Source organism: Actinomadura terrae, assembly GCF_022751215.1.
Taxonomy (GTDB): domain Bacteria; phylum Actinomycetota; class Actinomycetes; order Streptosporangiales; family Streptosporangiaceae; genus Spirillospora; species Spirillospora terrae.
This window is the reverse complement of sequence record NZ_JAICDG010000009.1, coordinates 1-56944: the sequence shown is the minus strand read 5'-3', so window position 1 is coordinate 56944 and position 56944 is coordinate 1. Positions and strand designations below refer to the sequence as shown.

51 protein-coding genes (1 of these 51 cut by a window edge) are annotated in these 56944 nt (G+C 73.1%); 31 read left to right on the top strand and 20 right to left on the bottom strand.

The window, feature by feature from the left end; all coding sequences use genetic code 11:
- The 4 genes from K2F47_RS38190 to tkt form a co-directional block, all read right to left on the bottom strand.
- Positions 1 to 1258, bottom strand: the 5' portion of a protein-coding gene (locus tag K2F47_RS38190) for a phosphoheptose isomerase (protein ID WP_242911135.1). Its footprint begins 410 nt before the window's first position; 1258 of the gene's 1668 nt are visible here — the first part of the coding sequence; the start codon lies at positions 1256 to 1258; its stop codon lies beyond the left edge, outside the window.
- Between the two features lie 86 nt (positions 1259 to 1344).
- Positions 1345 to 2997 (bottom strand): glucose-6-phosphate isomerase, encoded by a 1653-nt coding sequence (locus tag K2F47_RS38185; protein WP_242911134.1) that lies wholly within the window; start codon positions 2995 to 2997, stop codon positions 1345 to 1347.
- Positions 2994 to 4109: a transaldolase gene (tal, locus tag K2F47_RS38180; protein WP_242911133.1), complete on the bottom strand. Its 1116-nt coding sequence runs from the start codon at positions 4107 to 4109 to the stop codon at positions 2994 to 2996. Before tal ends, K2F47_RS38185 begins: the two co-directional genes overlap by 4 nt.
- An 89-nt stretch (positions 4110 to 4198) precedes the next feature.
- Positions 4199 to 6373, bottom strand: coding sequence for a transketolase (gene tkt, locus K2F47_RS38175; protein ID WP_242911132.1), 2175 nt, complete (start codon positions 6371 to 6373; stop codon positions 4199 to 4201).
- Positions 6374 to 7244: 871 nt separating this feature from the next.
- On the opposite strand from tkt, the gene K2F47_RS38170 reads away from it, so the two are divergent.
- The 4 genes from K2F47_RS38170 to K2F47_RS38155 all read left to right on the top strand — a co-directional run bounded on the left by K2F47_RS38170 (position 7245) and on the right by K2F47_RS38155 (position 11383).
- Positions 7245 to 8183: a heme o synthase gene (locus K2F47_RS38170; protein WP_242911210.1), complete on the top strand. Its 939-nt coding sequence runs from the start codon at positions 7245 to 7247 to the stop codon at positions 8181 to 8183.
- Between the two features lie 84 nt (positions 8184 to 8267).
- Positions 8268 to 9479, top strand: a complete 1212-nt coding sequence (locus K2F47_RS38165; protein WP_242911131.1) for a PrsW family intramembrane metalloprotease — start codon at positions 8268 to 8270, stop codon at positions 9477 to 9479.
- 372 nt (positions 9480 to 9851) lie between these two features.
- Positions 9852 to 10853, top strand: a complete 1002-nt coding sequence (locus K2F47_RS38160) for a COX15/CtaA family protein (protein WP_372490999.1) — start codon at positions 9852 to 9854, stop codon at positions 10851 to 10853.
- Positions 10854 to 11083: 230 nt separating this feature from the next.
- Positions 11084 to 11383: a hypothetical protein gene (locus K2F47_RS38155; RefSeq protein ID WP_242911129.1), complete on the top strand. Its 300-nt coding sequence runs from the start codon at positions 11084 to 11086 to the stop codon at positions 11381 to 11383.
- 465 nt (positions 11384 to 11848) lie between these two features.
- Here the strand turns inward: K2F47_RS38155 and polX are convergent, their stop codons facing one another.
- From polX to K2F47_RS38130, 5 genes are all read right to left on the bottom strand, one after another.
- The gene (gene polX, locus K2F47_RS38150; RefSeq protein ID WP_242911128.1) at positions 11849 to 13567 is read right to left on the bottom strand and encodes a DNA polymerase/3'-5' exonuclease PolX; all 1719 of its coding nucleotides are present in this window, start codon (positions 13565 to 13567) and stop codon (positions 11849 to 11851) included.
- A gap of 74 nt (positions 13568 to 13641) precedes the next feature.
- Positions 13642 to 14496, bottom strand: coding sequence for a proteasome subunit beta (gene prcB / locus K2F47_RS38145; RefSeq protein ID WP_372490997.1), 855 nt, complete (start codon positions 14494 to 14496; stop codon positions 13642 to 13644).
- 118 nt (positions 14497 to 14614) lie between these two features.
- Positions 14615 to 15568, bottom strand: coding sequence for an EamA family transporter (locus tag K2F47_RS38140; RefSeq protein WP_242911127.1), 954 nt, complete (start codon positions 15566 to 15568; stop codon positions 14615 to 14617).
- 4 nt (positions 15569 to 15572) lie between these two features.
- Positions 15573 to 16394, bottom strand: coding sequence for an ABC transporter permease (locus tag K2F47_RS38135; RefSeq protein WP_372490996.1), 822 nt, complete (start codon positions 16392 to 16394; stop codon positions 15573 to 15575).
- Positions 16391 to 17317, bottom strand: a complete 927-nt coding sequence (locus K2F47_RS38130; RefSeq protein ID WP_242911126.1) for an ABC transporter ATP-binding protein — start codon at positions 17315 to 17317, stop codon at positions 16391 to 16393. Before K2F47_RS38130 ends, K2F47_RS38135 begins: the two co-directional genes overlap by 4 nt.
- Before the next feature lie 221 nt (positions 17318 to 17538).
- On the opposite strand from K2F47_RS38130, the gene argF reads away from it, so the two are divergent.
- From argF to K2F47_RS38070, 12 genes are all read left to right on the top strand, one after another.
- Positions 17539 to 18540, top strand: a complete 1002-nt coding sequence (gene argF / locus K2F47_RS38125; protein ID WP_242911125.1) for an ornithine carbamoyltransferase — start codon at positions 17539 to 17541, stop codon at positions 18538 to 18540.
- A 138-nt stretch (positions 18541 to 18678) separates the two neighbouring features.
- A complete protein-coding gene (locus K2F47_RS38120; protein WP_242911124.1) occupies positions 18679 to 19617 on the top strand; it encodes a carbamate kinase in 939 nt (312 codons plus the stop codon).
- The gene (locus K2F47_RS38115) at positions 19614 to 21146 is read left to right on the top strand and encodes an amino acid permease (protein WP_372490995.1); all 1533 of its coding nucleotides are present in this window, start codon (positions 19614 to 19616) and stop codon (positions 21144 to 21146) included. Before K2F47_RS38120 ends, K2F47_RS38115 begins: the two co-directional genes overlap by 4 nt.
- Positions 21143 to 22114, top strand: a complete 972-nt coding sequence (locus K2F47_RS38110; RefSeq protein ID WP_242911123.1) for a universal stress protein — start codon at positions 21143 to 21145, stop codon at positions 22112 to 22114. Before K2F47_RS38115 ends, K2F47_RS38110 begins: the two co-directional genes overlap by 4 nt.
- A 225-nt stretch (positions 22115 to 22339) precedes the next feature.
- The gene (locus K2F47_RS38105; protein WP_372491001.1) at positions 22340 to 23170 is read left to right on the top strand and encodes a helix-turn-helix transcriptional regulator; all 831 of its coding nucleotides are present in this window, start codon (positions 22340 to 22342) and stop codon (positions 23168 to 23170) included.
- Positions 23167 to 24576 (top strand): Fe-S cluster assembly protein SufB, encoded by a 1410-nt coding sequence (gene sufB, locus K2F47_RS38100; RefSeq protein WP_242911121.1) that lies wholly within the window; start codon positions 23167 to 23169, stop codon positions 24574 to 24576. Before K2F47_RS38105 ends, sufB begins: the two co-directional genes overlap by 4 nt.
- Positions 24576 to 25712, top strand: a complete 1137-nt coding sequence (gene sufD, locus K2F47_RS38095; protein WP_242911120.1) for a Fe-S cluster assembly protein SufD — start codon at positions 24576 to 24578, stop codon at positions 25710 to 25712. Before sufB ends, sufD begins: the two co-directional genes overlap by 1 nt.
- Positions 25709 to 26026, top strand: a complete 318-nt coding sequence (locus K2F47_RS38090; protein WP_242911119.1) for a bifunctional 3-phenylpropionate/cinnamic acid dioxygenase ferredoxin subunit — start codon at positions 25709 to 25711, stop codon at positions 26024 to 26026. Before sufD ends, K2F47_RS38090 begins: the two co-directional genes overlap by 4 nt.
- Positions 26027 to 26041: 15 nt before the next feature.
- Positions 26042 to 26809 carry a Fe-S cluster assembly ATPase SufC gene (sufC, locus tag K2F47_RS38085; RefSeq protein ID WP_242911118.1) on the top strand — a complete coding sequence of 256 codons (768 nt, stop codon included), beginning with the start codon at positions 26042 to 26044 and terminating at the stop codon, positions 26807 to 26809.
- Complete coding sequence (locus tag K2F47_RS38080) at positions 26806 to 28068, top strand: cysteine desulfurase (protein ID WP_242911117.1); 1263 nt, start codon at positions 26806 to 26808, stop codon at positions 28066 to 28068. The genes sufC and K2F47_RS38080 overlap by 4 nt, the downstream gene beginning before the upstream one ends.
- A gap of 59 nt (positions 28069 to 28127) precedes the next feature.
- On the top strand, positions 28128 to 28586 hold the full coding sequence (gene sufU, locus K2F47_RS38075; protein WP_242911116.1) for a Fe-S cluster assembly sulfur transfer protein SufU: 459 nt from the start codon (positions 28128 to 28130) through the stop codon (positions 28584 to 28586).
- The gene (locus K2F47_RS38070; protein WP_156216841.1) at positions 28583 to 28912 is read left to right on the top strand and encodes a metal-sulfur cluster assembly factor; all 330 of its coding nucleotides are present in this window, start codon (positions 28583 to 28585) and stop codon (positions 28910 to 28912) included. Before sufU ends, K2F47_RS38070 begins: the two co-directional genes overlap by 4 nt.
- A gap of 42 nt (positions 28913 to 28954) precedes the next feature.
- On the opposite strand, the gene K2F47_RS38065 is transcribed toward K2F47_RS38070, so the two are convergent.
- On the bottom strand, positions 28955 to 29530 hold the full coding sequence (locus tag K2F47_RS38065) for a Uma2 family endonuclease (protein ID WP_242911115.1): 576 nt from the start codon (positions 29528 to 29530) through the stop codon (positions 28955 to 28957).
- Positions 29531 to 29562: 32 nt separating this feature from the next.
- Here K2F47_RS38065 and K2F47_RS38060 point away from each other — a divergent pair, with 32 nt between their 5' ends.
- Positions 29563 to 30345, top strand: a complete 783-nt coding sequence (locus K2F47_RS38060) for a class I SAM-dependent methyltransferase (RefSeq protein ID WP_242911114.1) — start codon at positions 29563 to 29565, stop codon at positions 30343 to 30345.
- Here K2F47_RS38060 and K2F47_RS38055 read toward each other — a convergent pair.
- Positions 30308 to 30886 (bottom strand): hypothetical protein, encoded by a 579-nt coding sequence (locus K2F47_RS38055; RefSeq protein ID WP_242911113.1) that lies wholly within the window; start codon positions 30884 to 30886, stop codon positions 30308 to 30310. The two genes, K2F47_RS38060 and K2F47_RS38055, sit on opposite strands and share 38 nt — an antisense overlap.
- A gap of 132 nt (positions 30887 to 31018) precedes the next feature.
- Here K2F47_RS38055 and K2F47_RS38050 point away from each other — a divergent pair, with 132 nt between their 5' ends.
- Positions 31019 to 32197, top strand: a complete 1179-nt coding sequence (locus K2F47_RS38050) for a sensor histidine kinase (RefSeq protein ID WP_242911112.1) — start codon at positions 31019 to 31021, stop codon at positions 32195 to 32197.
- Positions 32194 to 32871 (top strand): response regulator, encoded by a 678-nt coding sequence (locus tag K2F47_RS38045; protein WP_242911111.1) that lies wholly within the window; start codon positions 32194 to 32196, stop codon positions 32869 to 32871. The genes K2F47_RS38050 and K2F47_RS38045 overlap by 4 nt, the downstream gene beginning before the upstream one ends.
- A 60-nt stretch (positions 32872 to 32931) precedes the next feature.
- On the opposite strand, the gene K2F47_RS38040 is transcribed toward K2F47_RS38045, so the two are convergent.
- Complete coding sequence (locus K2F47_RS38040; protein WP_242911110.1) at positions 32932 to 34065, bottom strand: EAL domain-containing protein; 1134 nt, start codon at positions 34063 to 34065, stop codon at positions 32932 to 32934.
- A gap of 255 nt (positions 34066 to 34320) precedes the next feature.
- Positions 34321 to 34716 (bottom strand): ABC transporter permease, encoded by a 396-nt coding sequence (locus tag K2F47_RS38035; RefSeq protein WP_156216837.1) that lies wholly within the window; start codon positions 34714 to 34716, stop codon positions 34321 to 34323.
- 85 nt (positions 34717 to 34801) lie between these two features.
- Here K2F47_RS38035 and K2F47_RS38030 point away from each other — a divergent pair, with 85 nt between their 5' ends.
- From K2F47_RS38030 to K2F47_RS38005, 6 genes are all read left to right on the top strand, one after another.
- Complete coding sequence (locus K2F47_RS38030; protein ID WP_242911109.1) at positions 34802 to 35440, top strand: AIM24 family protein; 639 nt, start codon at positions 34802 to 34804, stop codon at positions 35438 to 35440.
- A complete protein-coding gene (locus tag K2F47_RS38025; RefSeq protein ID WP_242911108.1) occupies positions 35440 to 36093 on the top strand; it encodes an AIM24 family protein in 654 nt (217 codons plus the stop codon). Before K2F47_RS38030 ends, K2F47_RS38025 begins: the two co-directional genes overlap by 1 nt.
- Before the next feature lie 2 nt (positions 36094 to 36095).
- Entirely contained in the window at positions 36096 to 36857 is a 762-nt protein-coding gene (locus K2F47_RS38020) for an AIM24 family protein (RefSeq protein ID WP_242911107.1), read from the top strand.
- Between the two features lie 163 nt (positions 36858 to 37020).
- Positions 37021 to 38619: an ABC-F family ATP-binding cassette domain-containing protein gene (locus K2F47_RS38015; RefSeq protein ID WP_242911106.1), complete on the top strand. Its 1599-nt coding sequence runs from the start codon at positions 37021 to 37023 to the stop codon at positions 38617 to 38619.
- Between the two features lie 116 nt (positions 38620 to 38735).
- Positions 38736 to 38948: a helix-turn-helix domain-containing protein gene (locus K2F47_RS38010; protein ID WP_021596738.1), complete on the top strand. Its 213-nt coding sequence runs from the start codon at positions 38736 to 38738 to the stop codon at positions 38946 to 38948.
- A gap of 280 nt (positions 38949 to 39228) precedes the next feature.
- Entirely contained in the window at positions 39229 to 40122 is an 894-nt protein-coding gene (locus K2F47_RS38005) for an enoyl-CoA hydratase/isomerase family protein (protein WP_242911105.1), read from the top strand.
- Positions 40123 to 40393: 271 nt separating this feature from the next.
- Here K2F47_RS38005 and K2F47_RS38000 read toward each other — a convergent pair whose 3' ends face one another.
- The gene (locus K2F47_RS38000; protein WP_242911104.1) at positions 40394 to 42334 is read right to left on the bottom strand and encodes a Xaa-Pro dipeptidyl-peptidase; all 1941 of its coding nucleotides are present in this window, start codon (positions 42332 to 42334) and stop codon (positions 40394 to 40396) included.
- A gap of 284 nt (positions 42335 to 42618) precedes the next feature.
- Here K2F47_RS38000 and K2F47_RS37995 point away from each other — a divergent pair, with 284 nt between their 5' ends.
- Positions 42619 to 44634, top strand: coding sequence for an ABC transporter ATP-binding protein (locus tag K2F47_RS37995; RefSeq protein ID WP_242911103.1), 2016 nt, complete (start codon positions 42619 to 42621; stop codon positions 44632 to 44634).
- On the opposite strand, the gene K2F47_RS37990 is transcribed toward K2F47_RS37995, so the two are convergent.
- Positions 44610 to 45569, bottom strand: coding sequence for a sulfotransferase family protein (locus tag K2F47_RS37990; RefSeq protein ID WP_242911102.1), 960 nt, complete (start codon positions 45567 to 45569; stop codon positions 44610 to 44612). The genes K2F47_RS37995 and K2F47_RS37990 overlap by 25 nt on opposite strands.
- A gap of 191 nt (positions 45570 to 45760) precedes the next feature.
- Between K2F47_RS37990 and K2F47_RS37985 the strand changes: the two genes are divergently transcribed.
- From K2F47_RS37985 to K2F47_RS37975, 3 genes are read left to right on the top strand one after another with little or no spacing between them, the layout of a single operon-like run.
- Positions 45761 to 46936 (top strand): S66 peptidase family protein, encoded by a 1176-nt coding sequence (locus tag K2F47_RS37985; protein WP_242911206.1) that lies wholly within the window; start codon positions 45761 to 45763, stop codon positions 46934 to 46936.
- Positions 46933 to 47823 (top strand): hypothetical protein, encoded by an 891-nt coding sequence (locus K2F47_RS37980; protein WP_242911101.1) that lies wholly within the window; start codon positions 46933 to 46935, stop codon positions 47821 to 47823. Before K2F47_RS37985 ends, K2F47_RS37980 begins: the two co-directional genes overlap by 4 nt.
- Before the next feature lie 5 nt (positions 47824 to 47828).
- Positions 47829 to 48965, top strand: coding sequence for a glycerate kinase (locus K2F47_RS37975; protein ID WP_242911100.1), 1137 nt, complete (start codon positions 47829 to 47831; stop codon positions 48963 to 48965).
- Here K2F47_RS37975 and yczE read toward each other — a convergent pair.
- The gene (gene yczE / locus K2F47_RS37970; RefSeq protein ID WP_242911099.1) at positions 48924 to 49565 is read right to left on the bottom strand and encodes a membrane protein YczE; all 642 of its coding nucleotides are present in this window, start codon (positions 49563 to 49565) and stop codon (positions 48924 to 48926) included. The two genes, K2F47_RS37975 and yczE, sit on opposite strands and share 42 nt — an antisense overlap.
- 76 nt (positions 49566 to 49641) lie before the next feature.
- On the opposite strand from yczE, the gene yczR reads away from it, so the two are divergent.
- The gene (gene yczR / locus K2F47_RS37965) at positions 49642 to 51144 is read left to right on the top strand and encodes a MocR-like transcription factor YczR (protein WP_372490992.1); all 1503 of its coding nucleotides are present in this window, start codon (positions 49642 to 49644) and stop codon (positions 51142 to 51144) included.
- Between the two features lie 190 nt (positions 51145 to 51334).
- Here yczR and K2F47_RS37960 read toward each other — a convergent pair whose 3' ends face one another.
- From K2F47_RS37960 to K2F47_RS37945, 4 genes are all read right to left on the bottom strand, one after another.
- A complete protein-coding gene (locus tag K2F47_RS37960) occupies positions 51335 to 51769 on the bottom strand; it encodes a CBS domain-containing protein (protein ID WP_242911097.1) in 435 nt (144 codons plus the stop codon).
- Between the two features lie 191 nt (positions 51770 to 51960).
- Positions 51961 to 53574 carry a phytoene desaturase family protein gene (locus K2F47_RS37955; RefSeq protein ID WP_242911096.1) on the bottom strand — a complete coding sequence of 538 codons (1614 nt, stop codon included), beginning with the start codon at positions 53572 to 53574 and terminating at the stop codon, positions 51961 to 51963.
- 64 nt (positions 53575 to 53638) lie between these two features.
- Complete coding sequence (gene fdhD / locus K2F47_RS37950; protein WP_242911095.1) at positions 53639 to 54451, bottom strand: formate dehydrogenase accessory sulfurtransferase FdhD; 813 nt, start codon at positions 54449 to 54451, stop codon at positions 53639 to 53641.
- Positions 54452 to 54530: 79 nt separating this feature from the next.
- Complete coding sequence (locus K2F47_RS37945; RefSeq protein WP_242911094.1) at positions 54531 to 55025, bottom strand: trimeric intracellular cation channel family protein; 495 nt, start codon at positions 55023 to 55025, stop codon at positions 54531 to 54533.
- On the opposite strand from K2F47_RS37945, the gene K2F47_RS37940 reads away from it, so the two are divergent.
- Entirely contained in the window at positions 54978 to 56465 is a 1488-nt protein-coding gene (locus K2F47_RS37940; protein WP_242911093.1) for a recombinase family protein, read from the top strand. The genes K2F47_RS37945 and K2F47_RS37940 overlap by 48 nt on opposite strands.
- The last annotated feature ends 479 nt before the right edge of the window (positions 56466 to 56944 follow it).

Here is a 56944-nt window from a genome sequence, read left to right as displayed (position 1 = left end):
CGGCCGTGAGCCCGCCGAGGACCGTCCGCAGGTCCGCGCCGGGCGGCCACGGGAAGTCGGCGTGCACTTCGATGCCGTCCTCGACGTACACCGGCGGCTCGTCGGGCAGCGGCCCCCGGCCCGCCGCGCGCAGCAGCGTCGCCGCGTCGTCCTCCGCCTCCTGGACGGAGGTGCCGCCCTGCTCGAACGGGTTGACGCCGAGCAGCCAGCCCGCCACCGCCGTCGCGTACTCCCACAGCAGGAACTGCGCGCCGAGCGGCGCCAGCACGGAGGTGTCGGCCTCCTCCTGCCCCGGGGACCGCGGGTTCAGCGCCACGCCGTGCACGTCGGGGAACGCGCCCCTGGCCCCCGGCGGCTCCACCGCCAGCAGCCCGAGCCCCTGCTTGCCGGTGCCGACTGCGAGGAGCTGGGAGATCCACGCGCTGAGCGCGCCCTGCCCGGCGGGCTCGCGCAGCATCACCTTGTCGCGCGCGACGCCGCCGGTGCCCTGCTGCGCGCAGCCGCCGAGGATCGCGCCGAGCAGCAGGCCGGGGTTGTCGTCGTCCTTGGACAGCGAGGGCGCCAGCGCCGCCGCGTCCTCCAGCAGCCGCCCGGCGTCGGCGCCCGCGAGCACCGCCGGGACGAGCCCGTAGGCCGACAGCGCGCCGAAGTGGCCCGGCAGGTACGGGTCGGTCAGCCCGAGCCGGTACCCGCACTGGCGGGCGAAGTCGTGCAACGGGCTGCCGTGGTCGGTGACGACCAGGAAGCGGCCCGCGATCTCGCGCTCGGACAGGCCCCGCTCCCGGAACGCCCCCGCGAAGATCCGCCGGTAGGCGTCGCCCTCCAGCGACACCCCGACCTTGCTGGCCAGCACGACGAGGGTCCGGTCGAGCCGCTCCAGCGCGAACGCGAGCGCGGCGGTGTCGCTGCCGTCCAGGACGGTCAGCGTCCCGGTGGGCCGGTCGGCGCCGCCCCGCGCGTGCGCCTCCATGACCGCCTGGGCGGCGAGGCTCTCCGCGCCGACACCGATCAGGACGATGTGGTCCAGGCCCGAGTACCGCGCCTCGGCGACCAGGGCGTCCACCTGGTTCAGCAGGCCGCGCGAGGCGAACGGCAGGTCGAGCCAGCCGAGCCTGCCGTGGTCGGCGGCGCTCCGCCCCCACAGCCGCGGGTCCTTGGCGGCCAGCGCGCCGGGGACGCCGCCGCTCACGAGGTGCTCCCTCGCGCGCAGCGCCGTGTCCAGCACGTCGCCGCGCGTCAGTACGTCGAATCCGGCCACCGATCCCTCCCGCCCCCATCGTTTCAGGAGCGAAAGGGCATTCGCGACCATCTCCGGCGATCACTTTCGTTCGGTCAGGCGTTCGATCAGGTGAGGGCGCCGGCGAGCTGGGCGAGTCCCTCCGCGCGGTCGCGCAGATGGACCCGGACGGCGGGCCGCGGCAGCGACCGCAGCACGCGCAAATCCCCGAACGCCTGCGCCAGTTGCAGCTCGCCCAGCGTGTACGGGCGGCCGGGCACCGGCACGTCGCCGGTCACCGCCCCCGTGATCTGCAAGAACACGCCGTTGGGCGGGCCGCCCTTGTGGTACTGGCCGGTCGCGTGCAGGTGCCGCGGGCCCCAGCCGAACGTCACCGGCGCCGCCCGCTTGCGCAGCTTGCCGCCGCGCTCGGCGAGCAGCGGGCGCAGGTCCGCCGCGCGCGCGTCGCCGGAACGGTCCAGATACGCGAGGACGGCGAGGTAGCCGTGCTCCGGAACGGCCTCCAGCAGCGCCTCCAGGACGCCCGTGAGCGTCCGGGCGCCCCTCAGCAGCTCCTCCGGCGCGTGCACCTCCACCGCGTCCGAGACGAGCGCGGGCGGCCGGTGCACGACGGTCGGCGCCGCGCCCTCCTCCGAGCGCAGCAGCGCGGCGGTGCTGTCGAGCGACTCGCCGACGTCCGGCTCGGCGAACGGATCGACGCCGATCACGCGGGACGCGACCGCCGTCGCGTACTCCCACAGCAGGAACTGGGCACCGAGCGGACCCGCGACGCTGACCCCCGCCTCGCGGCCGGGACCCGGCTCGTCCGGGCGGCGCCCGAGGATGACCCGGCGCAGCTCGTCGGTCAGCTCGAAGCCGGGCGAGTCGACGCCCTCCACCACGATCGGCAGCAGCCCCTTGCCCCGCTTGCCCGTCGCGCCCGCCACGAGCTGCTCGGCCCACCCGGCGAAGCCCGCGAGCCCCGAGCCGTGGTCGGCGATGACCAGCTTGTCGCGGTGCCCGAGCGCCGAGGCGCCGAGCGCGGCGCCGAACGCCAGCGCCGGGTTGTCGTAGGGCTGGCGGAGAGCGCCCGCCAGCCGGGTCGCCTCGTCCAGCAGCGCGTCGACGTCCGCGCCCGCGAGCGCGGCGGGCACCAGCGCCGCCGCGCCGAGCGCGCCGAACCGGTCGCCCACGTCCGGCTCGGACGGCACGACCGGCCAGCCCGCCTCGCGGGCCGCGCCCTCCAGCGCCGACCCGGCGTCCGCGACGGCGACGAAACGGCGCGCCGGTCCGCCCTCCACGCCCGCCTCGGCGAACGCCTCGACGAGGACGCGCCGCAGGGCGTCCGCCTCCAGGCTCTCGCCCGCCGTGACGACGAGCGTCCGGTCCAGGTCCGCGGCGAGGACGCGGGCGACCTCGTGCGGATCGGCGGTGTCCAGGACGGTCAGCTCGACCCCCGCCGTGCGGCAGATCGCCTCGGCGGCCAGCGCGGGGCCACCCGCTCCGGCCAGCATGATCCGGTCGAGCCCGTCGTCGCGGGCCCGCTCCGCGAGCCCGGCCAGCCGGGGGGCCAGCGACCGCGAGGTCTCCGGCAGCCCCAGCCAGCCCAGCCTGCGGGCGGCGAGCGGGGCCGCGTCAGGCCCCCAGAGCTTCGCGTTACGCGAGGCCAGCGCCCCCGGAACCCCGTCGGAGACGAGCCGGTCCAGTACCGTCTCGCTCTCGTCGAGGACGGGCCCGCGGATGGTGACCGAGATCCCCCCGGCGGTCACCACCGAGGTCACGCGCCGGCCCTCTTGGACTTCAACTCGCCGGAGATGGAGCCGAGCAGCTCCGTCCAGGACGCCTCGAACTTCTCGACGCCCTCGTCCTCCAGGACCTGCACCACGTCGTCGTAGTCGACGCCGACGGCCTTCAGCGCCGCCATGTGCGCGCGGGCGTCGTCGTAGGCGCCCCGGACCGTGTCGCCGCGGACCTCGCCGTGGTCGGCCTCGGCCTCCAGCGTCGCCTCCGGCATCGTGTTCACGGTGCCGGGCGCGACCAGCTCGTCCACGTACAGGGTGTCCTTGAGGTTCGGGTCCTTCACGCCGGTGGACGCCCACAGCGGACGCTGCGGGCGGGCCCCCGCGTCCTTCAGCGCCTTCCAGCGGTCGGTGCCGAACTTCTCCTCGTACAGCGCGTACGCGAGCCGCGCGTTGGCGAGGCCCGCCTTGGAGCGCAGGCCCTTCGCCTCGTCCGAGCCGATCTTGTCGAGCCGCTTGTCGATCTCGGTGTCGACCCGGCTGACGAAGAACGAGGCGACCGAGGCGATCTGCGACAGGTCGTGGCCGTTCGCGCGCGCCTGCTCCAGGCCCGCGAAGAACGCCTCGATGACCTCGCCGTACCGCTCCAGCGAGAAGATCAGCGTCACGTTCACGCTGATGCCCTCGGCGAGCGTCGCGGTGATCGCCGGCAGCCCGGCGGGCGTCGCCGGGATCTTGATGAACAGGTTCGGCCGGTCCACCAGCCACCACAGCGCGCGCGCCTCGGCGACCGTCCGGTCGGTCTCGCGGGCCAGCCGCGGGTCGACCTCGATCGACACGCGGCCGTCCAGGCCCTCCGTCCGGTCGTAGACGGGGCGCAGCACGTCGCAGCCCCAGCGGATGTCGTAGGTGGTGATCGCGCGGGACGCCTCCTCGACGTCCACGCCGCGCAGCGCCAGGTCGCGGACCTGGTCGTCGTAGGCGGTGCCCTTGCTCAGCGCCTTGGCGAAGATCGTCGGGTTGGACGTGACGCCGACGACGTTGCTGTCCCTGACCAGGGCCGCGAGGCCGCCCGTCCGCAGCCGTTCCCGGCTGATGTCGTCGAGCCAGATCGACACGCCCTCGTCCGAGAGCCGCTTCAGGTTGTCGCTCATCGCTTTCTCCTCGTCATCGAGTTCGCGGGGGGCGGCCCCGGGGCCCGCCGAGACGGGCCCCGTGAGCCGGTGGTTCGGTTGTCGGGGGTTCAGTTGCCGGTGGTCTCGCCGCGGCCGGCGTCCTTGACACCGGCCTTGATCAGGCTGGCCTTCGCCGCCGCGACGACCCGCTCGGCGGTGATCCCGAACTGGAGGTACAGCGTCTTGTAGTCGGCGGACGCGCCGAAGTGCTCCAGGCTCACCGACTCGCCGGTGTCGCCGACGTAGCCGCGCCAGCCGAGCGCGATCCCGGCCTCCACCGACACGCGGGCGCGCACGCCGGGCGGCAGCACCTCCTGCCGGTAGGCGTCGGTCTGCTCCTCGAACCACTCCACGCACGGCATCGAGACGACCCGCGTCGGGGTGCCCTCCGCCTGGAGGGTCTCGCGCGCCTCCAATGCGAGTTGCACCTCACTGCCGGTCGCGATGAGGATCACCTCGGGCCGGCCGCCCTCGGCGTCCACCAGCACGTAGCCGCCCTTGGCCGCGCCGTCCGCGGACGCGATCCCGCCGCCGCGCTCCAGCGTCGGCAGCTTCTGCCGGGTCAGCGCGAGGCCCGCCGGGCGGTCGCCGTGCTCCAGGACGGTCCGCCACGCGACCGCGGTCTCGTTCGCGTCCGCCGGGCGCACCACGTCCAGGCCGGGGATCGCGCGCAGCGCCCACAGGTGCTCGACCGGCTGGTGGGTCGGGCCGTCCTCGCCGAGGCCGATCGAGTCGTGCGTCCACACGTAGGTGACCGGCAGCTTCATCAGCGCCGCGAGCCGCACCGCCGGGCGCATGTAGTCGCTGAAGATCAGGAACGTGCCGCCGTAGGGGCGGGTGCCGCCGTGCAGCGCGATCCCGTTGCAGATCGCGCCCATCGCATGCTCGCGGACGCCGAAGTGCAGCGTGCGGCCGTACCGGTCGCCCGGGAACTCCTTGGTCTGGAACTCCTCGGGGATGAAGGACGGCTCGCCCTTCATCGTCGTGTTGTTGCTCTCGGCCAGGTCCGCCGAGCCGCCCCACAGCTCCGGCAGCACCGGCGCCAGCGCGGTCAGCACCTCGCCGGACGCGGCGCGGGTCGCGAGCGCCTTGCCCGCCTCGAACTCCGGCAGGGCCGCTTCCCAGCCCGCCGGGAGCGTCCGCGTCGAGATCCGGTCGTACTCGGCGGCGCGCACCGCGTTCGCCTCGCGCCAGGCCGCGAACGCCTTGTTCCATTCGCCGTGCTCGGCGCGGCCCCGCGCGGACACCGCGCGGGCGTGGTCGAGGACCTCCTCGGGGACCTGGAAGGTCTTCGCCGGGTCCATGCCGAGGAGCCGCTTGGTCGCGGCGACCTCGTCGGCGCCCAGCGCGGACCCGTGGATCTTGCCGGTGTTCTTCTTGTTCGGCGCGGGCCAGCCGATGATCGTGCGCAGGGCGATGAACGACGGGCGGGACGTCTCGGCCTGCGCGGCGGCGAACGCCTCGGCGAGCCGGCCGACGTTCTCCTCGTAGTCGCCGTTCTCGGTCCAGTCGACGTTGTGCACGTCCCAGCCGTAGGCCGCGTACCGGGCGCGGACGTCCTCCGACAGCGCGATCGCCGTGTCGTCCTCGATCGAGATGTGGTTGTCGTCGTACAGCAGCACCAGGTTGCCGAGCCGCTGGTGGCCGGCGAGCGCGCTCGCCTCGTGGCTGATGCCCTCCTCGATGTCGCCGTCGGACGCGAACGCCCAGACGGTGTGGTCGAAGGGGGACTCGCCGAGCGGCGCGTCCGGGTCGAACAGGCCGCGCTCGCGGCGCGCCGCCATCGCCATGCCCACGGCGTTGGCGATGCCCTGGCCGAGCGGCCCCGTGGTCGTCTCCACGCCCGCGGTGTGCCCGAACTCGGGGTGGCCCGGGGTGAGGCTGCCCCACTTGCGCAGCGACTTCAGGTCGTCCAGCGTCAGCGGGTAGCCCGACAGGTAGAGCTGGATGTACAGGGTCAGGCTGGAATGCCCGCACGACAGCACGAACCGGTCCCGGCCCGGCCAATGCGGGTCCGTCGGGTCGTGCCGGAGGAACCGCTGGAAGAGAAGGTAGGCGGCCGGCGCGAGGCTCATCGCGGTCCCGGGGTGACCCGAGCCCGCCTCCTCGACCGCGTCCATGGCGAGGGCGCGGACCACGTCCACCGCCCGCCGGTCCAGGTCGGACCATTCAAACGTGCTGTTGTCCCCACTCACGGAACGCCAGGCTCCTCTCGCACTGCTGTTATGAACTGCCTGTGTCATGAACTGCGTGTGACCCTGCTCGCACGAACCCGTTGTATGCACTGCTGCCGTGTGTCCTGCTGTTATGCGTGCTGCTGTTTTATGCACTGCCTGCATTCGGCAGCCTTTGTCGCCCGGACACCGTGCACCAGAGACGTGCCCCCCAAGGGCGGGGGAGACGCCTCGCGGCGCGGCCCCACTGGCATAACGTCCGGCACCGCCGTGCGTCTTCCGGCCCTGCGTCCTCCGTACAGGTCCCCTCACGGCCGCCGTCCGCGTGGCCGGCGAAGAAGATCACTCCACGTCGCGAGCCTATCGCGCGGCCGGGCCGCCGCAGGCGGGAGCGGGGACGCGGCGCCCCGGGACTCCGTACTTTGTGAGCCCGTGCACCCCATGCGTCCGTTCCCCGCGTCCCATGCGTCCGTGCCATGCGACTGAGTCCGTTTCCATGCGATGCGGAGCCCGGACTGGCCTCCCCGGACCCGCGTTCGGGGGTCGGGTTCCCCAACCCCCTGCCCGATCGCGTTCGCGGCTAACCCCTCGCGGGGGTGAACTGGGGTCGACGCGGGCGAGCCCCCCGCGCGGCCTCCTGGTATGCGGCGGGAGCGGTTCGCCGGCCGCTCCGGCGGGCCCGGCGGGCGACCCGGTGAGCGACCCGCGGAGGGGGCGGACTACAGTGATTGCGCGGCTGACGGCAGCGGCCGCGGTATCTTCACCAAGCCGAAGTCGCAGCCAAGTCGAGGCCGGCCCGGATCGCGGGGGGCAGCGCGGACGGTACGCGATTTCCCATCCCTAGTTGGACGTGGACCCGATTGTGACGGTGCTCAGCAACAAGCGCGGGGTCGAGCTCGACGAGCAGGTGCCGGGGGCACCCGCGGACTCCCTCGAAGCGATGGCCGAGGCGACCGGCGGAGCGGCGGCCGGTGAGGCGGTGCCCGCCGCGCGGTCGCTCGGCGCGAGCGTGCGCGCCTACGTCGCGCTCACCAAGCCGCGCGTGATCGAGCTGCTCCTGATCACCACGATCCCGGTGATGTTCCTCGCCGAGGGCGGCGCCCCGCCGCTGCCGGTCGTCCTGCTGACACTGGCGTTCGGGACGATGTCGGCCGGCGCCGCCAACGCGATCAACTGCTACATCGACCGCGACATCGACGCCAAGATGCGCCGCACCCGGCGCCGCCCGCTGGCCCGCCACCAGGTCACCCCCGCCCGCGCGCTGATCTTCGGGATCACGCTCGCGGCGCTGTCCACCGCCGGGTTCCTGGTCGCGGTCAACCCGCTGGCCGCGGCGGGATCGCTGTTCGCGATCCTGTTCTACGTCTTCGTGTACTCGCTGCTTCTCAAGCGCCGCACCTCGCAGAACGTGGTGTGGGGCGGCATCGCGGGCTGCATGCCCGTCCTCATCGGCTGGGCCGCGATCACCGGCGAGCTCGCCTGGACCCCGCTCGTGCTGTTCGGCGTCGTGTTCCTGTGGACGCCGCCGCACACCTGGACGCTCGCCATGCGCTACCGCGAGGACTACGCGGTCGCCAAGGTCCCGATGCTGCCGGTCGTCGCCACCGAGCGCCGCGTCGTCACCGAGAGCCTCGTCTACACCTACGCCACCGTCGCGTGCTCGCTGCTGCTGTGGCCGGTCGCCGGGATGGGGCCGGTGTACGGGGCCGTCGCGGTCGTCCTCGGGCTGGTGTTCCTCGCCGAGGGGCACCGGCTGCTGCGGGCCGTCCGCGCCGGGGTGACCGGCGTCCACCTGCGTCCGATGCGCTTCTTCCACCTCTCCAACGTCTACCTGGCGCTGCTGTTCACAGCGGTCGCCGTCGACCCGCTGCTGCACTGACCCCGCTTTTGGGCGCTGCGTCCGATCACCGTGGGTGACGGGTCGGGCGTACCGCTCCACCCGCCCTCCCGTTACGCTCACGTCATGGCGCGAGTCGATCCCAAGGCGGTGCTCGAAGGGCGGATTCCGGGCAGGCCCCCGGTCGCACTGATCGCGGGGCTGACCACCTCGGGGCTGTGCGCCGTCGTCGCGCTCGCCGTCGACGCCCTCTACGGCGGCGCCGGGTTCTGGGTCGGGGTCCTCCTCGCGATCATCCCGATCCCGCTGCTGGTCGCGCTCGCGCTCATGCTGGACCGGCTGGAGCCCGAACCGCCGCGCGCGCTGGTCTTCTCGTTCATGTGGGGCGCGGGCGTCGCCGTCCTCGGCGCGCTGATCCTCAACACGCTCGGGCTGCTGTACGTCACCGTCCCGATCTTCGGTGAGCAGAAGGGGCACTTCGTCAGCGCCACGTTCGGCGCCCCGCTCATCGAGGAGTCGCTGAAGGGCGCCGCGCTGTTCGGCATGCTGTGGTTCCGCCGCAACGAGATCGACGGCTTCGCGGACGGGCTGATCTACGCCGCCATGGTCGGCCTCGGCTTCGCGATGATGGAGAACATCACCTACTACATGCGCGCCTACGACGACGGCGGCGCGCAGCAGCTCCAGGCGGTGTTCGTCCTGCGCGGCCTGGTCGCGCCCCTCAGCCACCCCCTGTTCACGGCGATGACCGGCCTCGGCGTCGCCTACGCCGCCACGCACCGCAGAGGGCAGATCCTCGCGCCGCTGGCGGGCCTGCTCGGCGCGATGCTGCTGCACGGGCTGTGGAACGGCGCCACCACTTTCGGGCTCGGCGGGCTCGGCATCGTCTACGTGCTGGACTTCTGCGTCCTGGTCGCGCTGATCGTCATCGTCGCCGTCGAGCGGCACAACACCGTCCGGCGCATCGAGGCCTACCTGCCCATGTACGCCGGGACGGGCCTGGTCACACCCCAGGACGTGCGGATGCTGCGCTCGATCCCGGCCCGCCGCGCCGCCCGGAGATGGGCGCGCGGCGTCGGCGGCGCACCCGCCGGACGCGCGATGACCGACTACCAGCTCGCCGCGACGGAGCTGGCGCTGCTCCACAAGCGCGCCGACCGGGGCGTGGCCGAACCGCGCTGGTTCGAGGCCCGCCGCGACGCGCTGCTCGGCCTGATGGCGCTGGCCAGGCAGGCATTCCTGCGCACCCCGCCCCGACACCGAGCGGGCCCGCCATGGGCGCCGCAGGGCCCATCCGGATTCGTCGCACCGGGAGGCCCCGGCACCTACGGCGGATGACGGCCAGGTAGACCGGCGGACGACCACAGCACAGACCAACGGGCGACCACGGGGTGGGCTGCCCGATAACGGCGGTGTGGGCCGGCGGGTGACCGCAATGCGGGCCAGCGGGTAACAACAGGATGGGTCGGCGTGCGGGCTGGCGGGTCACCACAGCGTGGGCGAGCGGAGTGCCACGGGGTGGTCCGGCGGGCGACGGCGATGTGGGGCGGCGGATCACCACGGGGTGGGCTGGCGGGTGACGGCCAGGTAGGTCGGCGGGTGACCAGAGAGCGGGCCGGCGGGTGACCGTGGGGTGGGTCGGCGGGTGACCGGAGACGGGCCAGTGGGTAACCGGGGGGCGGGTCAGGGCCCACGTGGCCCGCCCATACGATGGTTGCCGTGGCCGAACGATCCCCGAACCCGCTGACCCGCGTCCGTGATGCCGTCTGGCATCCCACCCCCGGGTCGCTGCGGTTCCTGGCGCTGCTCGGCGTGATCGGCAACGCGCTGATCGTCGCGACCGGCGGCGCCGTCCGGGTCACCAAGTCCGGGCTCGGCTGCCCTGAGTGGCCCCGCTGCACCGGCGACAGCCTCGTCCCGACCCGCAGCGCCGAGCACCCCGCGCTGAACATGTCGATCGAGTTCGGCAACCGGCTGCTCACGTTCGTGGTGCTGGGCGTCGGCGTGCTGGTCTTCGTCGCGGCGCTGCGGCTGCGGCCCCGCCGCAAGGACCTCGTCCGGTGGGCGCTGGCGCAGCCGATGAGCGTCGTGGCGCAGGCAGTGATCGGCGGCATCGTCGTCCTCACGGACCTGCACCCCGCCTCAGTCGCCCTGCACTTCATGGTGTCGCCCGCCCTGCTGATCTTCTGTGTGATCCTGTGGGTCCGCGCCGGCGAGGGCGACGAGCCGCCGCGCGCGCTGGCCGCCCCCGCAGTCCGCCGCCTCGCCGCCGCGCTCGTGGCCGCTTGCGGCGTGGTGCTCGTCGCGGGCACCATCGTGACCGGCACCGGCCCGCACGCGGGCGACGCCGACTCCCGCCGCTGGGGCTTCAACATCGAGGACGTCACGCGCGTGCACAGCGGCCTCGCCTGGATCACGGTCGGGCTGACGGCCCTCACCGCCGTCGTGCTGCACCGTACGGGCGCCCCGCGGGCCGCCCGGCGCCGCGTCCACGAGCTGATCGCCCTGGAGCTGGCGCAGGGCGCGCTCGGCTACATCCAGTACTTCATGGGCGTGCCGGGCCCACTGGTCGTCCTGCACATGCTCGGCGCCGTCCTGCTGTGGATCGCGGCCTGGCGCCTGGCCCTCTCGCTGCGCGACCGAGGCCCCGTCCCGCCCGCCGCCGCGCCCACCCCGCACCCCGCGACGGCAGAAGCCCCCCAACCCGCCTGACCCGTTGGCCCCGCCGGCGCCCGTGCCGGGACGCGGCCCATCGAGCCCCGCCATCCTGCTGTGGATCGCGGTATGGCGCTCGGCCATCACGCTGCGCGACTGGGGTCCTGTCCGGGCCGCCGCCCCCCTGCACCCGGTGACGGCCGAAGCCCCCAACCCGCCTGACCGCCTGACCGTCCGTCCGCGCCCGCGCTGCTGGTCGTCTTGCACATGCTCGGCCCTCTCCTGGTGTGGATCGCCGCTTGGCGCTCGGCCTCGGCCCTCCCGGCGCGACCGGGCCCGTCCCGGCCCCCGTGCTCACCCCGCACCCGGCGACGGCCGAAGCCTCCAACCCGCCTGACCCGCTGGCGCCGGGACGCGGCCCGTCGAACCTCGCCGTCCTGCTGAGGATCGCGGCCTGGCACTTGGCCCTCTCGCTGCGTGGCGGCCGGGGCCCTGTCCCGGCCGCCGTGCCCGCCCCGCACCCGGCGACGGCCGAAGCCCCCAACCCGCCTGACCGCCTGACCGCCCGTCCGCGCCCGCGCCGCTAGTCGTCTTGCACATGCTCGGCGCCGCTCTGCTTTGGATCGCCGCTTGGCGCATGCCCTCTCGCTGCGTGATCGGGGCCCGTCCCGTCGCCGTGCTCACTCCGCGCCCCGCGACGGCCGAAGCCCCCAACCCGCCTGATCCGCCCGCCCCCATCCGCGCCCCCGCCGGGACGCGGCCCGTCGACTCCGCCGTCTCCCGCCTTTCCGCCGTCTCCGTCGAGGACGACAGCGGGCGCGATCCTCGCAGGGAGGTTGGCGCCAGGAACCGCCGCCGTCCTCCCGTGTGCCAGAGCGCCAGCCCTAGGGCGCGCGTTGCGCGGTGGCCTCAGCCGTCACGCGGGCGCTTAGCTGAGCGGTGGGGGCGCCGCAGGCGAGGTCCCGCCGGGAAGATCGCGAAGGGAGTCCGCGGCCGCCAAGGCACGAGCTGCTAGGTGAGGGGCTTGGGGCGGGGCTTTGTGAACGCAGTTGTCAGGACTTCTTGAGGAAGGCGCGGAGGCGGGGGAGGGGCCAGGTGTTGATGACGTCGTCGGGGGTCAGCCAGCCTCGCTGGGCCGTGCCGACGCCGTAGCGGATGTTGCGGTGGTGGCCGAGGGAGTGGGCGTCGGTGTCGACGGAGAAGCGGCAGCCGAAGCGCTTGGCGCGGCGGATCAGGTCGGCGGGGAGGTCGAGGCGGTCGGGGAAGGAGTCGATCTCCAGGGCGGTGCCGGTGCGGGCGGCGGCGCGGAAGACCTCGTCCCAGTCGGCGTCGACCGGGGGGCGGCGGCCGATGCTGCGGGCCGTGGGGTGGCCGATGACGTGGACGTGCGGGTTCTCGCACGCGCGGACGAGGCGCCGCGTCATCGCGTCCTGGTCCTGGGTGAAGTGGGAGTGGACGGAGGCCACGCACACGTCGAAGCCGGACAGGAAGTCCGCGTCCCAGTCGACGCCGCCGTCGGGGTCGATGTTCAGTTCGGTGCCGTGCAGGAGGACGAGGTCCGGGTACTCCTTCTGGAGTTCGGCGATCCGGGCGCGCTGCGCGAGCATCTTCTCGTCGGTCATGCGCTGCATGACCAGGTCGGGCGCGTGGTCGGTGATCGCGTAGTACTCCAGGCCGCGGGCCGCGGCGGCGGCGGCCATGGCCTCCAGGGACGCGGTGCCGTCGGTCAGGTCGGTGTGGCTGTGCAGGTCGCCGCGCAGGTCGGCCTCGGTGAGCAGGGCGGGCAGCGTGCCGTCGAGGGCGGCCTCGATCTCGCCGGTGTCCTCGCGGAGGGTCGGGTGGATCCAGGGCAGGCCGAGGCGGTCGTAGACCTCCTCCTCGGTCGCGGAGACGATCAACTCGTCCGAGCCCGCGTGGAACAGGCCGTACTCCGACAGCTTGAGCCCGGCCCGCACCGCGATCTCGCGGGTGCGGATGTTGTGCGCCTGGGAACCGGTGAAGTACTGCATCGCGGCCCCCCACGACTCGGGCGGGACGACCCGCAGGTCGACCTGGAGGCCGGTGGCGGTGCGGATCGAGGTCTTCTTGTCGCCACCCGCGACGACCTCGGCGACGACGGGCAGGGCGGTGAACGCCTCCATGATCGGGTGCGGGTCACGGGACGCGGCGAGGACGTCGACGTCCCCGATCGTCTCGCGCATGCGGCGCAGGGACCCGGCGTGCGCGCAGCGCTCCACCTGGGGGAGTGCCGACAGCGCCGCGACGATCTCGTCGGCGACGCTCGCGGCCGCGTCGACCAGTACGCGACCGCCCGAGGCGCGCATCAACTCGATGCCGCGCAGGATGTTCTCCTCGGTCTTGGCGCCGAAGCCCTTCAGGCCGCTGAGCCTGCCCTCCTCGATCGCGGTGGCAAGCTCGTCGACGGAGGAGACGCCGAGCTCCTCGTAGACGGTCAGGGCCTTCTTCGGGCCGAGGGTGGGGATCGCGGTGAGGGCGCGTACGCCGGCGGGGATGCGCAGCCGCAGCTCCTCGACCTGCCGGATCGTGCCCGTGGTGTTGTAGTCGGCGACCTTCTTCGCGATCGCCGCGCCGACCGAGGGGATCGCGCGGAGCCCGGCCAGGTCGAGTTCGGCGATGTCGCCGGGGTACCCGGCGATCGCGCGGGCCGCCTTCTCGTACGCCCGGATCTTGAACGCGTCGCCGCCCGTGATCGAGAGCAGGTCCGCCAGTTCCTGGATGAGGGCCGCAGCCTCGTCGTTCGCCCGTGCCATGCGGCCGAGTCTACGAGCCGGGTACGACGTTCCCCGCGCTCAGCGCCCCGCCCGGCGTCCCCTCGCCGGCCCCGTCAGCGCAGCGGCGCGACGGGCCCGCGCGGCGCGTTCCGGCGCGCGTCGAGGACCTCCCCGGCGATCTCGGACACCTCGTCCTCGGGCAGGGCGCGGTAGCCGTCCTCGGTGACGACGGCGATGGTCGGGTAGATGCGCCGCGACCGGTCGGGGCCGCCAGTGGCGGAGTCGTCGTCGGCGGCGTCGTAGAGGGCCTGGATGCTGACAGTCGCCGCGTCCCGGATCGACAGGTCGGGCCGGTAGAGCTTCTTCAGCGAGCCGAGCGCGTAGGGGGAGCCGGAGCCGTCGGCGTGGAAGCCGCGGGTCTCCTGCGGGGCGCCGGTGATGTCGTAGGAGTAGATCCGCCCGGTCTCGGCGCCCGGCTCGTACCCGGCGAACAGCGGGACGACCGCGAGGCCCTGCAACGCCTGCGCGAGGTTGGCCTGGATGACGGCGCCGAGGCGGCGGGCCTTGGCCGGCAGCGACAGCGGGACGGTCTCCATCTTCTCGTAGTGCTCCAGCTCCACCTGGAACAGCCGGACCATCTCCAGCGCGATCCCGACCGTGCCCGCGAACGCCACGGCGGAGTACTCGTCGCCGCGCTGCACCTTCTGAAGCTCGCGGTAGGCGATGCGGTTGCCCTGGGTGGCGCGCCGATCCCCTGCCATCATGACGCCGCCGGGGAACGTCAGCGCGAGGACGGTCGTGCCGTGCGGCAGCTCGGGGACGGTCCCGATGTCGGGCAGCCGGTTGACGGGCAGCAGTCCGGGGGAGTGCAGGCGCAGGAAGTCGACGAACGACGCCGTCCCCACCTCGAAGATCGCCGCTTCGGAGAACTGCGGCGGAGTCCCCTGGTCCTCGGTGCTGCCGGTCACGAAGGCTCCTCTCGGCTCGACGGTCGTCCGTCCTGATCCTCGCACGGCGCCGCGCCCGTCCGCGACGTCCCGGACGTTTCCGGCGCTTTCCGCGTCACGCGTCCCGCGCTTTCGCAAATCACGCTTCCGGTGCCTCCGGCGGCGTCCGCTGGCTCAGCGTGGCGCCCGCGCAGGCGACGATCACGCAGCCGATCGCGGCCCACTGGCGGGCGCCGAGGATCTCTCCGAGGATCGTCACGCCGACCAGCGCGGCGACGGCGGGCTCCAGGCTCATGAGGATGCCGAAGACGCGGGCGGGCATCCGCCGCAGCGCCTCCAGTTCCAGCGAGTAGGGGATCACCGACGACAGCAGCCCGACGCCGAGGCCGATCAGCAGCAGCTTCGGGTCGAGCAGGGCGGTGCCGCCGGACGCGACGCCGAGCGGCAGGACCAGCGCCGTCCCGACGATGCTGGCGACGGCGAGGCCGGTGGAGCCGGAGAACCGCCTGCCGGTGGCGGCGGTGAGCAGGATGTAGGCGGCCCAGCACGCCCCGGCCAGCAGCGCGAACCCGACGCCGACGAGGTCCACGTCGCCGCCGCCCTCGGCCAGCATCACCACGCCCGTGCCCGCCAGCGCCGCCCAGACGAGGTCGCGCGGACGCCGGGACGCGGCGATCGCGACCAGCAGTGGCCCGAGGAACTCGATCGTCACCGCGACGCCGAGCGGGATCCGGGAGAACGACTGGTAGATGGAGAAGTTCATCAGCGCCAGCGCCAGCCCGAACCCGGCCGCGATCGCGAGGCTCTTGCGGGAGTGGTCGCGCAGGACCGTCCGCAGCGCCCCCCGGGCCAGGAACCCCAGCACGATCGCCGAGGTCAGCAGCCGTATCGACACGACGGAGCTCGGCGGCAGCCGGTCGAAGAGGTTCTTGGCGAGGCCGGCGCCGACCTGAAGCGAGACGATGCCGAGCAGGATCAGCGCGGGCGGCGGCACCGACCCGAGCGACAGTGATCCGACCGAGAACCTTCCGAACGCGGACGCGCCGCGCCTGGAACGCCGCAGGGGCGGGCCGGGCGCCTCGGTGAGTGCCACCGTTTCACTCCCACCTGAAGAATCGGGCCGCGAGGACGAGCCCCGCGGCGGCCCACACGGCCAGGACGAGGAGCGGCTTGCCGGGGAACGCGGCGCCGTGCTGGAGGACGCGGCGCAGCCCGTCCGCCAGCGCCGAGATGGGCAGCAGCTCCAGGACGTCCCGGACCCCGCCCGGGAACTTGTCGAGCGGGAACACCACGCCGCCGACCGCCAGCAGCAGGATGTAGACGAGGTTGGCGGCGGCGAGGGTCGCCTCGGCGCGGAGCGTTCCCGCCATCAGCAGGCCGAACCCGCTGAAGGCGGCGGTGCCGAGCAGGAGCAGCGCGACCACCGAGACGGGGTCGCCGTGCGGGTGCCAGCCGAGCGCCAGCGCGACCGCGGAGATCACCGCGGCCTGGAGCGCTTCCACCGCGACGACAGTCAGGGTCTTGGCGGCGATCAACCCGCCGCGCGGCAGCGGCGTGGCGCCGAGCCGCTTCAGCACGCCGTAGCGGCGCTCGAACCCGGTGCCGATCGCCTGGCCGGTGAACGCGGTGGACATCACCGCCAGCGCGAGGATGCCGGGCGCGAGGAAGTCGACGCGGCGGCCGGAGCCGAGGTCCAGCAGTGAGGTGGCGCTGAACAGCGTGAGCAGCACGACCGGGATGACCAGGGTCAGCAGCAGCTGCTCGCCGTTGCGCAGCACCGTGCGGAACTCGTAGGCGGCCTGGGACAGCACCATCCGCGGCAGCGGGACGGCGCCCGGCGCGGGCGCGAGGTCCAGCTCGACCGCCGGTGATCCGGGCGCGCCGGGCACCCCGGACGCCCCGGGCGTGGCGGTGGTCATGGGCGCAGCTCCCGTCCGGTCAGCTCCAGAAAGACGTCCTCCAGCGTGCGGCGCTCGATCCGCAGGTCCTCGGTGAGGACGCCGTGCGAGGCGCACCAGGCGGTGACGGTGGCGAGCAGCTCGGGCCGCACGTCCGCCTCGATCAGGTAGTGCCCGGCGGGCGACTCCTTGGCGGCGCTCCCGGCGGGCAGCGCGGAGATCAGCTCCTCCAGTCCGAGCCCCGGGCGGGCGCGGAAGCGCAGCTGCCGCTCCGCGCCGGTGAGCTCGACCGGGGTGCCCTCCGCGACGACCCTGCCGTGGTCGACGATGACGACCCGGTCGGCGAGTCGCTCGGCCTCGTCCATGTTGTGGGTGGTGAGCACGACCGACGCCCCGGCGGCGCGCAGCCCCTCGACCAGCTCCCAGGTGGCGTGCCTGGCCTGCGGGTCGAGGCCGGTGGTGGGCTCGTCGAGGAAGACCAGCTCGGGACGTCCGACCACGGCGACCGCCAGCGACAGCCGCTGCTGCTGCCCGCCCGACAGCCGCCGGTACTGGGTGCGGGCCTGCCCGGTGAGGCCGAGCCGCGCGAGCAGCGCGTCCGGGTCGAGGGGGGTGGCGTGGAAGGAGGCGACCAGCCGGAGGAACTCCCCGGCCCGCGCCGTGCCCGGCACGCCGCCCGACTGCGGCATGACCCCGACGCGCGGTTTCAGGGCCCGGGCGTCGGCGACGGGGTCCAGGCCGAGGACGCGGACGGTCCCGGCGTCGGCGCGGCGGAACCCCTCGCAGATCTCGATCGTGGTGGTCTTGCCCGCCCCGTTCGGCCCGAGCAGCGCCGTGACGGCGCCCCGGGCGGCGCTCAGCGACAGGCCGTCCACGGCCGTCGCCGTGCCGTAGCGCTTGACGAGCGTGTCCAGCTCGACCGCGCCGTCTCCGGGGGGTGTCATGCAGATGAGTTTAGGTCCGGGCCCGGACGGCCCCGCGTCCGGCACCACCGCTCGGCGCGCCCGTCCGCCCTCCGGGTCCGCGCCTGTCCGCACTCCGGGTGCACGCGGGGCGCGTTTCGTTGATCAGGTGCCGGGTAGCCCCCGGACGGTAAGGGTCGTACGCCGCATGGCTCGTCCCCACGACCACGGAAGACGTCACGAGGGACGGAGGCCCGGGCGACATGGCGTACAACCTGCGGGGGCGCAGCCTTCTCCGGGAACTGGACTTCTCACCGAAAGAGTTCGGCTTCCTGATCGGCCTGGCGGCGGAGCTGAAGGCCGCCAAACGCGGCGGGACGGAGCGGCCCCGGCTGAGTGGCCGGAACATCGCGCTCATCTTCGAGAAGACCTCGACCAGGACGCGCTGCGCGTTCGAGGTCGCGGCGCGCGACCAGGGCGCCCACACCACCTACCTCGATCCGGGCCACGCCCAGATCGGCCACAAGGAGTCGATCAAGGACACCGCGCGTGTCCTCGGGCGGATGTTCGACGCCATCGAGTTCCGCGGCGGCAGCCAGCGGCACCTGGAGGAGCTCGCCGAGTACTCCGGCGTGCCGGTCTACAACGGGCTGACCGACAACTGGCACCCGACGCAGATGCTCGCCGACATGCTTACGATGCGCGAGCACAGCGACAAGCCCGCGCACGAGATCGCCTACGCCTACCTGGGCGACGCCCGCAGCAACATGGGCAACTCCTACGTGGTGGCGGGCGCGCTGCTCGGCATGGACGTCCGGATCGTCGCGCCCCGCGCGCTCTGGCCGGACGAGGCCACCGTCGTCAAGCCCGCCCGCGAGGTCGCGGCCGCGACCGGCGCGCGGATCAGCATCGGCGAGGACGTCGAAGAGGGCGTCCGGGGCGCCGACTTCGTCCTCACCGATATCTGGGTGTCGATGGGCGAGCCCGAGGAGATCTGGGACGAGCGGATCGCGCTGCTCCGCCCCTACCAGGTGAACGCGGCCGTGATGGAGGCGACGGGGAATCCGCGCGCGAGGTTCATGCACTGCCTGCCGTCCTTCCACGACCGGGAGACGTCGGTAGGGGAGGCGGTCTTTCAGCGGACCGGGCTGGACGAGCTGGAGGTGACCGAGGAGGTCTTCGAGTCCGACGCCTCGATCGTGTTCGACGAGGCGGAGAACCGGATGCACACGATCAAGGCGGTCATGGTCGCGACGCTCGGCTGACCGGGGCGTCGCGGCAGTCCGCCCGAGACAATCGGCCGAGACATGCGGCTGAGACATTCGGCTGAGACATGCGGCCGAGGCGGTCGGCGAGGCGGTCGGCGCGGCGGTCCGGCCGGCCGGGAGGGACGGGCGAAGGGTATGCGCGTACTGGTCGCGCTCGGAGGGAACGCGCTGGTCAAGCGGGGCGACACGCCCGACAGCGACCTCCAGCGAGCCAACGTGGACACGGCCGTGCGGGCGCTGGCGCCGCTCGCCGAACGGCACGAGCTGATCGTCACGCACGGCAACGGCCCGCAGGTCGGGGTGCTGTCGCTGGAGAGCGTGAACGACCCCGCGCTGACCCGCCCCTATCCGCTGGACACGATCGGTGCCGAGACCCAGGGGATGATCGGCTACTGGATGCTCCAGGCCCTCCAGAACGCGCTGCCCGGCCGCCAGGTCGTCGCCATGATCAACCAGACGCTGGTGTCGGCGGTCGATCCGGCGTTCGAGCGTCCCACCAAGTTCGTCGGCCAGGTCTACCCGCGCGCGGAGGCGGAGCGGCTGGCCGCCGAGTACGGCTGGAGGATCGCGCAGGACGGCGACGACGGTTGGCGCCGCGTCGTGCCCTCGCCGCGGCCGCAGCGGGTGATCGAGACCCGGCTGATCCGGCTGCTCGTCCGCAGCGGGGCGGTCGTGGTCTGCGCGGGCGGCGGGGGCATCCCGGTCGTCCGCAACGACGTCGGGCGGCTGGAGGGCGTCGAGGCGGTGATCGACAAGGACCTCACCGCGTCCGTCCTGGCCGAGACGCTGGAGGTGGACGCGCTGCTGATCCTCACCGACGTCCCGCAGGTCATGCGGCACTTCGGGACGTCCAGGCAGGAGGGCATCGGGCACACCACCCCGCACGAGCTGCGCGCCGAGGAGTTCCCCGCCGGGTCGATGGGGCCGAAGGTCGAGGCCGCCGCCGGGTTCGTCGAGCGGACCGGCGACATGGCCGCGATCGGGACGCTCGACCAGTGCGAGCGGATTCTGGCCGGGACGGCCGGGACGATCATCACCCCGAACGCGACCTGGCCGCTGGAGAGCACGCTGTGACCACCACCGCGAGCCCCACGGGCGGCACCCCGGAAGGTCCTGTGCGCGGGCTGGTACGGGAGCTGCTGCGGACCAAGCCCGTCGACCGGATCGTCGCCGAGGGCGGCCGGGGCGAGGGCGGTGAGCTGCGGCGCTCGATGAGCCTGCTCCAGCTCACGCTGTTCAGCGTCGGCGCGACGCTCGGCACGGGCATCTTCGTCGTGCTGGGCGAGGCGGTGCCGAGGGCGGGACCCGCGGTCGTGCTGGCGTTCGTGCTCGCGGCGGTCACCGCCCTGTTCTCCGCCCTGTCCTACGCCGAGCTGGCCGGGACGATCCCGGTGTCCGGGTCGTCCTACTCCTACGCCTACGCGACGCTCGGCGAGCTGGTCGCGTGGGTGTGCGGGTGGTGCCTGCTGCTGGAGTACGCGGTCTCGGTGTCGGCGGTCGCGGTCGGCTGGGGCTCCTACCTCAACGAGTTCTTCGGCAGCGCGCTCGACGTCACGATGCCGGCGGCGGTCAGCAGCTCGCCGGGCGAGGGCGGCGTCGTCAACCTGCCCGGCGTCGCCGTGGTGGCGATCGCGACGCTGCTGCTCCTGCGCGGCACGTCCGAGAGCGCCGCCGCCAACACGATCATGGTGTTTCTCAAGATCGGCGTGCTGCTGTTCTTCTGCGCGGTCGCCTTCACCGCGTTCCGGGGCGGGAACCTGGCGCCGTTCGCGCCGATGGGCTGGGCCGGGATCAGTGCCGCCGGGTCGAAGGTGTTCTTCTCCTACATCGGCTTCGACGCCGCGTCCACCGCCGGGGAGGAGGCCCGCAACCCCCGGCGCGACCTGCCGCTGGCCATCGTGCTCTCGCTGGCGATCGTGACCGTCGTGTACGTGCTCGTCGGGCTCGCCGCCGTCGGCGCGATGCACTGGACCCGGTTCGAGCTGTCGGGATCGGAGGCGTCGCTCGCGCGGGTGCTGGACGAGGCGACCGGGCGCTCCTGGCCGTCCATGATCCTCTCGCTCGGCGCGGTCGTCGCGATCGCCAGCGTCGTCCTCACCGTCATGTACGGGCAGACCCGCATCCTGTTCGCCATGTCGCGGGACGGCCTCGTCCCGCCCGTGTTCCAGAAGGTCAGCCCGAACCGCGCCGTGCCCGTCGCCAACACCCTCATCGTCGCCGCGTTCATCGCCGTGCTCGCCGCCGCGGTCCCGCTCGGCCGCCTCGTGGACGCCACCAGTATCGGCACGCTGTTCGCGTTCGCGATGGTCAGCGTCGGCGTGATCGTGCTGCGGCGGACCAGGCCCGATCTGCCGCGCAGCTTCCGGACGCCGTTCTACCCGGTCACACCGCTGCTCGGCGTCGGGTTCTGCGTGTACCTGATGGCCGGCCTCGGCGGCGTGACCTGGGTGGTGTTCCTGCTGTGGACGCTCGTCGGGCTGGCCGCCTACGCCCTCTACGGGCGGCGCCACTCGCGGCTCGCCCCCCGCAACCGCGCCCCCGATGACCGTGACCCCGGGAACTCTTCCGGGAACGCCCCCGGGGACAGGGAGGAGAACCCATGAGCGAGCCCGGTGGCATGCGCGTCCTCGTCGGGTACGCGCCCGACGACCGCGGCGACGACGCGCTGGCCCTGGCGTCGCGGTTCGTCCGGGCGGCCGGGGCCTCGCTGACCGTGGCCCACGTCCACCCGCCCGGCTGGCGCACCCGCGGCCCCGGGTCGGTCGACGCCGAATGGGTGGCCTACCTGCGGGAACGCGCCGACGCCGCGCTCGACCGGGCGGTGGACCACCTCTACCCGCTCTCCCTCCGGGACGGCGTGACCCGGCGCGTTCACGCCCACCGGGGCAGCGGGCGCGGGCTGATCGAGATCGCCCGCGACACCGGCGCCGGGCTGATCGTGATCGGCTCCGCGCCGCGCGGCCGCCGGGGCCGGATCGCCATCGGCAGCACCGCCGACCAGCTGCTGCACGGCTCGCCGGTGCCCGTCCTGCTCGCGCCGCGCGGCTACGCCGAGGAGGCGCCGCCCCGGTTCGAGCGGCTCACCATCGCCTACTGGCGGCACCGCGACGCGGGCGGGCCGCTCGCCTCGGCCGCGGGGCTCGCGCGGCTGCTCGGGCTGCCGATCCGGCTGCTGACCTTGGTGCTGCGCCCGCCCGGCCTCGCGGGGCGGTTCCGGGACGCGGGGGACCTCATGGCCCGGCAGCTCGCCCAGGCGGAGGAGAGCCTGGCCCAGGCCGCCGCGCTCTTCACCGACGATCCGGACGCCCCGGGCGGGGTGAGCGGCGCGGGCACCCTGGGCGAGGCCGACGTGGAGACCGAGGCCGTCGTGGGGACCGGTGTCACCGCGGCCCTCGGCTCCTGCGACATGCTGCCGGGGGAGGTACTGGCCTGCCTGTCCAGCAACGACGGCCCGCTGCGCAAGGTGTTCCTCGGCGAGGGCTCCGGCAAGATCGTCCGCGCGGCGCCGTGCCCGGTGCTCGTGCTGCCGCGCGGCGCCGTGCCGTCGCTCCCGCCCGAGACGGAGGGCTGATCACCCGCGCCCGGCCCGCACCCGAACTCGCGCCCTCCGGGCCCCGTGGGCCGAGAATCACCCGGTGAAGGTCAAGGTTAGGTAAGGCTTGCCTGCGTGAGGTACGACATCGGGATTCCCTTGTTTCGCCGGAAGGAATTACGGCACACTGATGTTGTGAAAAACGTGAGCGAGGATCGGACGAACGCGGAGGCCGCCGTGGCGCGGCCGTCCGGCGTGCGTTCCATCCCTGTTCACGGCGGTGGAGACGGGCTCACGGGGGGGCAGCACGCGGGCGGCAACACCGAGCGCGACACCCGCGCCCGTGTCGCCCGGCTCATCCTGGAGCACGGCCCGGTCACCGCGTCCAGCCTAGGGGAGCGCGTCGGCCTCACGCCCGCCGCCATCCGCAGGCACTTGGACGCGCTGCTGGCCGAGGGCATGATCGAGGTCCGCAAGGCGCGGACGCAGGCCCGGCGCGGCCGGGGCCGTCCCGCCAAGTGGTTCGCGATCACCGACGCCGGGCGCAGCGCGTTCGTCCACGCCTACGACGACCTCGCCACCAGCGCCCTGCGCTTCCTCGCCGAGCGGGCGGGCGACCACGCGGTCGCCGAGTTCGCCCGGCGGCAGATCGCCGACCTCGAACGGCGCTACCGTCCCGTCGTGCAGGGGGCCTCACCCCAGCAGCGGGTCCGCACGCTCGCCGAGGCGCTGTCGGGCGACGGCTACGCGGCCGCGGCCGCCAAGGCGCCGCAGGGCGCGGGCGAGCAGCTGTGCCAGCACCACTGCCCGGTCGCGCACGTCGCCGCGGAGTTCCCGCAGCTGTGCGAGGCCGAGACCGAGGCGTTCAGCCGGTTGCTGGGCACTCCGGTCCAGCGGCTGGCCACGATCGCGCACGGCGACGGGATCTGCACCACGCACGTCAGCTCCCGCTCGCTCTGCGGGCCGGGCGCGGGCGGCACCGCCCCCGAGGGAGGCGAGGGGGACGCGGGGGAGCGCTCCTCCGAGACGCCGTCCCCCGAAACCCCTGAAAAGACATCGCACGCCGACGAGGAGTCCGGGAGGACGTCCCTATGACTACTGCCCACCCCGAACTGGAGGGGCTCGACAGGTACAAGTTCGGCTGGGCCGACTCCGACGCGGCGGGCGCCTCCGCGCGGAGGGGCCTGAACGAGGATGTCGTCCGCGACATCTCGGCCAAGAAGGGCGAGCCGGACTGGATGCTCGACCTCCGCCTCAAGGGGCTGCGGCTGTTCGCCAAGAAGCCGATGCCCACCTGGGGCTCGGACCTGTCGGCGATCGACTTCGACAACATCAAGTACTTCGTCCGCTCCACCGAGAAGCAGGCGGCGTCCTGGGAGGAGCTTCCCGAGGACATCAAGAACACCTACGACAAGCTCGGCATCCCCGAGGCGGAGAAGCAGCGCCTCATCGCCGGCGTCGCCGCGCAGTACGAGTCGGAGGTCGTCTACCACAAGATCCGCGAGGACCTTGAGGAGAAGGGCGTCATCTTCCTCGACACCGACACGGGCCTGAAGGAGCACCCGGAGATCTTCCAGGAGTACTTCGGCTCGGTGATCCCCGTCGGCGACAACAAGTTCGCCGCGCTGAACACCGCCGTGTGGTCGGGGGGCTCGTTCATCTACGTCCCGCCGGGCGTGCACGTGGAGATCCCGCTCCAGGCCTACTTCCGGATCAACACCGAGAACATGGGCCAGTTCGAGCGGACGCTGATCATCGCCGACGAGGGCTCCTACGTCCACTACGTCGAGGGTTGTACCGCTCCGATCTACAAGTCGGACTCGCTGCACTCGGCCGTCGTCGAGATCGTCGTGAAGAAGGACGCCCGCGTCCGCTACACCACGATCCAGAACTGGTCGAACAACGTCTACAACCTGGTGACCAAGCGCGCCGTCGCCTACGAGGGCGCCACGATGGAGTGGGTCGACGGCAACATCGGCTCCAAGGTCACGATGAAGTACCCGGCGGTGTACCTGCTGGGCGAGCACGCCAAGGGCGAGACCCTCTCGATCGCGTTCGCCGGCGAGGACCAGCACCAGGACGCGGGCGCCAAGATGGTGCACGCGGCGCCGAACACCTCCTCGACCATCGTGTCCAAGTCCGTGGCGCGGGGCGGCGGCCGCACGTCCTACCGGGGCCTCGTGCAGATCCAGGAGGGCGCCGAGCACAGCAAGTCCACGGTCAAGTGCGACGCGCTGCTCGTCGACCAGATCAGCCGGTCCGACACCTACCCCTACGTGGACGTCCGCGAGGACGACGTGGAGATGGGCCACGAGGCCACGGTCTCCAAGGTGTCGGAGGACCAGCTGTTCTACCTGATGAGCCGCGGCCTCACCGAGGACGAGGCGATGGCGATGATCGTGCGCGGGTTCGTCGAGCCGATCGCGCGCGAGCTGCCGATGGAGTACGCCCTTGAGCTGAACCGGCTCATCGAGCTTCAGATGGAAGGAGCCGTCGGCTGATGGGGCTCGACACCAGGCCTCTGACGACGCTGCACGAGAAGGCGTCGTACGAGGTGTCCGACTTCGACGTGCCCACGGGCCGCGAGGAGGAGTGGCGGTTCACGCCGCTGCGGCGCCTGCGCGGCCTGCACAACGGGACCGCCGAGGCGCACGGCAAGGTCGTGCTGGAGGTCGAGGCGGCGCCGGAGGTGACCGTCGAGACGGTCGGCCGCGACGACGCCCGCCTCGGCAAGGCCTACGTGCCCGCCGACCGGGTGAGCGCCCAGGCGTGGGCGTCGTTCACGCAGGCCACGGTCGTGACCGTGCCGAAGGAGGCCGTCGCCTCGGCGCCGACCGTCCTGCGGCTGCGCGGCGAGGACGACTCGTCCGCCGTGTACGGCCACACCACCGTGATCCTGGAGCCGTTCGCCGAGGCGACCGTCGTGCTCGCGCACCGCGGCTCGGCGACCTACGCCGACAACGTCGAGTTCGTCGTCGGCGACGGCGCCCGGCTCTCGGTGATCAGCCTCCAGGACTGGGCCGACGGCAGCGTCCACGTCTCCCACCAGCACGCCCGGCTCGGCCGCGACGCGCGGTTCGTCTCGCACAACGTCTCGCTCGGCGGCGACCTCGTGCGGATCTCCCCGTCGGTCGGCTACGACGGGCCCGGCGGCGACGCCGAGCTGTACGGGGTGTACTTCGCCGACGGCGGGCAGCACCTGGAGCACCGCCTGCTGGTCGACCACACGGTGCCGAACTGCCGCAGCCGCGTCGACTACCGCGGCGCCCTCCAGGACGAGGACGCGCACGCCGTCTGGATCGGCGACGTGATCATCCGCGCGGAGGCCGAGGGCACCGACACCTACGAGCTGAACCGCAACCTCGTCCTCACCGACGGGACGCGCGTCGACTCGGTGCCGAACCTGGAGATCCTCACCGGCGAGGTCGCCGGCGCGGGGCACGCGTCCGCGTCCGGGCGGCTCGACGACGAGCACCTGTTCTACCTCCAGGCCCGGGGGATCACCTTCGACGAGGCGCGCCGCATGGTGGTGCGCGGGTTCCTCGGCCAGCTGATCGAGCGCATCGAGGTCGCCGAGGTCCGCGAGAAGGTCCGGGAGGCCATCGAGGCCGAGCTCGACCGGGGGGCGGCCCGATGACCTACGTGAAGGTGTGCCCGCTCGCCGACGTGCCCGCCGACGGGGCGCTGGCGGTCGAGGTCGCCGACACCCCGGTCGCGATCGCCCGCAGCGGCGAGGAGCTGTACGCGCTCAACGACATCTGCTCGCACGCCGAGGTCTCGCTGTCGGAGGGCGAGGTCTACGACGGCACCATCGAGTGCTGGCTGCACGGGTCGTGCTTCGACCTGCGCACCGGCAAGCCCACGAACCCGCCGGCGACGCAGCCGGTCGCCACCTACAAGGTCAAGGTCGAGGACGGCGACGTCTACGTCTCGCTCGGCTCCGACGACTAAGGAACAGCACGCATTATGGCCACGCTTGAGATCCGCGACCTCCACGTCTCCGTCGCCGACGGCTCCGACGGGACCAAGGAGATCCTGCGCGGGGTCGACCTGACCGTGCAGGCCGGTGAGACCCACGCGCTGATGGGGCCGAACGGCTCCGGCAAGTCGACGCTCGCCTACGCCGTCGCCGGGCACCCGAAGTACGAGGTGACCGCCGGCACCGTCACGCTGGACGGCGAGGACGTGCTCGGCATGTCCGTCGACGAGCGCGCCCGCGCCGGGCTGTTCCTCGCGATGCAGTACCCCGTCGAGGTCCCCGGCGTCTCGGTGTCGAACTTCCTGCGCTCGGCCGTCACCGCCGTCCGCGGCGAGGCGCCGAAGCTGCGCGAGTTCTCCAAGGAGATGAAGAAGGCGATGGACGACCTGTCCATCGACCCCGCGTTCGCGCAGCGCAGCCTGAACGAGGGCTTCTCCGGCGGCGAGAAGAAGCGGCACGAGATCCTCCAGCTGGAGATGCTCAAGCCGAAGATCGCCGTCCTGGACGAGACCGACTCCGGCCTGGACGTCGACGCGCTCAAGGTCGTCTCCGAGGGCGTCAACCGCTTCTCCTCCGGCGCCGGCACCGGCGTCCTGCTCATCACCCACTACACGCGCATCCTGCGGTATGTGAAGCCGCACTTCGTGCACGTGTTCTCCGGCGGCCGCGTCGTCGCCGAGGGTGGCCCCGAGCTGGCCGAGGAGCTGGAGAACGAGGGCTACGAGAAGTACGCGAAGGCGGGCGTGGCGCTATGACCCTGTTGCCCGAGGAGCTGAAGAAGGACTTCCCGCTCCTTCAGCGCACCGTCCGCGACGGGCGCCAGCTGGTGTACCTCGACTCGGGCGCGACGTCGCAGAAGCCTCTCCGGGTGCTGGACGCCGAGCGCGAGTTCTATGAGCGCTACAACGCCGCGCCGCACCGGGGAGCGCACCAGCTCGCCGAGGAGGCGACGGAGGCGTACGAGAACGCGCGCGCCTCGATCGCCCGGTTCATCGGGGCCTCGCCCGGCGAGATCGTGCTCAACAAGAACGCCACCGAGGGCATCAACCTGGTCGCGTACGCGATGAGCAACGCCGCCACCGCCGGCGCGGAGTCCGAGCGCTTCCGCGTCGGCCCCGGCGACGAGGTCGTGGTGACCGAGATGGAGCACCACGCCAACCTCGTTCCGTGGCAGGAGCTGTGCCGCCGCACCGGCGCGACCCTGCGCTGGTTCGGCATCACCGACGACGGCCGCCTCGACCTGTCCGACCTCGACACGCTGGTCAACGAGCGCACGAAGATCGTCGCGCTGACGCACCAGTCGAACGTGCTCGGGACCGTTCCGCCGACCAAGGTGATCGCGGCGCGCGCGCACGCGGTGGGCGCGCTCGTCCTGCTGGACGCGGCGCAGTCCGTCCCGCACCAGCCGGTCGACGTCCGCGAGCTGGACGCCGACTTCCTCGCCTTCTCGGGCCACAAGATGCTCGGCCCGACCGGCATCGGCGTGCTGTGGGGCCGCCGCGAGCTGCTGGAGACCATGCCGCCGTTCATCACCGGCGGGTCCATGATCGAGACCGTCCACATGGAGGCGACCACGTTCATGCCGCCGCCGCAGCGGTTCGAGGCGGGCGTCCCGATGACGGCCCAGGCCATCGGGCTCGGCGCGGCGTGCGACTACCTCGCCGAGGTCGGCATGGACCGCGTCCACGAGCACGAGCGGACCCTCACCGCCTACTCCCTGGAGCGGCTCGGCGAGATCCCCGGCGTCCGGATCATCGGTCCCGGCACCACCGAGGCCCGCGGCGGCGCCGTCGCGTTCACCGTCGAGGACATCCACCCGCACGACGTCGGCCAGGTGCTGGACGACCTGGGCGTCGAGGTCCGCGTCGGGCACCACTGCGCGTGGCCGATCTGCCGCCGCTTCGGCATCCCGGCGACCACCCGCGCGACCTTCTACCTGTACAACACCCTCGCCGACGTGGACGCGCTCGCCGACGGGGTCCGCCAGGCGCAGAAGTTCTTCGGCACCGCCTGAGGAACAGGAACAGCGCGGCGGCCGCCCCGGTTGAAGCGAGAAAGGCACGAAAGGACGACATGCAGCTGGAGGCGATGTACCAGGAGGTCATCCTGGACCACTACCGCAACCCCCACCACAAGGGGCTGCGGGAGCCGTACGAGGGCGAGGCGCACCACGTCAACCCGACCTGCGGCGACGAGGTGACGCTGCGCGTCCACCTGGACGGCTCGGGCCAGGACGCCACGGTCGCCGACGTCTCCTACGACGCCATGGGCTGCTCGATCAGCCAGGCCAGCGCCTCGGTGATGGCCGACCTGATCATCGGCAAGCCGGTCAAGGAGGCCATGGCGGTCGGCGAGGAGTTCCTGGCGCTCATGCAGTCGCGCGGCCGGGACATCGCGCCCGACGAGGACGTCCTGGAGGACGCGATCGCCTTCGCCGGCGTCTCCAAGTACCCCGCCCGCATCAAGTGCGCCCTGCTCGCCTGGATGGCGTGGAAGGACGCGACCGCCCGCGCTCTCGGAGAGGCATCATGACCGAAACCACCGACACGGCCGTCCCCGCGGAGGACGAGATCCTTGAGGCGCTCAAGGACGTCGTCGACCCCGAGCTCGGCATCAACGTCGTCGACCTCGGCCTGGTGTACGGCGTCAACCTCGACGCCGAGGTCGCGACCCTGGACATGACGCTCACCAGCGCCGCCTGCCCGCTCACCGACGTGATCGAGGACCAGGCCCACAGTGCCCTGGAGGGTCTCGTCAAGGACGTCAAGATCAACTGGGTCTGGCTCCCCCCGTGGGGCCCCGACAAGATCACCGACGAGGGCCGCGACCAACTCCGCGCCCTCGGCTTCAACGTCTGACCCGCACCCTGGAAGGCCGCGTCCCGCCCGCCGGACGCGGCCTCAGGTGTACCTGAGGAACTCCGACGTGTCGAGGGGCCCGCCGTCCATGCACAGCACGCCCTCGACGGGCTGCCCGAACTTCGTCGTCACGATCTCGTCGTAGGTCCCCTCGCCCTTGAGGGGCACGGTGTACAGCACGCACACCCCGTCCCGGGGGTCGACCAGCAGGTACTGCGGCGCTCCGGACTGCGCGTACCGCCGCCGCTTTCCCTCGTAGTCCTCGCGGTAGTTGCGCTGGGAGACGACCTCCACGAGCAGCTCGGTCTCGTGCGCCCACGGCTTGGCCCCCGGCGCCAACGGCTCCGGCACCACGATCAGATCGGGAACTGGCTCTGTGGGTTCGGAGGTGAGGCGCAGATCGACGCCGGAGACCGTGTGCCTGCGTTCGCGGGGGATCTGCTTCCTGACCAGGTCGATGTTCGCGGAATGCTCCCAGCACCGGCCGGCGAGCAGTACCACCGTGTCGCCGAGCGATTCGACCTTGGAGAAGTCGAGCCCCGCCTCCGCGGCCAGTGAGATCAGCCGCTCTAGGCTCGCTGTGACGGCGTGGGAGGGCCGCCCTTGGGTGCGGCGCATGCGACGAACGGTACTGATGAGGGTGGGGCGGTATGGGTGAGTCGGGGTTCGAGTACGCGTTGATCGCGCGGCGGGCGGTGTCGTTCGGGGACAGCGCGGCCGCGTATGCGGAGGAGCGGCCCGATTATCCGGACGCCGCGGTGCGGTGGGTGCTGGAGCCGGTCGCGGGGCGGGCGCCGCTGCGGGTGCTGGATCTCGGCGCGGGGACGGGCAAGCTGACCGGGGTGCTGCTGCGCGTCGGGCTGGACGCGGCGGACGTCGTCGCCGTGGAGCCCGACCCCGCGATGCTGGACGAGCTGCGCCGCCGGGTGCCCGGGGTGCGGGCGCTGGCGGGCGGGGCCGAGGAGATCCCGCTGGAGGACGGGTCGGTCGACGCCGTCGTCGCCGGGCAGGCGATGCACTGGTTCGACTTCGACCGGGCGCTGCCGGAGATCCACCGCGTCCTCGCGCCCGGGGGCGTGCTCGGCGGGCTGTGGAACAGGGACGACCAGACCGTGCCGTGGGTGGCGGAGATGAAGCGGGTGGCGCGCAGCAGCGTGTCGTTCGAGAAGGGGAGCCCGAACCCGCTCCTGGAGACGGAGTACTTCCCGGAGTTCGAGCGGGCGGAGTTCCCGCACGCACAGCGGCGGACGGCCGAGTCCATGGCGGCGACCATCGGGACCCACTCCCATGTGCTCGTGCTGGACGAGGCGGAGCGCGAGGCCCTCATGGCGCGGCTGCTCGAGTACCTGCGGGCGACGCCGGAGACGGCAGAGGGGGAGTTCGACCTGCCGATGGTCACCCTCGCGGTGCGCGGTCGGCCTGGTTCCCCGTGACGGCCCCCTTCTTGGGCTTGGCCGGCCAGAGCGTGTAGGTGATCGGCCACAGCGACCAGATCGCCAGGACGACGCCGAGGCGGGTGAGCCAGCCGGTGAGCTGCTCGGTGCGGTCCGCGTCCCCCACGACGGCGATCATCAGCAGGAGGATCGCGCAGGACAGGGCCGTCGCGACGACCGCCTTGACGAACTCGCGCCACTCGTAGGCGGCCCGCGCCCAGCCGTGCTGGGGCTTCTGGCGCGGCGGGGGGCCGCCGGCGAAGCGGTGCGCGAAACGCTCGTCCGCCCAGCGGATCATGGTGTGGCCGAACGCGACCGAGTAGCCGATGTAGGCGGCCGACAGGCCGTGCCCGAAGCGCGCGGTCGCGCCGCCGCGCAGGTCGATCACCGCGACCGTCAGCAGGACGACGTCCACCAGCGGGACGCACATCAGGAGCGCCGCGCCGGTGCGGCGCAGGCGCAGCGGGTACCGGGCGAGGAGTCCGGCGGCGAGGACGACCCAGAAGCCGATCTCGCAACCGGCGATGACCGCGATGAGCATGCCTCAATGGTCGGACGGCCGGGACGCCGCGCGCCTCCTCTGAGCTGAGGTTTCCCGGGTCGTCCGAAGGATGTACGCGGGGCCGTCGCCAGGTCGGACGCGGCACCCGCGCGGGGATGCTGAGATGGGGGTGTGCCGCCGCTCCGCAGACTCACCACCCGCCAGGACGTGTTCATCGCCCTCGCGGGGCTGGCGGGCGGCATCCTCATGATCGGGGTCCACGGGTACACGACGTGGGCGCACGACTGGAACCCGGCCCGGGAGTTCCGGTTCCTCCCGCTCCTCGGGCTGTGCCCGGCGCTGCTGCTGCGGCGGCGGGCGCCGTTGGCGACGCTGGCGCTGGCCACGCCGTTCAACTTCGCCGACGTGCTGATGGGCCCGAGCTTCGCCACCGCGATCATCTACGGGGACGTGCTGTACGCGGCGTGCCTGTACGGGCCGCGCCGGACGGCGGAGTGGTTGCTCGCGACGACGTCCGCGGCCACGCTGCTGGTCGCGGTCGGGTCCGGGATCGCGCTCGGCCAGGTGTCGCTCGGGGTGCTGGGCGGCGCGCTCGCCGGGGTGACGTGGGTGGCGCCGGTGCTGACCGCGATGGCCGTCCGGGAGCACCGGTTCAAGGCCGAGGCCGAGCGGGAGCGCGCCGAGCAGGTGGCGCGGCTGGCGGAGCTGGACCGGCGGGCCGCGGTCGGCGCCGAGCGGGCCCGGATGGCGCGGGAGCTGCACGATGTGATCGCCAACCATCTGAGCGCGGTCGCGCTGCACTCCTCGGCCGTGCTGAAGGTGCGCGACCTCGACCGGGACGGCATCGACCGGGCGATGGAGGTCATCCGGGAGAACAGCGTCCAGGGGCTCGCGGAGATGCGCCGGATGATCGGGCTGCTGCGCGACGGCGGCGACGCGGAGGCGGACCCGCCCGCCGCGCCCCGGCTCGCCGAGCTCGGGCCGCTCGTCGCGCGGACGGCGCGTCCGGACCTGTCGGCCCGGCTGGAGGTGGCGGGCGAGGCGCCGGAGCTGCCCGCGGCGGTCGAGCTGGCCGCCTACCGGATCGTCCAGGAGTCGCTGACCAACGCGCTCAAGCACGCGGGCCCCGGGCGGGCCGACGTCCGGGTCGAGTACGGGCGGCGGCGCGTCGTGATCGACGTGGTGAGCCCGCTCGGGCGGGCCGGGTCGCGGCTGCCGGGCTCGGGCAGCGGGTTGATCGGGATGCGGGAGCGGGCCGCGATGCTGGCCGGGGAGTTCGCCGCCGGGCCGGACGAGGACCGCTGGCGGGTCCACGCGGAGTTGCCGCTGGACCAGGAGAGGACGTCATGATCGAGGTGCTGGTCGCCGACGACCAGGCGGCGGTGCGGGCCGGGCTGGTCCTCATCCTCGGCGCGGCGCCCGACGTGCGGGTGGTCGGCGAGGCCGCCGACGGGCGCCGCGCGGTCGAGCTGGCCCGCGAGCTGCGCCCCGACGTGGTGCTCATGGACGTCCGGATGCCCGTCCTGGACGGGATCGGCGCCACCCGGGAGATCGCCGGGATCGCGGACGTGCTGGTGCTGACCACCTTCGACCTGGACGAGTACGTCTTCGGCGCGCTGCGGGCGGGCGCCGCCGGGTTCCTGCTGAAGGACGTCGACGCCGACCGGCTGGTGGAGGCGGTGCGGACCGTCGCGGCGGGGGAGGGGATCATCGCGCCGAAGGTCACCCGCAGGCTGATCGGGGCGTTCGCGGGACGTCCGGCGGCGCCGCCCGGGGCAGCCGGCCTGGAGGGGCTCACCCCGCGCGAGCGGGAGGTGTTCCGCTGCCTCGGAGAGGGGCTGTCGAACGGGGAGATCGCGCGGCGGCTGGACATGGCGGAGACGACCACCAAGACCCACGTCAGCCGCATTCTGGGCAAGCTGGGGCTGCGCAGCCGGGTCCAGGCGGCCATCCTCGCGCAGGAGACGGCCGCCGGGGGGCGCGGCGGCCCGGGGGGCGACCTCACTCCGCCCGGGCCCGGCTGACGCGTCCTCGTCGATCTCAGCGATCTTCGGGGGGCGCCCCCGGAGTTCAGGGACTGAGTCTCAGGGAGACAGGCCGCGGATGAGGTCGGCGACGCGGACGATGCCGAGGCAGCGCCCGACCTCGTCGACCACGACGAGGTCGTCGTAGACGCGCTCGTCCTCCTTCCCGGCCGCGCGCAGCGCCGCCACCGCCGGGACCGTGCGCGGCACCGGACGGGGCGGATCGGCCAGCCGGGTCGCCGGACGGTGCGCGTGCAGGGCGTGCCCGTAGGCGCCCGACAGCCGCAGCAGGAACCGCGTCCGGTCGACCGTTGACCGGGGCCGCTGCCGCTCGTCCACCAGGACGATGCTGGTGATGCCCGTCTCGGCGTTCAGCGCGGTCAGCACCTCGTCGGCGGTCGCGGTGTGCGGCAGCGTCACGGCCGGGAGCGTGAACTCCGAGACGCGCGGCCCGAGCCCGAGGCCCGGGTCGGGCGGCGCCGGGTCCTCGCGGGCCGCGACGGGGACCGTGATCGGCATCCCCGGCCGCCACTCCGGCGGGGCGAGCGCGGGCCCCTGGACGAGCCGGACCCCCAGCTCGCGCAGGTGCACGACCTGGTCCTGCGTCGCGAGGCCGGGCGCCAGCACGTGCGTGCCGAGCCGGTGCGCCAGCTCGACCAGGCTCGCCACGAGGGCCGAGCGCCGGGGCTCGGTCAGCGATCTGCGGGCCAGCTCCGGATCGAGCTTGAGCAGATAGGACGCGCCGTCCACGAGCAGGTCGAGCGGCGCGTGCCCGGCGCCGAGGCCCGCCAGGCCGACGAGGTAGCCGGCCCGCCGCAGCCCGGCCAGGGCGGCGGCGACGGTCGGACGCGCCGCCGGCGGGAAGCCGCCCGCGACACAGATGATGAACTCCTGGGGACGCCGTCCCGTCTCGCCGAGCCCGTGGTGCAGCTCGCCGAGGAACGCGTCTCCGTGGGTCAGGGTCTCGGCTCGCAGGCCGATCTGGAGCGGAAGGGGGGTGCCCAGGTCCGCTGTGGCTCGGGCCGCCTCCACCGCGCGCCGCACGTCCTCCGCGGCGGGGTCCACCCGCAGCGCAGGATCGGACGAGGCGGGCGGACCCGCGTGCGTTTCCACGGCGACGACGGTGCCGGTGCCGAGATCGACCACCGGATGGAACACCGCACGCGCCGGGAGCAGGACATCAACGGCTGACACAGCCGCATCATGCCGCTCCCACGATGCCGAATCGGCAGTTGTCAGGAGAAGTTAACGCATAATTCGCCGGACATCGTCGCAGGTCGTGCCGTGGATCACCGGCCGGAACCGGGTCGTGTCCGGCCGTGCGCGCCTTGTGGGGGCCCCGGATGGCGCGGGCTCGACGAAAAATGTGCTATAGGAGCGTTCCAAGGGGCCCGTGGGAGAGGCGGGGTGACGGACGGCCCCCGCCCGGCTACAGGCCGCGCCTTCCGGCTACAGGCCGCGGCCGCCCGCGAGGGCCGACAGCAGGTAGGTGCCGCCCGCGAGCGCGGCGAGCCAGGCGTAGGGGGCGATGTCGGCGCCGCGCAGCGCCTGGACGACCAGCGCCGCCACCACCGCGACCGTCACCACGTCGCCGGTCATCGCGGCGGCGCGCAGGTGCGCGCGGGCCCGGTGGCCCGAGCCGAAGCCCTCGCCCAGGGGCAGCGCGGGCTCGTTGCGGCGGTAGGCGAGGTAGCCCGCGTACCCGGTGAGCGCGGCGAGCGCGGTCAGGGCCGTCCCGCTCCGCCCGTCGGCGGCCAGCACGGCTCCGACCACCACCCCCGCTGCCAGGACGAGCCCGGGTACGGCCCACCGGCTGAGGCTGCGGCGTTCGGGAGCGATCCACATGGTCACCATCCTCCCCGAAACGCCGGCGGCGCGGACCGGCAACGCGCCGGTGCGCGCGGCCCCGGTGCCGGTATGTTCTCCGTCCGTGGCGCAATTTCGAATGAACGGCTCGAAAATGCTCGCCGTCGACCTCGCCGGGGAGACGGTCCGGGCGCTGAACGGCTCCATGGTCGCCTACGAGGGCCAGATGGCGTTCAAGCGGCAGGGCATGACGGGCGGCGAGGGCCTGCGCGGGGCCCTGAAGCGGAAGATCGCGGGCGAGGGCATGACGCTCATGGAGATCACCGGGCAGGGGACGGTGTACCTGGCGAGCGAGGCGACGGAGGTCACGCTCGTCCAGCTCACGGGCGACACGCTGTTCGTCGAGTCCGAGAGCCTGCTGGCGCTGGACGGGGGTCTGAGGACCGGCGTCCAGTTCATCGGACTGCGGGGGATGGGCACCGGGCAGGGCCTCGCCACCACCAAGGTCGAGGGGCACGGCACGGTCGCGGTGCTGTCGGACGGCCCGGCGATCGCGCTGGAGGTGACCCCGCAGACGCCGCTGTGCGTCGACCCGCACGCCTACGTCGCCCACCACGGGCAGCTCCAGCAGGACGTCGTCACCGACGTCAACTGGCGCACGGTGATCGGCCAGGGGTCGGGGGAGAGCGTGCAGTTCCGCTACCAGGGGCACGGCCTGGTCTACGTCCAGCCCGCCGAGCGCGGCGGAATCTTGGAGATCTGATGCCGGGATACCAGTCGATCAACTCCAAGATGCTCCAGGTGCCGGTCGGCCCGGGGCAGGAGGTCTACAGCAAGCGCGGCGCGATGCTCGCCTACACCGGGCCGGTGGAGTTCGCGCCGTCGGTCACGGCGGGGCAGGGCATCGGCGGCACGATCGGACGCGCCGTCGCCGGCGAGCGGTCCGCGATGATGCACGTCACCGGGCAGGGCAGCGTCATGTTCGGGCACGGCGGCCTGCACGTCACGGTCGTCGACCTGAACGGCGCCGACACCCTGTACGTCGAGGCCGACCGGCTGCTGGTGCACGACGCGTCCCTCCAGGTGGGGACGATGTTCATGGGCGAGCAGGGCGGCGTGCGCGGCGTGATCCGCGGCGCGGTCACCGGGCAGGGGCTGTTCACCACGACGCTCACCGGGCACGGCTCGTGCGCGCTGCTGTCGCACGGCGGCGTCATGGAGCTGCCGATCGGCCCGCAGCGCCCCGTCCACGTCGACCCGCAGGCGTACGTCGCGCACCGCGGCCAGGTGCAGAACAAGCTGACCACCGCGGTCGGGCTGCGCGAGCTGATCGGACGCGGCTCCGGCGAGGGCTTCCAGCTGGAGCTGAGCGGCTCCGGAGTCGTCTACGTCCAGGCCAGCGAGAGGAAGATCTGACCGTGAGCACGTTCGGCACGCAGACCTGGAACCCCGGGACGCTCCCGGTCAACGACAACGTCAACCCCTACGCCTTCAGCGTCGACCTCAACGGGCAGTGGTTCGCGCAGAAGGGCAAGATGATCGCCTACTACGGGCAGATCAGGTTCGAGGCGCTGTCGGCGGGGCCGCTGGACGCCCTCGTCGCCCACACCTTCAACTCCCCGCTGTACGCGCGGGACTGGATCGTCGCGCAGGGGCAGGGCAAGCTCGTGCTGGCCGACCGGGGGTTCGACGTGAACTCCTTCGACCTCGACGACGGGAACCTCACCGTCCGCGCGGGCAACCTGCTGGCGTTCGAGCCGGGCCTGGAGCTCAAGCAGTCGATCATCCCGGGGTTCCTCACCCTCATCGGGACGGGACGGTTCGTCGCGGCCTCCAACGGGCCCGTCCACTTCGTCGAGCCGCCGATCCGGGTCGACCCGCAGGCGCTGCTCGGCTGGGCGGACTGCCCGTCCCCGTGCCACCACTACGACCACTCCTACATGCGCGGCGCGTTCGGCACCGCCCGGATGGTCTTCGGGGTCGGCGGGACGTCGGGCGAGGAGCACCAGTTCGACTTCACCGGCGCGGGCACCGTGCTCATGCAGTCCTCGGAGGTCGTGATGAACGAGGACGTGCTGCTGCGCGACCTGGAGGGCCAGATCGGCCTGGTCGGCACGTCCGGTCTCCAGCGGCTCCAGCACACGATCACCCAGCGGCTCTCGTCCGAACGCCAGGGCTGACCCACGCGGACAGGGACGGGCGTACCGGGGCGTCGCGTACACTGGGCGGATGGTTTCGCTCCCGAGCTGACAGGCCGTCGAGGCGCGCCCCGGTCACCCCGACCGCGGCGCGCCGTTTCGTGCGCCTGTCCATCGAGCCGTCCGTCAGGGGAGCCCTGTCACTGTGATCATCGCGAACGACATCGAGCTGCGCGCCGGGTCCCGGCTGCTGATCGAGGCCGCCTCCTTCCGGGTCAATCCCGGGGACCGGGTGGGCTTCGTCGGCCGCAACGGCGCCGGCAAGACCACCCTCACGAAGGTGCTGGCGGGGGAGGCGCTGCCCGCGCAGGGCGCCGTGACGTCCTCGGGCACCATCGGCTACCTCCCGCAGGACCCGCGCGGCGTCGACCTGGAGGAGCTGGCCCGCGACCGCATCCTGTCCGCCCGCGGCCTGGACGAGGTGATCCGCGACCTGCGGGCCGCCGAGGAGGCGATGGCCACCGCGTCCGAGGCCGGGCGGGACCGCGCCGTCCGCCGGTACGGGCGGCTGGAGGAGCGGCTGCACGTCCTCGGCGGCTACGCGGCCGAGGCGGAGGCGGCCTCCATCGCCTCCAGCCTGGGCCTGCCCGACCGGGTCATGACCCAGCCGCTCGGGACGCTGTCGGGCGGCCAGCGGCGCCGCGTCGAGCTGGCCCGCATCCTGTTCTCCGACGCCGACACCCTCCTGCTGGACGAGCCGACCAACCACCTGGACGCCGACTCGATCGTGTGGCTGCGCGACTTCCTGAAGTCCCACCAGGGCGGCCTGGTCGTCATCAGCCACGACGTGGACCTGCTGGACGCGGTCGTCAACCGGGTCTTCCACCTGGACGCCAACCGCAGCGTGATCGACATCTACAACGTCGGCTGGAAGAAGTACCTCGACCAGCGCGAGACCGACGAGCGGCGCCGCAAGCGCGAGACCGCCAACGCCCAGCGGCAGGCGTCCGCGCTGCTGTCGCAGGCCGACAAGATGCGCGCCAAGGCCACCAAGGCGAAGGCGGCCCAGCAGATGGACCGCCGCGCCAGGCAGCTCCTCGCGGGCGTGGAGGGCGAGCGGCAGGCCGACAAGGTCGCCAAGATCCGCTTCCCGGATCCGGCGCCGTGCGGCCGGACTCCGCTCACCGCGGAGGGTTTGTCGAAATCGTACGGATCTTTGGAGATTTTCACCGACGTGGACCTCGCCATCGACCGGGGCAGCCGCGTCGTCGTGCTGGGCCTGAACGGCGCGGGCAAGACGACCCTGCTCCGCATGCTGGCCGGGGTCGACAAGCCCGACACGGGCACGGTCGTGGCCGGGCACGGGCTGCGCATCGGCTACTACGCGCAGGAGCACGAGACGCTGGAGGTCGGGCGCTCGGTGCTGGAGAACATGCAGTCGGCGGCGCCCGGGATGGCGCCGGTCGAGGTCCGCAAGATCCTCGGCTCGTTCCTGTTCTCCGGCGACGACGTGGACAAGCCCGCGGGCGTGCTGTCGGGCGGCGAGAAGACCCGGCTGGCACTGGCGATGCTGGTGGTGTCCAGCGCGAACGTCCTGCTGCTGGACGAGCCCACCAACAACCTCGACCCGGCCAGCCGCGCGGAGATCCTGGCGGCCCTGCGGACGTTCGCCGGAGCGATCGTCCTGGTGACCCACGACGAGGGCGCCGTGGACGCGCTGCGGCCGGAAAGAGTGATTTTGCTGCCGGATGGTGTCGAAGACATCTGGAGTGACGAGTTTGCTGATCTGGTGGCACTTGCGTGACCTGCGGACGCCCTTCAGCAGATCTTTTCTGGCCGAGTGGGTAGCCGAACGCGCGGGAATGACTGATCATGGCGGGGGATAACGCAGCGGTCACCACATCACTACGGGAGGTACTCGTGGCCGAGACCCTCAAGAAGGGCACCCGCGTGACCGGTGCCGAGCGCGACAAGCTGGCGGCGGACCTCAAGAAGAGGTACGACTCCGGCGAGAGCATCCGCGCCCTGGCAGCCGCCACCGGCCGCTCGTATGGGTTCATCCACCGGATTCTGACCGAGTCCGGAGTCAACCTGCGCGGTCGCGGCGGTGCGACCCGGGGCAAGAAGTCCTGAACGGACACCGACCCCCGGATGAGCGCACCGCCTGACCCGCCGCCGCGGCCGGCCGAGTAGGGTTCGGCCGCGGCGGAGGACAGGTTCGGGCCCGCCCCACCAGAGCGCGGGACGGGCCCGACGCGCCTCCCTCCCGCCGTGATCGCGGGCCCCGCGCCCGTGTTGTCACCGAGCCACTGTTCACAGGCCATGTGGTCAGGTGGTCCAGGGTCACGGGATACAAGGCCACGGGAACATGGTCACGGGCCGCGAGGCCACGGGCCACAGGGGAGGGAGCGCGATGACGGACGCGAGCGCGCGATCAGGACCGGAACCGGCCAACGCACCGGGACCGGCCCTGCGCGGGCCCGGTCCGGACGAGCCCAGGCTCGACGGGGCCGGACTCGGCGGGACCCCTCTGGACGAGGACGGTCTCGCCGGGGCCGGCCTTCGGCTGGACGTCGCGGGCGCCGTCGCGACCGTCACGCTGAACCGTCCCGAGCGGCGCAACGCGATGACCTTCGCCATGTGGCGGGGCCTCGCGGCCATCGGGCGGTCCCTGCCGCCCGCGGTGCGCGTCGTCGTGCTGAAGGGCGCCGGGCCCTCGTTCTCTGCGGGCATCGACCTCGCCCAGTTCTCCGGGGACGCCTCCACCTCCGGGGACGGCTTCCCGGACGGCACCGACGCCGAGGCGGCCGACCGGTTCATCGCCGGGTTGCAGGACGGCTACACCTGGCTGCGGCGCCCGGAGATCGTCACGATCGCCGCCGTGCACGGGCACGCCATCGGCGGCGGCTTCCAGCTCGCCCTGGCCTGCGACCTGCGCGTCATCGCCGACGACACCGCGTTCTGCATGAAGGAGCCCGCGCTCGGGCTCGTCCCCGACCTGACCGGCACCAAGCCGCTCGTCGAGGCCGTCGGCCTGCCGCGCGCACTCGAACTGTGCCTCACCGCCCGCACCGTCCACGCCGAGGAGGCCGTGCGGCTCGGCCTGGCCGAGACGCTCGTCCCGCGCGACGCCCTCGACGGGGCCGTCGCCGACCTGGTGGCGGCCCTGCTCGCGATGGACGCCGGTGCCGCCGTCGCGACCAAGCGCCTGCTCAGGCAGGCGCCCGGGAACACCCTCGAACAGCAGTGCGCCGCGGAGCGCCAGGAGCAGATCGGCCGCCTCCGCGCGCTGTTCGGCCGCGGCTAGGCAGTGTTTCAAAGGCACGGTCACGGCCGCTCGCCTGGCGGCTCGCGGCCGTGACCGTGCCTTTGCGGGCGCGGATCGCTTCGCGATCTTCGCGGTGGGGCCTCGCCTCCGGCTTCGGCCCCACCGCTCAGCTACGCGCCCGCGTGACGGCTGAGGCCACTTTGAAACACGCCCTAGGTGGCCAGGCGGCCAGGCGGCCATGCGGCTAGGACGCCGCGGGCCGGTGCCGTCATGGACACGACGGCACCGGCCCGCGGACGGTGAGAAGGGGCTACTGGAGGGACTCGCGGCCTCCCCGCGCGAGCGGCAGCAGGACCTTGCTGGTGCCCGGCGTGAGCGTGAGCTTCGTGCCCGCCGGGTAGCGCAGCGTGTAGTCGTAGTCGGTGGACAGGACGATCACGCCGAGGCGGTGGCCCGCCTTGACGACGTAGTCGGTCGGCTGGAAGTCCCAGCGGAAGTCATAGGCCTTGCCGGGCGTGATCGGCTCGGTGCGGCTCGGGCTGTGCCGGTTCCGCGCGTCCAGCCAGCCGCGTGTGATGATCTTGTACGGCGCGGTCTCGGTGTACAGCTTCTGGCGGGTGGTGCAGCCGTCGTCGCCCGGGACGCCCTGGCCGAAGCAGACGCGCTCGCCGGTGTCGAGGCGGCCTCCGGTCGGCCGCGTGTCGGTGCCGTAGTCGACCAGCAGCGCCGTCAGGTACGGCGACCGCCCGTCCAGCGACGCCCGGACCGACATCTCCGGCGTCCCGTTGACGCGCAGCGGCGCCTTGAGGGTCGGGGTCAGGTAGGCGAGCCGGTTCGGGTCGGCCTTGTCCTCGTTGACCAGCAGTTCCTCGGCGGTCCTGGTCTTGCCCGCGTCCACCAGCGACTGGTCGGCGCCGTGCCGGGGACGCAGCGCGAGCGTGCCGGGCTGGCCCGCGTCGCCCGTGTCGCCCGCGTTGAGGCTCAGCGGGACCGTGCGGGTGCCGGGGACGGGCCAGTCCTTGGCCGTCTCCCACTGCCCCGGGGCGCGCTCGACGTCGACGCGCGGCTCCTTGTCGATGCCGTTGCGGATGCCGTACAGGTACCGGTCGAACCAGTGGTGCGTCTGGCGCAGCCACTCCTCCAGGCGCCAGCGGAACGGCGTCGCGTGGTTGGCCTGGTGCAGCCACAGCTTGCGCGGCACCCCGGCCTGCTTCAGCGCGTTCCACCACTGGACGGAGTTCTTGACCTTGACGTTCCAGTCGTTCAGCCCGTGCACGACCATGACGGCCGCGCGGACCTTCCGGGCCTGCCCGACGTAGTCGCGCTCGGCCCAGACCCGGCTGTAGTCGCCGGTCTCGCGGTCCTGCTTCGCCTCGATGTCGTCGATGATCTTCGCGCAGACCTCGGGGTTCTTCCGGGTCAGCACGGCCTTGGCGAGGACGTCGAGGTCCTCGCCCTGGTAGCCGCCCGGCGCGAGGACGCCGCCGTTGGCGCGGTAGTAGTCGTACCAGCTGGAGATGCCCGCGATCGGCACGATCGCCTTCAGCCCCTCGACGCCGGTCGCCGCCGCCATGTTCGGCAGCGTCCCGTTGTAGGACTGGCCGATCATGCCGACGTTCCCGGTCGACCAGTCGGCCTTCACGGGCGTGCCGTCGGGCGCGAAGCCCTTGGCGCGGCCGTTCAGCCAGTCCACCGCCGCCTTGGCGCCCGCCTGCTCGCTGCGGTCGCCGGACGTCGGGCAGCCGGTGGAGCCGCCCGTCCCGATGCTGTCGAGGTTCGCGATGGCGTAGCCGCGCGGCAGGAAGTAGTTGTCGTAGATGCCGGGGAAGATGTCGGCGAGGTTCCGCCTGCTCGGCGCCAGCGACCTGGCCGCCGCGTCGCCGATGTCGACCGGGTGGTTGTCGACGTTGTGGGTGCCGGCCCAGTACGGGCTCGCCTCCAGGATCGTCGGCACCTTGAGTCCCGCGGTGGCGGTCTCCTTCGGTCGCATGATCCGCATCTGGACGCGGTCGCGGACGCCGTCGTGGTCGCTGTCGACGGTCGTCTCGATGTCGACGGTCTGGGTGACCGCGTCGGCACGGGAGAAGACCGGCTGGGTCTCGCTGCCGCTCACCGTCAGGCGAGGGACGGTCTCGGGCGCGCGCGCCGGCCTCGTGGGCGCGGCGGCGCCCGCCGGGAGCGCGGTGGTGGCGAGCAGCGCGGCGGTGAGGGTGATCACGCCGGCGCCGCTTCGCGGGAAGCGTCGTCTCACTGAGGGGCTCCTGGGGGGATGTGAGCCTGAAGTTGTCGATCACATCTACTACCGGACCGGCACGAAGTCCATAAGATCGCCCGTTATTGGACGTTGTGGACGCGCCGGGTCAGGGGATGGTTACGCCGTGAGCGGAGCCGGGAAGCGCCGGGGGGCACGGCGCGTTGATCCGAGCGGACACTGAGATGCTTACTTGATTACGTCGATGCTTACTTGTTCAACTACTTGTTCCGCCTGTGGTCCGCAGCGGGCGGGGCAGCGACCCCTCGGAGGCACATGTGGGGATGCCGGGATCGCCGGGCAGCGGCTGGCAGGTGATGGCCTCGTTCCGCCGGGACGGCTCGGTCACCCAGCAGAAGCTCAAGCCCGGCACGGTCAGGCGGATCGCGGGCTACGCGCGCCCGTACGTCCGCGAGCTGGTGCTGTTCCTCGCGCTGAACACGGTCGCGGCGGTGATCGTCGTCGCCAACCCGCTGCTGCTCAAGGCGATCATCGACCGCGGCATCATTCCGGAACGCGACAACGTCGTCATGTGGCTCGCCCTCGCGGTCGGCGGGCTCGCGCTGCTGGAGGCGGTGCTCGGGCTCGCGCAGCGCTGGTACTCGGCGCGCATCGGCGAGGGCCTGATCTACGACCTGCGCACGCAGGTGTTCGGCCACGTCCAGCGCCAGCCCGTCGCGTTCTTCATGCGCGCCCAGACCGGCTCGCTCGTCAGCCGCCTCAACAACGACGTCATCGGCGCGCAGCGCGCCCTCACCACCACGCTCTCCTCGGTGGTGTCCAACGTGATCAGCCTGATCCTGGTGCTGGTGACGATGCTGATCCTGTCCTGGCAGGTGACGCTGATCGCGCTGCTGCTGCTCCCGGTGTTCGTGCTGCCCGCCAAGTGGGTCGGACGGCGGCTGTCGCGGATCAGCCGCGAGCAGATGGTGCTGGACGCCGAGATGAGCTCGCTGATGACCGAGCGGTTCAACGTGGCGGGCGCGATGCTGGCCAAGCTGTACGGGCGGCCGGTGGAGGAGGAGGAGAACTTCTCCCAGCGGGCCGCGCGCGTCCGCGATATCGGGATCGTCGCGGCGATGTACGGCCGCGTGTTCTTCACGGCGCTGACGCTGGTCGCCGCGCTCGCCACGGCGATGGTGTACGGCGTCGGCGGCGTCCTCGTCGTGGACGGCGGCTTCGAGCTCGGCACGCTGGTCGCCCTCGCCACGCTCCTGACCCGCATGTACGGGCCGCTGACCGCGCTGTCCAACGTCCACGTGGACGTGATGACCGCCCTCGTCAGCTTCGACCGGGTGTTCGAGGTGCTCGACCTCAAGCCGCTGATCCGCGACCGCGAGGACGCCCGCGCGCTGGAGACCTCGGGGACGCCCGTGAACGGTGACAAGGCGGCGGCCGGTACGGCGCCCGGCAAGCCGGGTACCGGCGCGCCCGCGGTCGAGTTCGACCACGTCCGGTTCGCCTACCCCTCGGCGGAGGAGGTGTCGCTGGCCTCGCTGGAGTCGATCGCGCGGACCGACACCGCACCCGGCCGCGAGGTCCTGCACGACGTGCACTTCACGGCGGCGCCCGGGCAGCTCGTCGCGCTCGTCGGGCCGTCGGGCGCGGGCAAGTCCACGATCACGCACCTGGTCTCCCGGCTGTACGACGTGTCGGACGGCGCGGTCCGGGTCGGCGGCCACGACGTCCGCGACGTCACGCTCGACTCGCTGCGCGCGGAGGTCGGCGTGGTCAGCCAGGACGCGCACCTCTTCCACGACACGATCCGCGAGAACATGCGCTACGCCCGCCCGGAGGCCACCGACGAGGAGATCCTCGCCGCGCTCGGCTCGGCGCAGATCGGCGGGCTGGTCGCCGCGATGCCCGAGGGCCTGGACACGGTCGTCGGCGACCGCGGCTACCGGCTGTCGGGCGGGGAGAAGCAGCGGCTGGCGATCGCGCGGCTGCTGCTGAAGGCGCCGTCGGTGGTCGTGCTGGACGAGGCGACCGCGCACCTGGACTCCGAGTCCGAGGCGGCCGTCCAGCGGGCGCTGAAGACCGCCCTGGCCGGGCGCACGTCGCTGGTGATCGCGCACCGGCTCTCCACGATCCGCGAGGCCGACCAGATCCTCGTGATCGAGGACGGGCGGGTCGCCGAGCGCGGCCGCCACGAGGAGCTGCTGCTGCGCGGCGGCCTGTACGCCGAGCTGTACCGCACGCAGTTCGCCCGCCAGCGGGACGACGGCGACGGCGACGGCCTGGACGCCCCGTCCGGCAACGGCGAGGCGAGCGGCACTCAGGCGTCGGCGGTGAGCCGGTAGCCGAGCCTGCGCAGCTCCGTCCCGGCGACCTTCTCGACCTGGGCGAGCTGCCGGGGCGACAGCCGCTCCCGCCACGACCCGACGCCGTGCTCGGCCGCCGGGTCGCGCGCCGCGTCCCGGCCGCCGGCCCTCACGAGGCCGGTCAGGACCGTCCTGGAGACGGCCGCGTCCAGGAACTCCGACAGGTCGGTGGCGACCCGCCGCGGCCGGGCGACCAGCTCCTCGTACCGGACGGTGTGCAGCTGCTCCTCCGGGACCTGCTGCCGCAGCCGCGCGCTGAGCCGCACCGAGCCCCGCCAGCGCAGCGCGCACTTGACGGCGGGGGCGGCGCGCGGCCAGCGGCTGCGCTCGGTGTGGTCCTCGACGCCGAGGAACGCGTTGGGGAACACCGCGTCGAGGTTGGCCAGGCCCGGCTTGAACCAGGCGAGGCAGCGGTCGTCGTCGAGCATGTCGGCGACCGCGTCCCGGCCGTCCCTGATCACCTGGACGAGCTGGGCGTCGGGGAAGGCGTCCAGCAGCACGTCGGCGCTGTAGATCAGGTCGGGGGAGGCGTCGGCGAACCGCGCGATCCCGCCCCGGGCCACGCACGGCTCGGAAGGCTCCCCCTCGGGGACGCGCGGCGGCAGCCCGGCCAGCTCGCGGCACTCGGCCGGGCACTCCGCGCAGGCCCGCGCGGACACCTGCCACGCCTCGGCGTAGGCGTCGCGGAGCACGCGCGCCGCTCCCTGGCCACGCTCCGTGGCGATCGACGGCTGCCGCGCGAAGGCGTAGGTGACCCGCAGGACGCCGGGACGGCCCGTGGTCAGATGGAACCCGGCGGACCGTTTCACCGCACGGGCCAGCAGGTCCGCACCGCAATGGGGTGCGCCCAGGACGAAGACCGGGCGGCGGACCTTGGTGCCGTTGATCACAAGGATGTGCGGCGTCGACCTCATACCCGAACAAGTTTGGCATCTTTCGGCGGCGGTCGGACCGTGACGCTCCGTGCGACCTGTCCGAATCCCGGGTCGCGGAAGGTCCCCGGGAGGCGAGATGATCTGTTGGCGGGTCGTGACCGGCCGCCCCTTCCGCTGGCGTCCGGATCCTGACAAGCTCTATCCGTCGCGGTGCGAGGAGGATTCGGTTGATGATCGGGGGCGCCCGCGCCGAGGCGGCCGACGGGTCGTCCGGCGATTCCGCCGCCGGGTTGCCCGGCGGCCGGTCGAACGCGTCCGACATCCGCCGGTACAGGGGGTTGCGTCCCGGTGACCGGATCGCGGTCGTCGCGCCGAGCGGCCCCGCCGACCCGGCGCGGCTGGAGGCCGGCTGCGCCGTCCTGCGCGACCTCGGCCTTGACGTCGTGGTCGGCAAGCACGCCCTCGACCGAGTCAACCTCGGCGCGCCGGGGCCCCTCCGGGAGGACTGGCACCGGCTCGCGGGCGGCGACGCCGACCGCGCCGCCGACCTGGAGGCCGCCTGGTGCGACCCGCGCGTCCGCGCGGTGGTCTGCGCGCGCGGCGGGTACGGCGCCACCCGCGTCCTCGACCACCTCGACTGGGACGCGCTCGCCGCCGCCACCCGGGAGGCCGAGCGCACCGGGTCCGGGCCCAAGATCCTGCACGGCTCCAGCGACATCACCGCCCTGCACGTCGCGTTCGGCGCGCGCCTCGGCATCACGACGTCCTTCGGCCCCATGCCCGCGGGCCGCATCGCCGACCTCACCGCCGCCTCCCACCTCGCCGCCGCGCCCCGACCGGCCGCCGCCAGCCGGACGGCTGACGCGAGCCGAACCGGCGGCGCGGCCCAGGCCGGGGACGCGGGTCGCGTTCCCGATGTGGACGCTGCCGATGTCGAGACGTTCGAGGGGCTGCGGGGCGCGTTGTTCCGCGAGGAGCAGGGGCCGCTGGTCGGCACCCGGGCGTTGCGGGAGGGCCGCGCCGAAGGGCCGCTGACCGGTGGCACGCTCGCGCTGCTCGTCGCGCTGCTCGGCACCCCCTACGCGCCACCCCCTGCGGCGGGGCGCGTCGTCCTGCTGGAGGACGTCTCCGAGGCGCCCTACCGGATCGACCGGATGCTCGTCCAGCTGCTCCAGGCGGGGTGGTTCGACGGCGCGGCGGGGGTGGTCCTCGGCTCGTGGGAACGGTCCGGCGACCCCGAGGAGCTGGACACCGTCTTCGCCGCCCGACTCGGCCCGCTCGGCGTGCCGGTGCTCGCCGGCGTCCCCGCCGGGCACGGCCCGCGCCAGCGCACGCTGGAGCTCGGCGCCCCCGCCCGGCTGGACGCGGGCGCGTTGACCCTGCGAGCGCCGGGAGGTGCGCGATGAGCGGCCGGCACGCCCGCCCGGACCCCTGGGACGACGGGACCCTCGAATCGCTGGTGGTGCTGGTCGCCGAGAGCCTCGGCTACGCCTGCCGCCGCGCGCCCGGCGACGCGATGCTGCTCCAGGGCGCCTACCAGCTGCCCGTCCGCATGCGCGACCTGCGGCAGCTCGCGCGGCTGGTGCCCCGCGACGACTGGCCGGCGCTGGTGGCCGACCAGGTCACCACCATCGTGACCGCGATGGAGGAGCCGCTCGACCTGTCCGACTTCGACCTCGCCCAGCACCTGCTGCGCACCCGCATCTACCCCGCCGAGGACGACAACGGCCAGCTCGCCTCCCGCCCGTTCGCGCCCGGCCTGATCGAGGCCGTGGTCGTCGACACCCCGACCAGCGTCCGGACGCTGTCGGCGCACGAGATGCACGGCTGGCCGGTCTCCGGCGACGCGCTGTTCATGCTCGGCCGCGACAACGTGCGCGGCGACGGGCCGCTCCAGCACGACGAGCAGGACCTCGGCGGCACCCGCGTGTCCGTCCTGCACGGCTGGACGTTCTACACCGCGACGCACCTGGCGTGGCTGGAGGAGTACCTGCCGATCGGGCCGTCCGGCGCGCTGGTCATCGCGCCGAACCGCGGCCTGATCGTCGCGCACCCGCTGCGGAACGCCGAGCCGTCGCCCCGGGCCCGCTACCGCGCCGCCGCGGCCGCCGCGCGCGAGCTCCAGGCGCAGGCCCACCGCGCCTACGAGGAGGGCCCCGGCTCGATCAGCCAGAACCTGTACTGGTGGCGGGCGGGCGCGCTGCGCCCGCTGGAGACCCGCTACGAGGGCGGCGCGCTGGTGCTGCCCGAGGAGCTGACCTCGGTCCTCGCCGCCCACACCGCCGAACGCTGACCGTGATGCGGGTGGTCGTCGCTCCCGACTCGTTCAAGGGCAGCCTGACCGCCCGGGACGCCTGCGCCGCGATCGCGGCGGGCGTCCGCCGGGCCGCGCCCGCCGCCGAGGTCGTCCAGGTGCCGATGGCCGACGGCGGGGAGGGCACGCTCGACTGCTTCCTCGGCGCGCGCGGCGGCACGGAGGTCGAGGTCGCGGCCGTCGACCCGCTGGGCCGCCCGGTCACGGCCCGCTACGCGCTGTCGGGCGAGCTCCCGGGCGGGGGGACGTCGGCGGTCGTGGAGCTGGCCGCCGCGTCCGGGCTGCCACTGGTCGAGGACGCCGCGCCCGACCCGCTGGGCGCAGCCACCACCGGCACCGGCCAGCTGGTCGCGGATGCGGTCCGGCGCGGGGCGCGCGAGGTGCTCGTGTGCGTCGGCGGCAGCGCCAGCACCGACGGCGGCGCCGGGCTGCTGCGCGCGCTCGGGTTCCGGTTCCTGGACGCCTCCGGCGCCGAGCTCCCCCCGGGCGGCGCGGCGCTGGCCCGGCTGGCCGTCGTCGACGACGCCGGCGTGCCCGCCGAGGTCCGCGCCACCCGGTTCCGCGTCGCCTGCGACGTCGTGAACCCGCTGACCGGGCCGTCCGGCGCCGCGGCCGTGTTCGGCCCGCAGAAGGGCGCGACGCCCGCCCAGGTCCGCGAGCTGGACGCGGCGCTCACCCGGTTCGCCGACGTCCTCGCGGACCGCTACGGCGTCCGCGTCCACGACCTGCCCGGTGCGGGCGCGGCCGGTGGCGCCTGCGGCGGCCTCGCCGGAGCCCTCGGGGCCGAGCCCGCCCCCGGCGCCGCGCTGGTCGCCGAGGCCGTCGGGCTGCCCGCCGCGCTCGCCGGCGCCGATCTGGTGATCACCGGGGAGGGACGGGTGGACGGGCAGTCCGCCTCCGGCAAGGTCGTCTCCGCCGTCGCCGCGCTCGCGCGGGAGCGCGGCGTCCGGGCCGTCGCGCTGGCCGGGGGAGTCGCGGGCCCGCTGGAGGAGCTGCACGCGCTCGGCCTCACCGCCGCCTTCAGCCTGGCCGACGGCCCCCGCACGCTGGAGGAGCTGAGGTCGGGGGCCGCGCCGCTGCTATCCGCCCTGGCGGACCAGGTGGTCCGCCTCGTCCTCTAGACCGTCCGGCGCGTGCTCCGGCTTGCGGACGGTCAGCGCGGGCAGGAACACGTGCGCGAGCGGGCCGATCGCGAACGCGTACAGGACGGTTCCCAGCCCGACCGTGCCGCCCAGCAGCCAGCCCGCGGCCAGCACGCTCACCTCGATACCGGTGCGGACGGCGCGGATCGAGTGGCCCCGCGCCGCGATGCCGGTCATCAGGCCGTCGCGCGGGCCGGGCCCGAGGCCCGCGCCGATGTAGCAGCCGGTGGCGAACCCGCCGACGAGGACGGCGCCCACCAGGTAGGCCCAGCGGGCGGCGAGCGCGTCGGGATCGGGCAGCAGCCACAGGGACAGGTCGGCGAAGACGCCGACGAGGACGACGTTGCTGACCGTCCCGAGGCCGGGGCGCTGCCGCAGCGGGATCCAGGCGAGCATCACCAGCGCGCCCGCGATGACGATCCACGCGCCCATCGAGAGCCCGACGCGCCGGGACAGGCCCTGGTGCAGGACGTCCCACGGGGCGTTGCCGAGATCGGACCTCACCTGGAGGGCGATCCCGAGCCCGTACAGGGCCAATCCAGCGTAGAGCTGGACCAGCCGGCGTACCATCAAGGCCATTGTCGCGCTCCGAAGTCGGTTTTGGTTTGCTTTGACCCATCATCGCCTAGAGTGGCCTGGATTCACCAGGGCCAATATGGGATTGTGGCCCTATAAGGGGGTTCGTGTGAGCACGCGTTACGTCAGCGGACCGCACCTGGCCCGGCTCCTCGGCGACGTCCCGCGCGAGCGGCCCGTCTACGCGGCGCTCGCCGGCGCCGTCCGCGGCCTGATCCAGGACGGACGGCTCGCCCCGCGCACCCGCCTGCCCGCCGAACGCGACCTGGCCGCCGCGCTCGGCGTCAGCCGCACCACCGTCACCGCCGCCTACGACCGGCTCCGCGAAGAGGGCCACGTCGCCAGCAGGCAGGGCGCGGGGAGCTGGACGGCCCTGCCCCCTGGGCGCTGGTCGGCGCGCCCGCCCGCGGAGGCGGCGCCCGCCGCGGGCAGGCGGTACGGCAGGGCCCACCCGGTGCCCGACGTGGACGGGTTCATCGACCTCGGCTGCGCCACCCCCGGCGCCCCGGCGATCTTCGAGGAGGCCGTCGCCGCCGCCGTCGCCGAGCTGCCCCGGCACAGCGCGGGCCCCGGCTACGAGCCCGCCGGGCTCGCGAGCCTGCGCGAGGTCGTCGCCGCCGGGTACGCGGCGCGCGGCGTCCCCACCCGGCCCGACCAGATCGTCGTCACGACCGGCGCGCAGCACGCGTTCACGCTGCTGACGCACTCGCTGGCCGAGCCGGGCGACGCGGTCATGGTGGAGCGGCCGACCTACCCGCACGCGCTCGGCGCGCTGCGCGGGCGCGGCGTCCGGCTCGTCCCGGTCGGGGTGAACGAGGGCTGGGACCTGGAGCTGGTCGCGGGCGGCATGCGGCAGGCCGCCGTCCGGATGGCCTACATGATCCCCGACTTCCAGAACCCGACCGGGCGCCTGATGCCGGCCGAGGACCGGGACGCGCTGGTCGGCGCCGCGCGCCGCGCCGACGCGTTCCTCGTGGTCGACGAGACCTTCGCCGACCTCGCGCTCGACCCGGACGCACCGCGCGAGCCGCCGCTCGCCGCGTTCGACACCGGCGGCCGGGTGGTCAGCGTCGGGTCGGCGTCCAAGCTGCTGTGGGGCGGGCTGCGGATCGGCTGGATCCGCACGACGGCGCCGCTGGCGCGCCGCCTGACGGTCGCCCGCGAGCCGTTCGACATGGCGAGCCCCGTGCTGGACCAGCTGATCGTCCGCGAGCTGCTGCTACGGCTGGAGGAGGTCCGCGCCGACCGTGCCGCGACCCTGCGGCGGAGCCGCGACGCCCTCGCCGAGGCGCTCCGTGAGGGGCTCCCGAGCTGGGAGTTCGAGCTGCCCGACGGCGGGATGTCGCTGTGGGCGCGGCTCGACGCGCCGGTCGCGACGCGGCTCGCCGAGGCGGCCGAGCGTGCCGGCGTGCGGGTGGCGCCCGGCCCGGTGTTCGGCGCCGACGGCGTGCTGGAGGACTACGTCCGGCTGCCGTACGTGCTGCCGCCCGGCACGCTGCGCCTCGCGGTCGAGCGGCTCGCGCACGTCTACCAGGAGGTACGGGAGGCCCCCGCCGCCCGCCCCGTCCCCGCCTACGTCTGAGCCGCCCCAGGGGGCCCGGACGGGGCTGCGCAGCGACCTCAGCCACCGCGCGGGCGCGTTAGCTGAGCGGTGGGGGCCGACGCCGGAGGCGAGGCCCCCACCGGGAAGATCGCGAAGCGATTCCGCGCCCGCCAAGGCACGGTCAAGGTACGAGCCGCCAGGCGAGTGCCTTGGGCCGGGGCTTTATAAATTAGGGCGCGCGCTGGATGTAGTCGACCAGGTGCTCGCGCTCGCTCTGCAACTCGTCGATCGCGCTCTTGACGACGTCGCCGATGCTGACGATCCCGGCGAGCCGCCCGTCCAGCACGACGGGCACGTGCCGGAACCGGTGCTCGGTCATCGTGCGGCGCAGGTCCTCGACCCGGTCGTCGGGAGCGCAGCTGCGGACCTCCGCGGTCATGATCTCGGTGACCGGGCGGTCGAGCAGCGCCGCGCCGCGGTCGTGCAGCCGCCGCACGACGTCGCGCTCGGAGACGATGCCGGTGATCGTCGCGCCGTCGGGCGAGACGACCGCCGCCCCGATGTTGTGCTCGGCCAGGACGGCGAGCAGCTGCCGCACGGTGGCCTCGGGCCGCACCGTGGCCACCGTGTCTCCCTTCCGCCGCAGGATGTCGCGAATCCGCATGCCTCACGCTCCGCTGCCGGTTCGGCCCCGTGGCGCGACGGCCGCCGGGGGCCGGTCGCCGGGCTTCCTCCTGCCAAGGTCGCATGTTCCGGGCGTGGGGAAAACCCCACGGCGGTAAACCCTTCCAGCTCACTAACCCGGATAAAAGCCGCAAACGGCCATTTATCTGGGCATTTGTCCAAACATCTGGATTACGTGAGGAGGCGGCGGAGGGCCTCCAGGCCGGGGGTGAGCAGCAGGCGCCCGGCGGGCCGGTCGTGGGCGAGGGCCGCGCGCGCCGCGTTGGCGCCGCACGCGCCGTGCACGCCGCCGCCCGGGTGCGCCGCCGCCGACGCCAGGAACAGGCCCGCGACCGGCGTCTCCGCGCGTCCGAGGCCGGGGACGGGACGCAGCACGAACTGCTGGTGCGCCAGCCCCGTCCCCCCGTTGAGCGCGCCGTTCGGGAGGTTGGCGTCGTGCTCGGAGAACATGGGCGGCGCGATGATCCGGCGCGCGGCGACGCGGTCGCGGAAGCCGGGCGCGAGGCGCTCGATCACCGACTCCAGCCGGTCGGCCATCGCCACCTGTTCCCGCTCGTCCCAGGCACCGGTGATCCTGTCGGGCCCGGCGTCGCCCGCGACCCGGTGCGGGACGTGCGTGTAGGCCCACACCGACTCCGTCCCGGCGGGGGAGCGGGCGGGGTCGGCGGTCGTCATCTGGCCGAGCAGCGCGAACGGCTCGGACGGCACGCGGCCGCTCGCGAGCTGCGCGCTGTAGCCGGTGAGCGCGTCCATGCCGGGGGACAGGTGCACGGTGCCCGCCCGTCCGGTGCCGTCCGACGCCCAGGGGATCGGGCCGGACAGCGCCCAGTCGACCTTGAACGTGGCGTTGTCCCAGTGGAAGCGCCGCATGTCCTCGCGCAGGGGACCGGGCAGGTCGGACCAGCCGACGAGCCCGCCGTAGAGCGCGGGCGCCGACACGTCCGCCAGCACCGCCCGCCTGGCCCGCACCGCCTCCCCGCCCGCGGTGCGGACGCCGAGGGCCCGCCCGTTCCGGACGACGACCGAGGTGACCGGCGTGTCGCAACGGAGCCGTCCGCCGCGCGACTCCAGCCGCCGGACGAGCGCGGCCGTCAGCTCGCCCGCGCCGCCCTCCGGCACCGGCCAGCCGTAGCGCTGCCCGAGCATCGCCAGCAGCCACCCGTACGCGGCGCCGCCCGTCGTCTCGGGGAACGCGTCGGTGTGCAGCGCCGACCCGGCCAGCAGCAGCGGCCCGCCGGGACCGGCGAACTCCTGCTCGCCGAGCGTGCGCACCGGTGCCAGCAGCGTCCGCAGGACGCGCAGCCCGCCCGCGCGCCGCGCGGCGGCGGCCAGCGGCAGTGCGGCGCGGACGGGCGGGAACGGGCCGAACAGCGCCTCCAGCAGCTCCTCGCCGACCTTCTCCCACATCCCGTACAGGCGCAGCCACGCCTTGCCGTCGCCGGCGCCGAGCGCGTCCAGGCTCGCGGCGGTGGCCTCGGGGTCGCGCTCCAGGATGGCGGACCGCCCGTCCGGCAGCGGGTGCGCGAGCACGGCCGGGGCGTGCCGCCACCGCAGGCCGTGCTCCTGGAGCCGCAGCGCCCGCATCACCGGGGACGCGACGCCGAGCGGGTAGAAGGCGCTGCACAGGTCGCTGACGTAGTCGGGGTGGACGCCCCGGTCGCTGCGCACCGCCCCGCCCGGCTCGGGCTGCGCCTCCAGGACCTCCACGTCCCAGCCCGCGTCGGCCAGGAGGTTGGCCGCGACCAACCCGTTGGGTCCCGCTCCGATGACCACCGCGTCCGCCATGTCGATCACCCTAGGCGGTCGGGTACCCGTGTTCATCGAGTGCCGTGTTCATCGAGTGCCGCGTTCAGCGGATGATGCGCTCGGCGCCCGAATAGACGTTCATCGTGTCGCCGCGCAGGAAGCCGACGAGCGTCATGCCCGCGTCGGACGCGAGGTCCACCGCGAGCGACGACGGCGCCGACACGGCCGCCAGCACCGGGATTCCCGCCTGCGCCGCCTTCTGGGTCAGCTCGAAGGACGCCCGCCCGCTGACCATCAGCACGTGCCCCGCGAGCGGCAGCAGGCCCGCGCGCAGCGCCCAGCCGACGACCTTGTCGACCGCGTTGTGCCGCCCGACGTCCTCCCGGACGGCCAGCAGCGTCCCGGCGGCGTCGAACAGGCCCGCCGCGTGCAGGCCGCCCGTCCGGTCGAAGACGCGCTGCGCCTCCCGCAGCCGCTCCGGCAGCGCCGCCAGCACCGCCGGGGTCAGCCGCACCGGGTCGCCCGCGACCTCGTAGGGGCGGTCGGCGCGCAGCGCCTCGATGCTGGACTTCCCGCACACCCCGCACGCGCTGGTCGTCGCGAACGCGCGCGTCATCGAGTCGTCGGGCGCGGGCACGTCCGGCGCCAGCGTCACGTCGAGGGTGTTCTGCTCCTCGGTGTCGGCGCAGTAGCGCATCGCGGTCAGGTCGGCCGCGCCCGCGATGACGCCCTCGGCCGCCAGGAAGCCCGCGACGAGGTCGAAGTCGTGCCCGGGGGTCCGCATCGTGATCGTGAGCGGTTTGCCCGCCACGCGGATCTCCAGGGGCTCCTCGACCGCGAGTGTGTCGGGACGCCGCCCGCCCGTTCCTGTGGTGCTCAGCCTCAGCACGGGCCTGCGCACGGTGATCCGCCCCATGACCGTGACGTTACCCCCCGAACAGGCGAGTAACGAAAAAGCCCCCTGGCCGGACGCGGGGGAGGGGCGGCGCAAGGGGTCAGTCGGGGACGCCGCGGGGGCGGGGCGTCCGCCACCCGTACCGCATCGCCAGCACCCGCAGCCCGGTCGCCAGCACCGCCGCGCCCGCGGTGACGGTGCCGCCGTGCAGGTCCGCCGTGTACGCGACGGCCATCACCGCGGCCCCCAGCATCGCCGGGAGCGCGTAGAGCTGCCGGTCGTAGAGCACCGAGGGGATCTGCCCGCTCAGCACGTCCCGCAGGATGCCGCCGCCGACCGCCGTGACCACGCCGAGCAGCACCGAGTGCAGCGGCGACAGCCCGTGCTCCAGCGCCTTCAGCGTCCCGGTCGCGCAGAACAGCCCGAGCCCCGCCGCGTCGAACAGCAGTACCGCGGGGAGGAGCCGGGTGACCTGCGGATGCCAGAAGGACGAACTAGGATACTTCTGGAGGTACCCGCAGTGGCTACGCAGCGTGACCTGATCCCCGTGGTGGACTACGTCCGCGCCAGCGCCGACAAGGCGAAGGACGAGCACACGGTAGAAGACCAGCAGGCGGTCAACGAGCAGACCGCCGCCCGTCTCGGGTGCCGCATCGTCAAGCGCTTCAAGGACAACGACAAGTCAGCGGCGAAGGACAACGTTCGGCGTGATGATTTCGAGGCCATGCTCAAGGTCATCCGTGTGGGCAAGCTCGCAGACGGTACGCCCGTTTCAGGCTGCATCGTCGTTGCTGACGACCGACTCATCCGGCGAGCAGGCGACTATGAGCGGTTCGTAGACGCGATCACCCTGGAAGAGGGCAGGGTGTACGCCGACGCACGGGGGTTCAAAGACCTCTATAGCGAAGACGTCGAGTCCATGGGACTCATGGGTGCGGTGATCTCCCGCATGGAAGTGAAGAAGATGCGCCGACGTGTCCGGCAATGGCACCGAGGACGCGCAGAAAAGGGTGCGGTACCGACCGGGGGTCGCGCTTTCGGATGGAAAGAGGACCGAGTCACTCTCGACCCGGTCGAGGCCGCCGCGATTCGCAAGGCAGTGGGAGAGTTTATCGGAGGTCGCTCGCTCAACTCCATCGTGAAGGAGTGGCAAGAGAGGGGGCTCAAGACGCCGCGCGGGAACGATTGGACCACCAGCCCCACACGTAAGATGCTGGCAAACCCGCGTCTCTGCGGATGGCGGATGATCAAAGGTGAATTGGTCGAGAAGGATGGCGTGCCCGTTGAGGGTGAATGGGAGCCGATCATTTCGACTGAACAGTGGGAAGCTCTTCGCGCGATCTTTGAAACGCGCAAGGGAAACGTTCTCAAGGAGGATGGGAGCGTTCGCCAGCCCTTGCCGCGTGATCACACCGAGCATCGTTATCTTCTCACCGGGGTTCTCCGATGCGGTCGCATCCTGCCTGATGGAACAATGTGCAACACAAAGCTTCGCGTGCTCAACAACCGCAAGAGAGGGACCTTTCGCTACTTCTGTAAGTCCAAGGCGCAGGGAGGTTGTGGAGCTTTGGCGCGCCGGGGGGACAAGCTTGAGGAGTTCGTCTCCGAGGCGGTATTGGCCAAGCTCGAAGAGCGCGGCGCCGTTGCTGCCCGCGAAGTAGGCCCCTGGCCAGGACAGGCAGAGCTTGAAGAACGCGAGGGGCAGATGAGAGAACTCCGTGACCGTTTCCGTCAGCGCAAGATCACGAATGAGCTGTTCTTTCAGTTGATCGAGGATCTAGAGCCGGAGATAGCGCGTCTCCGTGCTGACCGTGCGCGGTACGAGTTGGCCGCACAGCAGGCCGAGAGAGACGTGACAGACATTCGGCGACGGTGGTATTCCGAGACCGATGATGATCGGTTGGACATCTCACAGAAGCGCACTTATGTGCGGGAGTGCTTCCACGCGATCATCGTGCACCCGGCGGGCAAGGGAAACGGCAGCCGCAGTAAGTTCGACCCCGATCTTCTAGAGCCGATCTGGCGCGAAGCCTGAGACCCGCCACCGTCGAGGCCCCGGAGGTGAAGACCGACCGGGGCCTCTTACATTGTGATCTGCATCACTTATAGCTGTGTGCGGCCAGTCGTCAGCGGACGCCACCGGGCGCCAGCGGTCATCAACGGACAACCACACACGCCCCGAATCCCTACGCGGTGGGCGGTTTCGGAGGTTTGATCTCTGCGTGCGCGTGGCACAGTGAAGATCGGAGCCGCATCCAGCGACTTCGGGATGGGCGAGTGGTGGCGGGGTCGGCTCCCGCCGGGAGGCCCGTGAGGTGTCCTCCGTACAACGCGACAGCCGTTACAACACACACGTACATGCATAGCCGCCGGGGTGGGCTCTCGGCACGCAAGACCGGGGTCGCTACCGGGCAGGCTTGTCCTGCGGGAACAGCTCACTAACTCAAAGAGCCCTGGCCAACACAGCACACAGATAGCCACTCGTCGCGAAGCACTTCGATCAGGTGGGCGTCA

Bases quoted from the DNA above. Each gene is read 5' to 3' on its own strand.
- K2F47_RS38120 (WP_242911124.1), top strand. From the start codon at position 18,679: ATGCGCGTACTGGTCGCGCTCGGAGGGAACGCGCTGGTCAAGCGGGGC.
- polX (WP_242911128.1), bottom strand. From the start codon at position 13,567: ATGGCACGGGCGAACGACGAGGCTGCGGCCCTCATCCAGGAACTGGCG.
- K2F47_RS38090 (WP_242911119.1), top strand. From the start codon at position 25,709: ATGACCTACGTGAAGGTGTGCCCGCTCGCCGACGTGCCCGCCGACGGG.
- K2F47_RS38025 (WP_242911108.1), top strand. From the start codon at position 35,440: ATGCCGGGATACCAGTCGATCAACTCCAAGATGCTCCAGGTGCCGGTC.
- K2F47_RS37975 (WP_242911100.1), top strand. From the start codon at position 47,829: ATGCGGGTGGTCGTCGCTCCCGACTCGTTCAAGGGCAGCCTGACCGCC.
- K2F47_RS38035 (WP_156216837.1), bottom strand. From the start codon at position 34,716: ATGTGGATCGCTCCCGAACGCCGCAGCCTCAGCCGGTGGGCCGTACCC.
- K2F47_RS37980 (WP_242911101.1), top strand. From the start codon at position 46,933: ATGAGCGGCCGGCACGCCCGCCCGGACCCCTGGGACGACGGGACCCTC.
- K2F47_RS38160 (WP_372490999.1), top strand. From the start codon at position 9,852: ATGGTTGCCGTGGCCGAACGATCCCCGAACCCGCTGACCCGCGTCCGT.
- K2F47_RS38165 (WP_242911131.1), top strand. From the start codon at position 8,268: ATGGCGCGAGTCGATCCCAAGGCGGTGCTCGAAGGGCGGATTCCGGGC.
- sufU (WP_242911116.1), top strand. From the start codon at position 28,128: ATGCAGCTGGAGGCGATGTACCAGGAGGTCATCCTGGACCACTACCGC.
- sufC (WP_242911118.1), top strand. From the start codon at position 26,042: ATGGCCACGCTTGAGATCCGCGACCTCCACGTCTCCGTCGCCGACGGC.
- K2F47_RS37990 (WP_242911102.1), bottom strand. From the start codon at position 45,569: ATGAGGTCGACGCCGCACATCCTTGTGATCAACGGCACCAAGGTCCGC.
- K2F47_RS37955 (WP_242911096.1), bottom strand. From the start codon at position 53,574: ATGGCGGACGCGGTGGTCATCGGAGCGGGACCCAACGGGTTGGTCGCG.
- K2F47_RS38130 (WP_242911126.1), bottom strand. From the start codon at position 17,317: ATGACACCCCCCGGAGACGGCGCGGTCGAGCTGGACACGCTCGTCAAG.
- K2F47_RS38135 (WP_372490996.1), bottom strand. From the start codon at position 16,394: ATGACCACCGCCACGCCCGGGGCGTCCGGGGTGCCCGGCGCGCCCGGA.
- K2F47_RS38070 (WP_156216841.1), top strand. From the start codon at position 28,583: ATGACCGAAACCACCGACACGGCCGTCCCCGCGGAGGACGAGATCCTT.
- K2F47_RS37985 (WP_242911206.1), top strand. From the start codon at position 45,761: ATGATCGGGGGCGCCCGCGCCGAGGCGGCCGACGGGTCGTCCGGCGAT.
- sufB (WP_242911121.1), top strand. From the start codon at position 23,167: ATGACTACTGCCCACCCCGAACTGGAGGGGCTCGACAGGTACAAGTTC.
- K2F47_RS38065 (WP_242911115.1), bottom strand. From the start codon at position 29,530: ATGCGCCGCACCCAAGGGCGGCCCTCCCACGCCGTCACAGCGAGCCTA.
- K2F47_RS37960 (WP_242911097.1), bottom strand. From the start codon at position 51,769: ATGCGGATTCGCGACATCCTGCGGCGGAAGGGAGACACGGTGGCCACG.
- K2F47_RS38060 (WP_242911114.1), top strand. From the start codon at position 29,563: ATGGGTGAGTCGGGGTTCGAGTACGCGTTGATCGCGCGGCGGGCGGTG.
- K2F47_RS38170 (WP_242911210.1), top strand. From the start codon at position 7,245: ATGGCCGAGGCGACCGGCGGAGCGGCGGCCGGTGAGGCGGTGCCCGCC.
- fdhD (WP_242911095.1), bottom strand. From the start codon at position 54,451: ATGGGGCGGATCACCGTGCGCAGGCCCGTGCTGAGGCTGAGCACCACA.
- K2F47_RS38080 (WP_242911117.1), top strand. From the start codon at position 26,806: ATGACCCTGTTGCCCGAGGAGCTGAAGAAGGACTTCCCGCTCCTTCAG.
- K2F47_RS38055 (WP_242911113.1), bottom strand. From the start codon at position 30,886: ATGCTCATCGCGGTCATCGCCGGTTGCGAGATCGGCTTCTGGGTCGTC.
- K2F47_RS38110 (WP_242911123.1), top strand. From the start codon at position 21,143: ATGAGCGAGCCCGGTGGCATGCGCGTCCTCGTCGGGTACGCGCCCGAC.
- tkt (WP_242911132.1), bottom strand. From the start codon at position 6,373: ATGACACAGGCAGTTCATAACAGCAGTGCGAGAGGAGCCTGGCGTTCC.
- yczE (WP_242911099.1), bottom strand. From the start codon at position 49,565: ATGGCCTTGATGGTACGCCGGCTGGTCCAGCTCTACGCTGGATTGGCC.
- K2F47_RS38045 (WP_242911111.1), top strand. From the start codon at position 32,194: ATGATCGAGGTGCTGGTCGCCGACGACCAGGCGGCGGTGCGGGCCGGG.
- K2F47_RS38005 (WP_242911105.1), top strand. From the start codon at position 39,229: ATGACGGACGCGAGCGCGCGATCAGGACCGGAACCGGCCAACGCACCG.
- argF (WP_242911125.1), top strand. From the start codon at position 17,539: ATGGCGTACAACCTGCGGGGGCGCAGCCTTCTCCGGGAACTGGACTTC.
- sufD (WP_242911120.1), top strand. From the start codon at position 24,576: ATGGGGCTCGACACCAGGCCTCTGACGACGCTGCACGAGAAGGCGTCG.
- tal (WP_242911133.1), bottom strand. From the start codon at position 4,109: ATGAGCGACAACCTGAAGCGGCTCTCGGACGAGGGCGTGTCGATCTGG.
- K2F47_RS37995 (WP_242911103.1), top strand. From the start codon at position 42,619: ATGCCGGGATCGCCGGGCAGCGGCTGGCAGGTGATGGCCTCGTTCCGC.
- yczR (WP_372490992.1), top strand. From the start codon at position 49,642: ATGGGATTGTGGCCCTATAAGGGGGTTCGTGTGAGCACGCGTTACGTC.